Below are 57,671 nucleotides of genomic sequence, written 5' to 3'. Positions count from 1 at the left end.
CGGCACCGAGAACCCGGTGACACCGTGCTCCTGCGACGAGGTGCCGGTGAACAGGGTCGCGAGCGACGGCGGTGTCTGGCAGTTCGGCGCCGGCGGTCGCCCCGCCGCGCGCACGCCCGCCGACCGCAGGGCGCGCACGTGGGGCAGCGCGCCCTCGGCGTCCAACTCGTCCACGAACCAGGCGGCGGCGGCGTCCCAGACGAACCAGTAGACCGTCATCGCGCGGCCTCACCGCGGCGACCGCCCATCAGGACACCTCCGAGGCCAGGTCCGGCCGGGCGGCGACCGAGTCGAGCAGGAACGTCAGCTTCGAGTAGAAGCCCCGCTCGTCGGTCAGCCCGTGCTCGCGCAGGAACGCCTCCAGCCAGAGCGCGATCTCCTCGATCTCGGCCAGCACGTCCTGCTCGCTCGGCTCGAGGACGGTGCGGCTGCGCAGGTACTCCAGTTCGCACTGGTTCAGCACCACGTCCGGCGCGGCGACCAGGCTGACGTGGTCGAAGAAGATGCCGTAGACGTGCCCGGTCCGCGCCGACTCGAAGTTGACGTCGTAGCGGACGCGGCGGAACGGCGGCAGCCTCGTGGCCGTCACGCCCAGCTCGGAGCGGACGTACTCGTCGAACCCGTGCTCGGGCACGACGCCGTAGGTGTGGCTCTCGCGCCGGTCGAACGCGTCGGCTTTGTACCACTTGCGCTTGACCAGGTTCCGGCCGTCGGTGGTGGGGATGAACGACACGTAGCCCCGGTCCTCCTCCGGCGCGGTCACGTGGTAGAGGTGGTTCCCGTAGTCCCACGCCTGGAACTCGTCGCGGTACTCCACCAGGTACCCGGGCAGCGCTCCCGCGACGAGCCGCTGGTGGATCCGCGTCGTCAGCGTCCACACGTCCACCGGCGGCGCGAGCGTGTACTTGTACTCCAACTCCTTGCCCGGGAAGCACTTGCGGTAGTACCGCTGGTGGTTGTTGAGGAACAGGGACCGCTCGGCGTGCCGCGCGACCGCCTCGGGCAGCCACTCCAGGCTCCCGACGTCGGCGACGGGGATCGGCGCCGGCGTGATCCGGATGAAGCACGCGTCCTCGGCCCGGAACCGGACCTGGGCGTGGACGTGGAGCTCGCCGTCGCGCACCGCCAGGTACCACAGCGGCACCAGCGGCCGTGGGCGGTCGTCCTGTTCGGACAGTCCGGCCACCAGGTCGGTCAGCACCTTTCCCGGAAGCATGTCCGGGAACAACTCCGCGCCGTCGGCCGCCGCGCCGCGCCCACGCGCCGACCCCGACGTGCGCGCGCGCAGTTCGACCTCGCCGAGGTCGGCCCACCTCAGCACGACGGTGTTGGACGGGAAGTCCCGGTGTTCCGCCGCGGCCAGCGGGACGAGCACCAGCACGTCGTGCGCGCCGGGCGCGGTCGAGCCGTTGAGGTGGTGCAGGCCGCCCAGCACCAGCCACGCGCCGTCGTCGCTCACGAGTCCCCTCCTCGGCGGCTCGTCAGGATGACGGTCCCCTCGCTGATGACGACCTCGCCGACACCGGCGAACCCGGCCGCGGCCACGGCGGGCACGCCCGCCTCGCGCAGGAGGATCGCCAGGTGGCCCAGGGTCGAGCCGCGGTCGAACACGAAGCCCGCGACGTGTCCGATGAGGACGGACAGCACGGCGTAGGGCTTGCCGGCGTGCACGATCGGCCGTTCCGGCATCGAGGACACCTTGTCCAGGATGCGGGCGAGGCCGTCGTACTCGGTCACGTCGGTGGACTTGTCGACGCTGACGGCGGGCCCGATGGACAACCTGGCGAGCAGCTCGTCCTCCTCCAGCCGCAGCAGTGTGCCGTGCGCGGTGCCCGGCGACATCTGCACCACGCCCTCGGCGGACACCACGACCTCGTCACCGCCCAGCACGGAGTAGTCCACGAAGTACGGCTCCCCGCGCTCGAAGACCCACTCCAGCGTCACCGATCCGTGCTTGGCGTGCATCGCCGCGGTCAACCTGCCGAGCTTGTGCAGGTGCGGCAACAGGGGCGCGGCCTCGGGCGCGGCGATCACGTTGCCGGGCGCGTCCACCGGCTGCTCCAGGTCGGCGACCACGATCGTCTCGCCGCCCGCCGTTCCCCGGTTGAGCGCCATCAGGCCTTCCGGCGTGTACTCCACGACCAGCCCGTCGCCCATCAGCCGGGAGATCACGCCCAGCTCGCCCCGGATGAAGTCGCGCACGACCGCGGCGCGCAGCCCGGTGTTCTCCGGCAGGGCACCCGCCAGCTCGGCGAGCCGGGGCAGCACCTCGTCCTTGGGCAGGGTGATCTGCCGCAGGTGGTCGCCGAGGTCGAGCACGCACTCCCTCGCGGCACCGCTCGCCAGCAGGTCGCGCAGCGCCGCCGCCGTGGTCGGGTCGTGCAGGCCGAGGCCGTTGAACTCGATCACCCAGCCGGCGCCCGTCGACACGTCGTTGGCGGCGGCCATCCGGTAGGCGGGACCGCGCTTCGCGACGTACCCGCCGTAGACGGCGGCCACGTCACCGAGGTGGAACGACGGCGGCACGTCCTCGAAGTACATCCGGACCCCTCGTGCGACCGGCTCGGCGCTGAAGCGCGCCCGGTCGGCGACCGCGGTCAGCGGCCGGACCTGGATCAGGTGCACACCCCGGTCGTCGGCGGCCCACTCCACGTCCACGTCGTGGCCGCGCCGCGCGCGCAGCTCCCGCGCCAACGCGACGACCTCCGACAGCACCGGGTCCGGCTCCGCGGCGACCGCGTCGGAGTCCGTGCGGGTCGGTACCGCCACCCCGGCGACCAGCTCGTCGGCCAGGCCCCGCACGTGCTCGACCACGACGCGGTCCGGCTCGGTGCCGTCGAGGCCGGTGAACGCGACGCCCGCGAGGGTCGGCTCGACCATCGCCTGCACGATCACCGCGAGCCGGGGAACCGGGTCGTGGTTGCCCGCCCGGACCCGCGCCGCGACGGCGGGCGCCTCGTAGTAGGAGGCCCAGCACCGCTCGACGGCGGCCACGACCCCTTCGAACCCGCGTGCGTTCAGCACGCTGTGGTGCACGCCCGCGAGGCTGCTGCCCGTGGTGTCCTCCTCCAGGCCGGAGGAGCGCACGGCGAAGCGCCGATCGGCGATGTCGCCGAAGACGTCCTCCAACCGCACCCGGAGCAGCCCGTGCGCGTCGACGGGGAAGCGGATCTCCGACGCGATCGACTGGATGCGCGCGACGGACTCCGTGTAGAAAGCGCCCACGGTGGCCCGCAGGTCGGAGAACGCGTCCTCCAGCGCGGCGGCCTGCTCGGCGGTCCGGGCGTCGACGAACTCGCCGGCGGGCACGCAGAACGCCTCGGGCACGCGGAAGTCGCGGCTGCTCGCGGCGAGCGCGGCGAACTTCGGGCCCACCTCGATGCCCTCCGCGGTGGCGCCGAGACCGGGGAACCGCTGGCGGGCGACCTGCTTGTCGAAGTCGATGTGGATGTCGCTGGACCGGGGCCCGTGCGCGCCCTGGTACTTGCCGCCGTAGAGCACGACCTCGCCCTGCGGGCGCCACCACATCATCTGGCCGATGTTGATGCCGGGGTACACCCGCACCCGGTTCATCGTGTAGAGCTGCAACGTCCACTGGCCCTTGTAGCCGATGTCGCCCAGGCTCGCGGACAGGTTGATGAACATCCCCAACCGCGCCACCGACGAGCGGGCCGCGAACGTCGGCGCGTAGTGATCGCTGCCGAGCACCTCGACGGTGTGCGCGAGGTAGAGCTTTCCCGGTTCGAGCAGGTAGCCCTCGTCGGGGATCTCGATTTCGTCGAACTCGTTGGGGCTTCGCGGGTCGAGTGCCTCGTGCCGATAGGTGCGCAGAGTCCGGCCGAGGCGGAAGTTGTAGCTGTTCGGGTTGACCTGTTCGGGCACGAACGGCTCGATGGTGATTCGACCGTTCGCCCATTCCCGCTCGATCTCACTACCAGTGAGAATGATGGCGACACCCCCAGTGACGGTTAAACGGGCAGCACGACGACGCCGCTCACGAAGACGATTCGTGGCGGAATTGAGTTCGACGGTGTCGACAACCGTGGCGACAGCCGGACTCGTGTGGTTGACTTTGAATCCATCCCCCAGGTGGACCCCACGTTAACAGCACCGATACAGAACTCAATTCACTGTGACACAGTTCACAATCGAGCAATCTTCATAAGTCGCGGGACTCCGGGGCCGATCTGGTGATAGACAGATGGGTAAGACTGGAATGACGCACATCGGCGTGGAATAACCAGGCGGATCGACTGGTGTATCACGCGCCAATGAATTGGGAGCCACCGATGACCCGTCCCCTGCTGCTGGTGATCTCGACCGGTCCTCGCCGGTTCCGCGAGTACCTGTTCGAGTCGATGAGCACGCGTTACCGCATCCACCTCCTCAACACCGTCGAGCCGACCTGGGAGAAGGCCTACCTGGACGGCGCCACGGTCGTGCCGAGCACCGACGTCGACGTGCTGCTGGAGGCGGCCCGCGCGGTCGCCGCCACGACGCCGGTCGACGGGGTGATGAGCTGGGACGAGGCCCGCATCCACCAGGCCGCCGTCGTCGCCCGCGACCTGGGCCTGCCCACGACCGACCCGGAGGCGGTGTGGCGCTGCCGCGACAAGCACGCCACCCGGACCGCGCTGGCGGGCGCGAACGTGCCGCAGCCCCGGTTCGCCCTGGTGGGAACGGTTGACAAGGCCCTCGCCGCGGCGGCCGAGATCGGTTACCCGGTCGTGGTCAAGCCCCGGGCGGCCGCCGCGAGCTACGGCGTGATCCTCGTGCGCACGCCCGAGGAGTTGGCGACCCACTTCGCCTTCTCCGCCGAGGCGACCGTGCCGCACGCGCCCACCTACGACGAGTCCGTGCTCGTGGAGGAGTACCTGGACGCGCCCGAGATCAGCATCGACTCGGTGGTGGTCGAGGGGCGGGCACAGGCGCTGTTCGTCGCCCGGAAGCAACTCGCCTACGCCCCGTACTTCGAAGAGGTGGGCCACGTGGTGACCCATCACGACCCGTTGTTGCGCGACCCCGAAGTGGCCCGGCTCCTCCAGGACACGCACTCCGCACTCGGATTCACCGACGGGTGGACGCACGCCGAGTTCAAAGTTACCCCGAACGGCCTCAAGGTAATCGAGGTCAACGGCCGGCTCGGCGGCGACCTGATTCCATATCTTGGGATGAGGGCGTCCGGCATCGATCCGGGGCTGATCGCGGCGGCGGTGGCGTGCGGCACCCGACCGGAAATCGCGGTCGACCGGGAACTGGTCGGCTCGGTGCGGTTCTTCTACGTGGAGGAGGATTCCACGGTGATCGACGTCGTGGAGTTCGACCGCGCGGCGCTGCCCGCGCACATCGATTCCGCCGTGGTGCTGGCCGTTCCCGGTTCGGTCGTGTCGCCACCGCCGAAGGGCATCAACTCCGGGCGGATCGCGTTCGCCACCGCGGTCGCGCCCGGCGAACCGGAGTGCGCGGCGGCACTCGACGCCGCCCGGGCCGCGCTCGTGGTGACGTCCCGGTGACCACCGGTACACCGGGAACCGACTCCGGAATCCTCGTCACCGTCCGCGAATCGCCATTCGCCGTCAAGGCGCTGCTCGCGGGCGTACTGGTGAACAAGCTCGGCGCATTCCTCCAGGTTTTCCTGGTCCTGTTCATGACGTCCCGCGAGTTCAGCGACGTGCAGGGCGGCACGGCGCTCGGCGTCTACGGCGCGGGTTCGGTGCTGGGCGTCCTGCTCGGCGGCACGTTCGCCGATCGCATCGGCCCGCGACTCACCATCGTCCACGGGATGACGGGCACCGCGGTGCTCCTGCTGGGCGTGTTGTACGTGCACGTCTACTGGGCGTTGCTGGTCGCGGTGTTCGCGGTCGGGGTGATCAGCCAGCTCTACCGGCCCGCCGCCGCCGTGCTGCTGGCGGAACTGACTCCGGAGCACCGGCAGGTCATGGTGTTCGCGCTGTACCGGCTCGCCCTGAACCTGGGCACCACCGGCGCCCCCGTCGTCGGCGCGCTGCTGCTGACCGTGTCCTACGACGTGCTGTTCTGGGGCGAGGCGCTGGCGTCGCTCGCCTACGCCGGGATCGCCCTGCTCGCCCTGCCGCGCGGGGTCTCCGCGACCGCGACACCGGTGGAGGGCCGGTCCGGCGGGTACGCCGCGGTGCTGGCCGACCGGCGGTTCGCCGCCTACCTGGTCGCGATGCTGATCAACTCCGCCGTGTACGTGCAGTACCTCGGCACGCTGCCGCTCGCGATGCGCGACGCGGGGCTGGAGGTGTTCTGGTACGGCGTGGTGGTCGCGGTCAACGGCGCGGTGGTCATCTGCTTCGAACTGCTGATGACGAAGGTCGTGCAACGCTGGCCGATGCGGGTCGTGCTGGGTGTCGGCTTCACCCTGCTCGGCGGCGGCCTCGCCCTGTACGCGCTGCCCGGCGGGCTGGCGGTGTTCGTGATCGGCACCCTGATGTGGTCGCTCGCCGAGATCATCGAGGGACCGACGATGTTCGCCTACCCCGCGCAGGCGGGCCCGGAGCACCTGCGCGGCCGGTACCTCGGCTCGGCGCACGCGATGTTCGGTGTCGGCGCCGCGCTGGGCCCGGTGGTCGGCGTCGCGCTGTGGGTGCGATTGGGTCCGACGTCGTGGCTGGTGTTCGGCGCCGCGTCGGTACTGGCCCTGATCCCCGCCTTCTACGGCGTGCGCCCCGCCCGCGCGGCGCCCTCCGGCGGCAACTGATCCGGAGCACGGCCGGCGGGTCCTCCGGCCGTGCTCCGAACACCTTCCGCGCGCTGCGGTCCGTGCCGTCGCGAGCGACCCGTTCTCCGCCTACTTGGCGCCAGGTCAGGTCGGCTGCACGGCAAGAGGTTCGGGTGTGATCGGCGCCGCGGCGCGCGGGAGGGTGAATCGGATGGTGGTGCGCCGCTCCGCGGTGGTGTCGAGCCAGATCCGGCCGCCGTGGAACTCCACGATCTTGCGGCACCGGGCCAGGCCGATGCCGTTGTCCGCCACGGCGGCGATGTCGCCGCGCACCTGCTCGTGGCGGCGCGTCCCGTCCTCGTGGGGCTGTCCCGCGACGACCACGCGCCCGACCCCACCGGCGCACCGGATCGCCCGGTCGACCCCGGCATCGCCAACGCCCTCCCACCGACCGCACCGCACCCGGCAGCCGCCGGGCCGCCGGAGTGGAGCGCGGTGGGGCGCGGCCGGTCCCGTGCCCGACGACGGGAGTCCGCCGGTCACGACACCGCCAGCACCCCCGCGATCAGGTAACCGCCCGCCGCCACGACCACCACGGCCGACCACATCGGCATCGCGGTGGCCAGCAGCAGGATCAGCCCGGCCACCGCGGTCGCGACCGCGAACCAGCCGAGCGGGCCGACGGCGCCGAGCAACCCGGTGCCCGGGTCGTCGTCCGACGTGGCACGTCGGACCCCGCCGACCCGGTCCGGCACGGCGGTCGGTGCTTCGCCCACGACCTCACCCCATTCTGTCCGGGCGAGTGGTACCCACAACCCGACCGGCACACACGCGCGATTCCGGCCGGGCGGATCGGTCGGGGAGAACGCCGATCAGGCGGTGGGCACGGCCGCGGTTCCCGACAGGGTCACGACCCGGTCGAAGTGGCCGTCCAGGTTCTCGTCGCCGTGGTGCACGACGAGCAGGCCGCGACCGCGGGTGCGCTCGGTCAACGTCCGGAGCACGAGGTCGCGGCCACGCTCGTCCAGGTTCGCGAACGGCTCGTCGGCCAGGTACAGGTCGGCGTCCTCGGCGAGGAGCGCGGCGATCCCGACCCGTTGCCGCTGGCCGGACGACAGCTCCGAGGGCAGGTGGTCCACCAGGTCGCCCAGTTCGAGGGTCGCGCGCAACCCTTCGTCGGCGACCAGTTCGCGCACCGGCAACGGGGGCAGGTGCACCGGGGCGGTCAGGCTCGCCACGCGCCGCGGCACGGTGACCAGACCGGCGTCGGGTGCCAGGGTTCCGGAGAGGACGTGCAGGAGGGTCGTCTTGCCGCAGCCGTTGGGGCCCCGCAGCAGCACGTGCCGGCCGGCGTCCAAGGCGAAGTCCTCGAGGGACACCGTGGCCCCGTCGTACCCGACCTGGGCGCCCCGCACCAGCACCGCGGGCCCCTCGTCCTGGTACCGCGTCGCGTCGGAGCCGTGCAGCGCGGCGATGCGCCTGAGCACGGCCGAGCTCCGGCGGGCCTCCGGGATCGTGGAGACGAGGTCGAAGATGCCGTTCACCGCGCGCCACAACGAGTTCACGAACGCGAGGAAGCTGCCGAACGACATCGTGCCCGCGAACACGAAGTACGCCCCGATGATCATCGACGTCGTGTTCGACAGGTTCATCACGAGGTCGCTGAGCGTGTTCTGCCGGCGGGCGAGCCGGTAGTTGACGAAGGTGATGCCGAGGAACCCCCGCAGCGCCTCCTCGTTGGCCGCGCGCGCCCGGGGCAGCAGGGACCGCAGACCGCGCAGCGCGTGGAACGACTCGAGCGTCCGGGTGAGCGTGTTGACGTAGCGCGCCTCGGCCTCGCGCTCGGGTTCGGTGTTGTCCTCGATCCGCTTGGCCAGGCGGTTGCTGGCGAACACCAGCGGCGGCACGATGACCAGCAGGACGAGGGCGGCCTGCCACGACAGGTACAGCAGCACGCCGACGAAAACCGTGGACGCGACCGCGTTGCACGCGATGCGGATGCACAGGGCGATGGCCGGCAGCACGCCCTCGCGGACGTCGTTGTGCACCCGGCTGACGTAGGACGCGTTCCCGACCTCCGACACCCGGCGCGCGTCCAGGTCGAGCGTGCGGTCCAGCAGTCGCATCTCCAGCCACAGCACGAGCGCGTTCTCGAACCGCTTGCGCCGGCAGGCGATCCGGTACCCGGCGAGGTTGAGGCTGACGCCGACCAGCAGGTAGACGACGCCGAGGAGGAGGAACCGGCGGAAGTTCCCGGCCAGGATCGCTTGGTCGAACAACGCCTTGAGCAGCAGGGGGTGCACGAGGGCCTCGACACCGGACACGACCGCCTCCGCGGCGGTGATCGTCACGAACCCGGTCCGCCGCCCCCGCAGGACGCGCCACAACTCCTTCACCACGTCACCTCGTCGAGCAGGAAGTCTGCGGTGCCACCGTGGTTGGCGCGGCGCAACACCCGCAGCACACCGGCCGCGCCGGTGAAGTAGTCGCAGGCGCAGCGCAGCAGGCCCTCACCCGGCACGGCGAGAGGTGCCGGGCCGTCCGGGCGCGCCAACCCGAACCGCTCGGCGGGCTCGAACAGGAACACCTCGCGGACGAACTCCAACTGCCGCAACGCGGTCGCCCGGTACGAGGCGTCACCGGTGATCTCGGCCGCGTCGAGCAGCGTGTCCGCGACCCCGCTGAGGCCGTACCCGTACCCCGCCAGCACCGAGCACCCGACGTCCAACCCGCGCAGGATCGCGTGCGCCGGCTCGAGATCGCCGTACCGCAGCAGCACTTTCGCGACTCCCGCGGAGCCCACCTCGACGTAGGGTTCGAGGGTGTTCTCGTGCCGGAACATGACCAGGTCGCCGTCGAGGGGCACGACGTTGGTCAGCTCCCAGGCCAGCGCGCGGCGCCCGAGCCGCAGGTACGACTCGTCGCCGGTGACCTGGTGCAGCCGCAGCAGGAACATCGCGACACCGGCCTGGCCGAAGCCCAACCCGGTCAACGGCTCGTCGGTCGCGAAGTCGTTGAGCCAGTAGGTGTGCTCCCCCTCGTGCCGCGCGGTGTCGCACAGCACGCGCGCGCACTCCCGCGCGGCGGCGAGGTGGCCCGGGTCGCGATCGCGGAGGTGGAAGTGCAGGTTCGTCATGCCCAGCCCGGAGAGGCCGTAGTAGTACGTGTGGTCGCCGACCTCCGGGCCGCGCAGGTTGGCCTGCGCCAACAACTCCCGGGCCTCGGCGCGCAGGCCGAGCGCGTCGGCGGCCCAGGCGATCCCGGCCAGGCCGTTCATCAGGCCGTCCGGGTACTCGGTCGCGTCGAGGTCGACCACCCGGTCCCGCAACCACACCGACCACTCGGGTTCGAGGGGCACGCCGGAGGCGTTCAGCGCCCAGAGCACGCCGCTCGCGCCGAAGCCCAGGCTCAGCGGGTTGGTGACGTGCGCGAACGGGTCGACGGGGAACAGCGTGGCGCGGGAGGTGTCGGCGGTGGCCAGGACGAACGCGGCCACCCCGGCCTCCGCCTGCTCGATCCGCCGGGGGTCGACCGGTCGCGGTGGTACGGCCTCGACCTGGCCCACGAAGTCCTGGTCGAGGTGGTCGAGCAGCTCGGTGAGCGTGATCCGCGCGTGCGCCAGGTCCAGGACCAGCTCGTGCACCCGGACGGGCCAGCCGAGGCCGTCCACGACGAACCGCCGGTAGAGGTCGAGGACGTTCTCGCGCAGGTACGACATCGCCGCGATCGGGAACACGAAGTACGCCATGACGAGCGCCAGGCTGTACAGGTCGCCCTCCGGTTCCGGCTCCACGAAGCCGTTCCTGGAGTGGCTGAAGCCCGGCGTGAACAGCTCGACCGGGCTGGTGTCGCCGGCCTCGGCGTCGACCGAGCGGCACGCCTCCAGGTCCACGATCGCGACCTCGAAGGTGTCGGGGTCCACGAGCACGTTCGCGGCGCTGAGGTCACCGAGCACCACGCCGCGGTCGTGTGCGGCCCGGACCGCACCCGCCAGGCCGCGGAAGACGGTGAGGAAGATCCGCAGGAACTCCCGCGACCTGTCGACGTCGAACCCCGGTCGGGCCAACGGGTTGTGGACGAGCAGCACCGAGCGGATGTCGACCTTGTCGAGGAACTCCTCGGCGATGAAGTGGTGCTCCCAGTGCCGGAACCGGGCGATCGGCGCCGGGAACGCGCCGGTGTCGGCCAGCCGGTTCAGGAACGCCCACTCGCGGTCGAGGACGTCCACCGCGTCGTAGCCCAGGCGCGGGTTCGCGTTGGTGTGCGGGCGCGCCTCCTTGAGCACCACGAGGCGGTCGCCGTCCGCCGTGTCCTGCGCCCGGTACACGCCGCCGCTGTTGGAGAACTGCAACGCCGCGGTCACCCGGAACCGGCCGCCCAGCAGCTCCTCCTCGTCGGTGTCGTCCTCGGGCTTCCAGTCGGTGAACGGCCACGGCACCCACCACGGCTGGACGAACCGGGCCGTCCGCTGGTCGGCGACCGGCCCGTCCGGACCGGTGATGTGCGGCACCCGCCTGCCCATGACGTCGAGGGAGTGGGTGTCGAGGAACTGGCCGTACCGGAAGTAGAGCGCCTTGCAGTCCCGGTACCGCAGGTCCGAGAGCACGTACGCGCCCTCCTCGGCCTCCAGGACGCGGGCCAGGTCGGCCAGGCACGCGCGGAACTCGTCGTCGTCGCGCGGGTAGACCGTGATGAACTTCCCGCCGCTGCCGCGGGAGGAGCTCTTGAGGTTGAGCAGCTCGAAGACGCTCGGGTCGAGGGCGATCTTGAAGTCGACGCCCCGCCCGGTGAGGTAGCCGATCACCGCGGCGGCGACGGTGCGCGCGTTGCGGTGGTTCGCCGACACGTGGATCTTCCAGCCCTGCGCGGGCAGGTCCGGGTTGTGCCGGTAGCTCCACCAGATGCCCCTGTGCTCGAACAACTCCCGCGTGCTCTCGTCCAGCGCCGCGAGGAAGTGGTCCGGACTCGGCCGGATGTACGCGTCGAGCGGGTCGAAGAAGAGGGTGTCCGCGCCGGCGAACAGGAATCGGTTGACCCAGCGTGCTTCGCGCATGTCTGTCTCCGGGTTCGGGTGGGAGGCCGCCGCCGGGCGCGACCGGTGAGGTCCGGCCGAACCCGTGCGGAGGCGCGTCGCGCCCCGCACGGGTCACCGAGGCCTACTTCGGATTCGGAGGTGGGGGCTCGTTCGAGCCGCAGCAGTGGTGGTTGCTGCTGGTGATGCTGAGCGAGTCCGCGGATCCCGTGAACGTCGGCTCGAGCGTCTGCAACTTCAGGATGCTCATCTGGTTCACCTCCTCGATGACCGGTCGGGTGGAACGGCGTCAGCGTGCCAACCGCGACGTTCGTGCCGCTTCGCCACCTCTTGAGTGGCCTGGTCACCACCCGTGGCGGGGCGCGGCGCGGACCCGCGGCGGCCCGTACCCCTACGCCGCAGGGCGTCATGCGCGTGGTCCGAACGCGGGCAGTGCCCTGGCAACGCTTGAACGCGCTGGTCGGAGCGGGTCATCATGCCTCCCTGCAACTCTGGGGGTAATTCGGATGACGGTGCAGTTCCGCCTGCTCGGTGATGTCGAGGCCTACGCGCACGGTCGGCAGATCGCGATCGGTTACGCCCAACTGCGCTGCGTGCTGGCGGCGCTCCTGGTCGAGGCCAACCACGCGGTGCCGGTCGACCAACTCGTGGACCGGGTGTGGGGAGACCGTCGGCTGCCGCGCAACCCGCGTGCCGCGGTCCAGCACAGCATCACCCTGCTGCGCGGCGCCCTGGCGCCGGCCGAGGGCGTGACGATCACCTGGAAGCCGACCGGGTACCTGCTCACCGTCGCGCCCGACATGGTGGATCTGCACCGGTTTCGACAGCTGGTCGAGGACGGTCGCGCCGCCGAGGACGACACGCAGGCCGCCGCGTTGTTCGAGCAGGCGCTCAAGTTGTGGTGCGGTGAGCCGTTCGCCGGGTTGACCACGCCCTGGCTCGAGTCCTCGCGCGCCACGCTGACCCGGCACCGCGACGCGGTCCGCCTGGACCTCACCGACGTCCGACTCCGGCGCGGGCTGCACGCCGTGCTGCTGCCCGACCTGTCGGCGTGGGCGGAGAAGAACCCGCTGGACGAGCGCTTGGCGTGCCAGCTCATGCTCGCCCTGTACCGCAGCGGTCGCCCGGCCGAGGCGCTCGACCACTACCGGCGGACGCGCTTCCGGCTGGCCGACGAACTCGGCACCGACCCCAGCGCGCCGCTGCGCCGGCTGCACGAGCAGATCCTGGCGGCCGACCCGGCGCTCACCGCGCCCACGGTGCGGTTCGGGGCGCGGACCACCGTGGTGCCGCACCAGTTGCCGGCACCGCCCCGCAGGTTCACCGGCCGCACCCGGGAGTTGGCCGACCTCGACGCGCTGCCGGCGCCGGAGGACGCCCAGGACGTCGTGGTCTCGGTGATCGGCGGCATCGGCGGGATAGGGAAGACGTGGTTGGCGCTGCACTGGGCGCACCGGCACCTCGACCGGTTCCCCGACGGCCAGTTGTACGTCAACCTGCGCGGCTTCGACCCCGCCGGGCAACCGGTGTCCGCCGCGTCGGCGGTCCGCGGCGTCCTCGACGCCCTCGGTGTCGCGCCCGCCGCCGTGCCGCTCGACCCGGACGCGCAGGTCGGGTTGTACCGCAGCCTGGTCGCGGGCAAGCGGATGCTGCTATTCCTGGACAACGCCGCCGACAGCGCGCAGGTGGCCCCGCTGCTGCCCGGCGGCCCGACGTGCACCGTGCTGATCACCAGCCGCCGGCACCTCAGCGGCTTGATCGCCGCGCACGGCGCGCGGTCGCTGAACCTGGGCCGGCTGACCGACGACGAGGCGCACCGGCTGCTGGTCCTGCACCTCGGCGAGCACCGGCAGGCCGCCGAACCCGGTGTGGCGACCCGGTTGCTGACCTGCTGCGCGGGGTTGCCGCTGGCGATCAGCATCGTGGCCGCCCGCGCCACCCTGAACCCGGACTTCTCGCTGTCCGTGCTGGCCGACGAGCTGCGCGACCAGTCCGGCGTGCTGGACGCCCTGGACACCGGCGACGACCTGGTGAGCCTGCGGACCGTGTTCTCGTGGTCCTACCGGGCCCTGTCCCCCGAGGCCGCCGCCGTGTTCGGCGCCTTGGGACTGGCGCCGGGCACGGACATCGGCCTACCCGCCATCGCGAGCCTGACCGCGCTGCCCACCGCGCACGTCCGCGCCTGCCTGCGCGAACTCGAGCAGGCGCACCTGGTCGACCAGCACGCACCGGGTCGCTACCGGATGCACGACCTCGTCCGGCTGTACGCGGGCGAGCGGGCCCGCCACGGCAGGTCGACGGCGGCCGAGACCGCGGCGCTGCGGCGGCTGGTCGACTTCTACGTGCACACCGCGTTCGCCGCCGAGCGGGTGCTGGACTCGCACCGCGAGCCGATCGGGATCGGCACGCCCGCCGCGGGCTGCGTCCCGTGCGGGTTCGAGGACGACACCGCCGCGATGGCGTGGCTGACCGCGGAGTTCCCGAACCTGCTCGCCGCGCAGAAGCTGGCCGCCGAGCGCGACCTGCACGCCGCGGTCTGGCGCCTGGCCTGGGCGCTGGACACGTTCTTCCGAAGACGGGGCAAGTACCACGACGCCGTCACCGCGTGGCGGGCGGGCGTGGCCTCCGCCGAGCGGTCGCGCGACAGCTCCGACCACACCCTGGCCCGCCGACGGCTCGGCGACGCCTGCGCCGGGATGGGACTGCACTCCGAGGCGCAGTGGCACCTCCACCAGGCCCTCGAGGTCAGCGAGCAGACCGGCGACGTACCCGGACAGGCCCACGCCCACTACCTCCTCGCCTGCCTCTGGGAGGCACAGGGCGACGACCGGCGGGCGTTGGAGCACGCGACGCCCGCGCTACGGCTGTTCCAGGGTCTCGACATGCCGGTGCTGGAGGGCTGGGCGCACACCCAGGTGGGGTGGCACCAGGCCCACACCGGGCTCTACCGGAAGGCGCGCGCCCACTGCGAAGCCGCCTTGTCCCTGGCGCACCGCCACCGCGACCGCGAACTGCTCGCGACCACGTTGGACAGCCTGGGCTACCTCGCCCACAACACCGGCAGGCGGTCCCAGGCGCTCGACTACTACCGGCAGGCGCTCGACCTGCTCCGCGAGCTCAGCCACGCCTACCACGAGGCCGACACGCTCGAACGCCTCGGGCACACGCACCACGCGCTGGGGCACCACGACATGGCGCACGCGACGTGGCACGAGGCCCACGGGCTGTACGAGGCGCAGCAGCGCGTCGACGACGCCGACCGCGTCCGGCGCCGGTTGCGCTCCCTCCACCGGGAACGCCGCGCGACCACCGGCAGCTGAACCCGGGCGCACGGCGCGGCCGGGTGTCGGCCGGCGTGTGCGACTCGCGCGTGGTGGGTGAGCACGAAGCCCGGCGCCCGGACGGCGGCAGGTACTCCGCCGACGGCGTCCTCGCGGAGCTCGGCGGAGCACCCCGGTCAGTCGGTCGGGCGGGACCACCTCGGGTCCTCGGTCGGGGCGTTCACGACGTTCGGGCGGGCGGGTTCCACCGGCCCGAAGGACATCGGGGGCGGCGGCAGCGGCACGTCGTGCGGCGGGACGAAGCCCGGCGTCGACTGCCAGTCGCCGACCCGCCGCACCACGATCGTCGCGAACGCCGCGGCGCCGACCGAGAGCAGCGCCACCGCGTCCAGCGCCCACGCGGAGGCGGCCAGGTCGGCCTGGGTGCCGGCGCGGAGGAACAGCCGGGACGCCACGCGGTCCGCGATCAGGTAGCCGAGGAACAGCGCCCACCACACGTCGACCTCGGTCTGCTTCGCGGGCGACGAGGCGGGCTTCGCGGCCGACCACGAGTCCAGCACCAGTCGACGCGGGATCCAGAAGTTCACGATCGGCAGCCAACCCCAGATCACCCACTGCTGGTGGTACCGGTGGGCGCCGGGCCGCGCGAGGTCCGAATTCGACCGCACCCGCCACGACCACACCACGAACACCACGCCGGTCGCGAAGAACAGCAGCGTCCGGACCAGGCCGAGCAGGGCGTTGAGCCCGAGCGTCGCGATCTCCTCGTCGCCCGCCGCCTCCTCGAGCGAGTGGCCGGCCATCACGTCGGCGAAGTGCCAGGCCCACCCGCCCGTCACCACGTCCGCCACCGTCGTCAACCACATCAGGACCACGAACGCGGTCCCCAGACCGCGCACCGAGCGAAACACCACTGACCCCCTGTTGGACATCCCCGACCCGGCGGGGACAGTACCCGTCCCGGGTGATCACCTTTCCCCCGAGCGACGACCGGCGCTCTTGCTAACTAAGTTGGTTACTTAACTGCTATAGTCGTCGGCATGACCTCTGGTGCGGGATTCACCCGCGACGGGCGGCGGGCCGACTCCCCCGGCGTCGGGAACGACGTCATGGAGCGACTTCAGGAGGTCGGCGCGCTGAGCCGGGTGATCGAGCAGGGCCTGGCCCGCGCGCTCGGCGTCAACGCGACCGACCTGGCCGCGATGGAGCACCTGGCCACCGACGGTCCGCTCACCGCGCGGGACCTCGCCGACCGGCTGCGCGTGTCGACGGCGGCGAGCACGCACGTGGTGGACCGCTTGGAGCGGGCGGGCCACGTGACGCGGCGGCCGCACGACACCGACCGGCGCAAGGTGCTCGTCGACCCGGCGGAGGAGTCGGTCGCCCGCACCTTCGAGCACCTGCGCCCGCTGCTGACCGGCGTCGAGGAGCTGGTCACCGCGCTCGAGCCGGCGCAGCGGGCCGTGGTCGAGCGCTTCCTCACCGGCGTGGTCGCGGTCTACGCGGCCACCGCCGACTCGCTTCCGACCTGACGGAGAACCCCTTGGCACCGCACGTCCTCGTCTCCGGCGCGAGCATCGCCGGGCCCGCGCTCGCGTTCTGGTTGCGCCGGAACGGTTTCACCACGACGGTCGTGGAGCGCGCACCCGCGTTGCGCCCCGGCGGGCAGACCGTCGACCTGCGCGGCGCGGGGTTGACCGTGGTCGAGCGGATGGGTCTGGCCGACGAAGCCCGGGCCCGGACCACCGGCGAACTCGGCGTCCGGTTCGTGGACCGGTCCGGTCGCACCAAGGCCGCGTTCGGCACGGACTCCTTGGAGGGCAAGGGTTTCGTGGTCGACGTCGAGCTGCTGCGCGGCGAGCTGGCCGGCCTGCTGCACGACCACACCAGCGCCGACACCGAGTACGTCTTCGGCGACGAGATCACCGCGGTCCGGGACGGGGACGGGCACGTCGACGTCGTGTTCCGGCACGGTCCCGACCGCCGCTTCGACCTGGTGGTGCTGGCCGACGGGCTGCGCTCGCGCACCAGGGGTCTGGTCTTCGGCGACCGCGCCCGGTACCGCGAGTTCGGCCTGTGCACGGCCTACTTCACCATCCCGTACGAGGAGTCCGACGAGCGCTGGGCCTGGTGGTACAACGCGCCGGGCGGTCGGACCGTCGTGCTGCGGCCGGACAACGTGGGCACCACGCGGGCCTCGTTGTCCTTCCGGGGCACCGGTCCGAGCACCGTCGAGGAGCAGAAGTCGTTCCTGCGCGGCCACTACGCGGACGCCGGCTGGCACACCCCGCGCGTGCTGGCGGGCCTGGACCGGTCACCGGACTTCTACTTCGAGTCGGTGGCCCAGGTCCGGGTGGACCGGTGGTCGGAGGGTCGGGTGGCGCTGCTCGGCGATGCGGCGCACTGCGCGTCCCCGTTGTCCGGCATGGGAACCAGCCTCGCGCTGGTCGGCGCGTACGTGCTGGCGGGCGAACTGGCCCGGCACGCCGACCACCGGGACGCGTTCGCCGCCTACGAGGCGACGATGCGGCCGTACGTGGCCAAGGCGCAGCGCGTGTCGTCGCTCGCGCCCCGACTCGCCGCGCCGTCGAGCGCGCTGGGCATCCGGGCGCTGCACGCCGCGCTGGGTCTCGCCTCCTCCCCCGTCGCGACCAGGCTCGCGAGCCGCTTCGCCAACCCGCCGGCGGACGCGATCGAGCTGCCGGAGTTCGCCGCCAGCCGGTGACTTGGCCCAAAAAGCAGCACTGAAACTGGCCCTGCGCATCGGGCCGATCGGGTTCTACCGTGGTGGCATGAGCACCAAGGTGGACTTCTACTTCGACCCGATCTGCCCGTTCGCCTGGATCACCTCCCGCTGGATCCTGGAGGTGGAGCGGCAGCGGGACCTGGACCTCACGTTCCGGGTGATGAGCCTGTCCGTCCTCAACGAGGGGCGCGCCGACCTGCCCGAGCGCTACCGGCGGCTGTTCGACGTCGGCTGGGGGCCGGTGCGGGTGTGCGTGGCGGCGGCGCGGGAGCACGGGCTGCCGGTGCTGCGCCGGCTCTACACCGCGCTCGGCACCCGGCTGCACAACCAGGACCGGCCGGTGACGGACGAGCTGATCCGGGAGGCACTGGCCGAGGCGGGGCTTCCCGAGGACCTGGCCTCCGCCGCCGCGACCACCGAGTACGACGAGGCGCTGCGCAGGAGTCACCACGAGGGCATGGACCCGGTGGGCGAGGAGGTCGGCACCCCGACGATCCACGTCGACGGCGTCGCGTTCTTCGGGCCGGTGCTGTCCTCGATCCCGCGCGGCGACGAGGCGTTGCGGGTGTTCGACGGCGTGCGACTGCTCGCGGGCAACCCGCACTTCTTCGAGCTCAAGCGCACTCGGACCGGGGACCTCGACTTCGACTGACCGTGTGGCAGGATCCGCGTCCGGACACGACGGAGGGGGTTCCATGCGGTACGCGGCCATCGGCGACAGCTTCACCGAGGGTGTCGGTGACGAGCTGCCGGACGGGTCGACGCGCGGGTGGGCGGACCTCGTCGCGACCGGGTTGGCCGCGAGCGGGCCGGTGTCCTACGCCAACCTCGCCGTGCGCGGCCGGTTGCTGGAGCCGATCGTCACCGAGCAGCTGGAGGCGGCGCTCGCGCTGGAGCCGACGATGATCACGTTCAACGGCGGCGGCAACGACATGATGCGACCCGGCGTCGACCCGGCGAAGCTGGTCGCGCTGACCGAGCACGCGGTGCGCCGGTGTGCCGAGGCCGGTGTCCGGCTGGTGCTGCTCAGCGGCGCGGACCCGTCGGTCGGGCTGCCGTTCGGCCGGGTGGTCCACCGCCGCGGCGGGGTGCTGACCGCGGCCGTCGCCGCCCTGCGCGAGCGGCACGACTTCACGTTCGTGGACGTGTTCAACGACGCCGAGATCCGCAGGCCCGCGTACTGGTCGCCGGACCGGCTGCACCTCGCCCCGCGCGGTCACCGCCGGGTCGCCTCGCTGGTGCTGTCCGCGCTGGGCCACCCGACCGAGGCCGAGGTGGTCGCGCCGGTGGCGGGCGAGGGCGTCCGGCGGTTCACCACCGAGGTCCGGTACTACCGCGAGCACGTGCTGCCGTGGTTGCACCGCCGGGTGCGCGGCCGCTCCTCGGGTGACGACCGGACCGGCAAGCACGTGGAGTGGACGACGCTCTGACCCGGGGTCAGCCCTGTTCCAGCACGGACAGCACGTTGCCTGCCGGGTCCTTGAACCACGCGATCAGCGGACCGCCGAGCCGGAACACACCCCGCTCGTCCACGCCCTCGTACCGCTCGAACGCGACGCCGGCCGCGGCCAGCCGGTCCACCGCGGCCTCGATCTCCGGCACCGGGAAGTTGAGGACGGTGAACTCGGCGGGCACGTGCGCGTCGCCCTTCGGGTAGACCAGCACCTCCTTGCCGGGCGCGAGGCGCAGGGTCAGCATCCCGTTGCGCTCCTCGACCTCGACGCCGAGCGTGCCGCCGTAGAACTCGCGCGCGGCGGCCACGTCGTCCACCGAGAACCCGCTGAACGCCTTGGCGGTGTCGAACACGGCTGCTCCGATCGTCGGGGTGCGCTGGCACACCCATCATCGGCCACGGCGGCGGTGCGCGCTCAGGCGGTCGTCACGCCGGTCAGGAACAGGTCGAGCAGTCGGGACGGGCCGGTGCGCGGGCCGCTGTTCTCGCGCACCCACGCGGCGGCGGAGATGACGTCGACCACGTCCCTCGGCTCGACGTCCGCGCGGACCCGACCCGCCGCCTGCGCGGTGCGCAGCAGGGTCTCGGCGCACTGCTCCATCGCCGCGCAGCCGGCGTGCCAGTAGCTCTGCTCGTCGTCGACGCTGCGGGTGAGCAGGGTGACCGCGCCGCGGTAGGTGCCGCAGTACTCGACCGCGCGGTGCAGCCAGTCGACCAGCGCGGGCAGTGGCGGCAGCGTGTCGGCGGCGTGCGCGCCCGCCTCCAGCAGCGCGGTCAGGCCGTCCCGCAGGCTCGCCTCGACCAGCGCCTCGCGGGTCGGGAAGTGGCCGTACAGCGTGCCGATCGCCACGCCCGCGCGCCGCGCGACCTCCTCGACGGACGCGCCGGTGCCCTCCGCCGCGAACGTCTCCCGCGCCACCTCGAGGATCGCGTCGTAGTTGCGCCTGCCGTCCGCGCGCACCGGACGGCGCGCCAGGCGTGGTCCGTTGTCGGGCACCGCGCTCCCCCACTCAAGTCGAACCGGACTCGGTTTCGAGTCGCCGTCGACCATCATACGGATCACGACCGGCGGAGTCCGGCGGCGGCCACCACGACACCGAGCAGCGCCACGCCCGCGCCCCAGGCGAAGGCCGCCCCGAACGGGTTGCCGCGCGCCGCGCCGAACGGGAGCAGCAGCACCGCGAGGCCGAGCAGGCTGCCCACGGTGAGCGCGGTCTGCGCGACACCGGCCGTGACACCGGCGTCCGAAGGCGGCGCCGAGGAGAGCGCCAACACGGTGAACGGCACCACGGCGAGCCCGACACCCAGTCCGATCACCACCAGCTGCGGCAGCACGCCGGTCGGGTAGCCGCCTTCCACCCGGCTCAACCAGGCCATCCCGACCGCGACCACCACCAGGCCGCCGACACCGCGCACGCCCGGCCGCACCCTCACCAGCGGCCCGAACCGCGCGGCCACCAGCAGCGCCACCGCGAACGGCAGCAGCGCGAACCCGGTGCCCAGCGGCCCGAAACCCAGGCCCGCGTGCAGGTACTGGGACAGGAAGAACAGGTACGGGCCGAGTACCGCGGCGAGCAGGAACAGGCACGCGAACGCGCCGAGCCGCACCCGGTCGGCGACCACCCGGGCGGGCAGCAGCGGGTCCGCGGCACGCCGGTCCAGCGGCACGAACAGCCCGAGCAGCAGCACGGCGACGACCAGCGGACCGATCGTCCACCCGGACGCCCACCCCGACTCGGCCGCGCGCACCAGCCCGTGCACGCCGGCGGCCAGGCCGAGCGCGGCGACCAGCGCGGGCAGCCCGACCGGTCGCGCGGTCCGCGTCTCCCCGGGCGGCAGCACGGTCCGGCCGACCAGCGCGAGCGCCGCCGCGACCGGGACGGTGACCAGGAAGCTCCACCGCCACCCGGCCGTCGAGGTCAGCACGCCGCCGAGCACCATGCCTGCGGCCGAGCCGAAGCCGGTCACCGCCGCGTAGACGCCGAACGCGCGCTGCGCCCGGTCGCCGGCGAACACCGAGGTCAGCAGTGCCAACCCGGCCGGTCCGGCGAGCGCGGCGGCGGCGCCCTGCGCGACCCGGGCGGCCAATAGGAAGCCGAACCCGGGCGCGAGACCGGCCGCCAGCGAGGCGACGGCGAGCAGCGCGACGCCGAGCAGGAACACCCTGCGGTGGCCGAGCACGTCGCCGAGCCGCCCGGCGGGCAGCAACAGGCCGCCGAACGCCAGCAGGAACCCGTTCACCAGCCACGACCCGGCCGGCACGCCGACGCCGAAGTGCGCTTGGACCTCCGGCAGCGCGACGGTGACCACCGTGGTGTCCAGCTGGAGCAGGAACTCCGCGCCGACGATCACCGGCAGCACGAGCGCCCCCGCGGTCCGCGTGTGCACCATGACCAACCCCCCATTAAGTCGAGTTCAACTCGAGATGCTGGAAGCTAGCACGAGTTGAACTCGACTTGATGGGTGATCCACTCCGCGGGATCGACGGAGGGTTCGCGCTACACCAGCGGTGCGAAGAAGAACGTGTCGCGGCGGGCGAAGCGGCCGTCGGCGGCGAACTCGAAGAAGTCCGCGAACCTCAGCGCCACCTCGGTGTCGTCGTGCAGGACGCCCGCGAACGAGCCGTGCACGGCCACCGCGCCGTCGTCCTCCACCACCTTCACGACGGTGTGCGCGCCCGAGCGGATCACCCGGGCACCGCCGTAGAACGCGGTCAGCTGCTCGTGGCCCGCGATCGGCTCGTAGCCGGGCCGGTGGTAGGTCGCGTCGGGCGCGAATAAGGCGACCAGGCCGGGCACGTCGCCCCGGTCCACGAGGTCGTAGTAGTGGCGCACGGTGGCGACGCGGTCGGTGTGGACGGCGGTCATGGCGGTTCTCCTCACGAGAGGTGGGCGGACAGGACGGCGGCGATCGCCGCCAGGGGGTCGGGCCCGGTCAGGCCGCCGTGGGTGGCGGCCACCGGGTGCACGTCGACGCGCCCGGTCACGTGCGGGAGCCACGCGTCCGGTGTCGGGTCGTCGGGCGACTTGCCCAGGGTGGCGTGGAACACGTGCACGTCACCGGCGAACACTTCGGGCCGGTGCCGGTCCTGGAGGCCGACGTGCGCGGCGAACACTTCGGGCAGCGGCGCGCCCGGACCGAGGTCGGCCAGCAGGCCGCCGCCGTCCCGGAGCACCCGGTCGAACTCGGCCCGGCTCAGCGGGCCGGGCGGTGGGACGTGGCCGAGCGAGGCCAGCAGCGGCGCGAGCACGTCGTCCGGCGCCGGCGTGACACCGGATCCGGTCGTATCCGGGTAGCCGTCGAGCAGCGCGACCACGCCGAGCTCCTCGCCCACGGCCCGCAGCCGGACCGCCAGCTCGTGCGCCACGATCGCGCCGAACGACCAGCCGAGCAGGTGGTACGGCCCGTGCGGGCGCACCGACCGGATCACCTCCAGGTAGTCCGCCGCGAGCGCGCCGAGGTCGGCCGGGATCGGACCGGTCAGCCCGCGCGCCTGGAGCGCGTACACCGGCCGGTCCGGCTCCAGGTGCGGCAGCAGCCCGAAGTAGTCCCAGCCGAGCCCGGCGGCCGGGTGCACGCAGAACAGCGGCGCGAGGTTCCCCTTGGCGCGCAACGGGATCAGCACGCCCAGCGGGTCACGCCCGCCGGTGGTGCCCAGCCGCGCGGCCAGTTCCGCCGGGGTGGACGCGTCGAACAGCAGCCGCAGCTCCAGCCGCACGCCCAGCTCCGCGCGCACCCGGGACACCAGCCTCGACGCGAGCAGCGAGTGCCCGCCCCGGTCGAAGAACCCGTCGTCCGGACCGACCGACGGCACGCCCAGCACCTCGGCGAACAGCGCGCACAGCACCGCCTCCCGGGCGGTCGCGGGCGGTCTGGTCGAGCGGACGCCCGCGGCGGGCGCGGGCAGCGCGGCCCGGTCCAGCTTCTCGTTGGGCGTCAACGGCAACGCGTCCAGCAGCACGAAGGCCTCGGGCACCATGTAGCGCGGCAGGAACCCGGCCAGCTCCACCCGGGCCCGCTCGACGTCGAACCCGTCGCCGGGCACCACGTACCCGGTCAGCACCTGCCGACCCGGCTGGTCCTCGCGCACGACCACGGCGGCCTGCGCGACGTCCGGCCGATCCCACAGCGCGGCCTCGATCTCGCCGATCTCGATCCGCAGGCCGCGGATCTTGACCTGCCGGTCGGCCCGGCCGTGGAACGCGAGCCGCCCGTCCGACCGCCACCGGACCAGGTCGCCGGTCCGGTACATCCGCTCGCCCGGCGCGCCGAACGGGTCGGCGACGAACCGGTGCGCGGTCAGCCCGGGGTTGGCGTGGTACCCGCGCGCCAACCCGACGCCCGACACGTACAGCTCGCCCACCACGCCCGGCGGCACCGGTCGGAGGTGCTCGTCGACCACGTGCACCCGGTAGTTGTCGATCGGCACACCGATCGGCGGCAGCTCCGGGTCGGGCCCGACGATCTCGCCGGTGGTCACCACCGTGCACTCGGTGGGGCCGTAGGTGTTCCACAGCACGAACCGGGTGCCCGGCACCGGCCGGCGCCGCAGCACGTCCCCGCCGGTGTGGACGGTCCGCATCGGCGAGGCCAGCAGCACCGGGTCGTCCAGCATCGACTCCAGCCGCGGTGTCGCCAGGGCGCACGCGGTGATCCCGCTCTCGGCCAACCACGCGGGCAGCGCCTCGGCGTCCTCCAGCACGTCCTGCGCGGGCAGGTGCAGCTCGACGCCGAGCGCCAGCGCGGGCCAGATCTCGGCGACGGCCGAGTCGAAGCCCTGCGCGGACAGGTAGGCCATCCGGTCGCCCGGCCGCAGGTCGAGCGCCTTCGCGGTCCACGCGGTCTGGTTGGCGAAACCCCGGTGCTCGACCACGACGCCCTTGGGCCTGCCCGTCGAGCCGGACGTGTAGATCACGTACGCCGCGTCGAGCCCGGCCACCCGCGCGCCCGGGTCGGTGGCCGGGCGACGCGCGATCGCCGGACCGTCCACGTCGAGCACCACGGCGGTCGCGTCGGAGCCCGCGACCAGGTGCGCCAACGAGGACTGGGTGACCACCACCGGCGCGCCCGCGTCGGCGAGCATGTAGGCCAGCCGGTCCGGCGGGTAGGTGGGGTCGACCGGCAGGTAGGCCGCGCCGGTCCGCAGCACGGCCAGCAGGGTCAGCACGTTGGACGTGTCCCGGTCCAGGCACACCCCGACGATCGTGTCGCGACCCGCGCCGAGCGCCATCAGGTGGTGCGCCAACCGGTTCGCGCCCGCGTCCAGCTCCGCGCGGGTCAGCCGGCCGTCGTGGCCGACCAGCGCGGTGGCGTCGGGTTCCCGCCGCGCGATCGCGGCGATCACCTCGTGCACCGGCCTCGGGTCGAACGGCACCGCGGTGTCGTTCCACGTCCGCAGCAGGTCGCGCTCGGCGTCGGTCAGCACGTCGACCGCGCTCAACGGCGTGGCCGGGTAGGACAGCACGGTGCCCAGCAGCCGCACCAGCCGGTCGACCAGCGTCCGCGCGGTGCCCTCGTCGAACCGGTCCACCGCGTACTCCAGGCACACCTGCACGCCGACCGGTCCGGTCGCGTCGACGTCCTGGCCGAACGCGAACGCGAGGTCGCCCTTCGCGCCGCCGGTGGTGGTCGGCTCGGTCCGCACGGTCAACCCGGGCAGCCCGAGCTGGTCGTCCTCCGGCCCGTCCACCCCGTCCTGGAGCACCACGGACACCTGGAACAGCGGGTGCCGACCGCCGGACCGCTCGGGGTTGACGCGGCCCACCACCCGGTCGAACGGCACGTCCTGGTGCGCGTACGCGGCCAGGTCGGCCTCGCGCACCCGGTGCAGCAGGGTGGTGAAGTCCGGGTCGCCGGACAGGTCGACGCGCAGCGCCAGCGTGTTGACGAACATGCCGACCAGACCGTCCAGGTCCGCGTGGTCCCGGCCGGCGACGACGGTGCCGACCACCACGTCCGCGCCCGCGCCCATCCGGTGCAGCAACGCGGCGACGGCGGCGTGCAGGACCATGAACACGGTCGCCTGGTTGGCCCGCGCGATCCCCACGACGGCCCGATGCAGGTCCGCGTCGAGGTGCGCCCGGACCTCCGCGCCCACGTTGTCCGACACGGCGGGTCGCGGTCGGTCGGCGGGCAGCCTGAGCTCGTCGGGCGCGCCCGCCAGCGCGTCGGCCCAGTACCCGAGTTGGCGGCTGAGCGTGCTGTCCGGGTCGTCGGTCGAGCCGAGCCTGGCCAGGTGCCGCACGGTGTGGTCGGCGTACTGGATCGGCAGCGGGGTGAAGTCCGGCGCCGTCCCGGCGGTCCGCGCCCGGTAGGCCGTCGCCAGGTCGCGCAGCAGCACGCCGGTCGACCAGCCGTCGGTCGCGATGTGGTGCAGCGCCAGCAGGAGCACGTGCTCCTGCGGGCCGACGCGGAACACGTGGGTGCGCAGCGGCAGGTCGGCGGCGAGGTCGAACGGGCGCGCCACGGCCTCGGCGAGCGCGTCGGCGGTCCAGTCGGCGACCTCGAACGGCGGTCGGGCGGGTCGGACCTCCTGCCGCCAGCCCAGGTCGTCCTCGGGGAACGCGGTGCGCAGCGCCTCGTGCCGCTCGACCACGTCGACCACGGCGGCGCGCAGCGCGTCGAGGTCGAGCGAACCGGTCAGCCGCAACGCCAGCGGCGCGGTGTAGGCGTGCCCGGCGACCTCGGCGGCCAGTCGCACGCCCTGCTGCGCGGGCGAGAGCGGCACCCGGTCCGGTCGGGTGAGCACCTGCGGCTCGGCGGCCGCGGAGGTGTCCAACCGGGCGTCGAGACCGCGCGGCGTCGGGCTGCGGAACAGGTCGCGGATGCCGAGTTCGACGCCGAACACCGAGCGCAGCGACGCGATCAGCCTGGCCGCGAGCAGGGAGTGGCCGCCCAGCTCGAAGAACCCGTCGTCCAGCCCGACCGCGCCGGTCAGCCCGAGCACGGTCGTGAACAGGTCGCACAGGATCTCCTGGCGCGGCGTCCGCGCCTGGGCGCCGCCGCCGGCGGTCCGGTCCGGCGCGGGCAGCGCCCGGCGGTCGAGCTTCCCGTTGGGTGTCAGCGGAAGCGCGTCGAGCACCACGGCCGCGCCGGGCACCAGGTGTTCGGGCAGGTGCTCGGCGGCGTGCGCCAGCAGGTCGCGCGGCGTCGCCGCGGTCACCGCGTAGGCGACGAGCCAGGTGCCGCCCGGTCCGTCCGGTCGCGGCACCACCGCCACCGCCGTGACGTCCGGTCGCGCGGCCAGCACCGCCTCCACCTCGGCGGGCTCCACCCGGAAGCCGCGGATCTTGACCTGGTCGTCGGCCCGGCCGAGGTAGACCAGGTCGCCGTCGGGTCGACGGCGCACCAGGTCGCCGGTCCGGTAGAGCCGCTCCCCCGGCGCGCCGTGCGGGTCGGCGACGAAGCGCTCCGCGGTGCGGCCCGGTTGGCCGAGGTAGCCGTGCGCGAGTCCCGCGCCCGCCACGTACAGCTCGCCCACCACGCCCGGCGGCACGGGTTCGAGCCGGTCGTCCAGCACCAGGGAACGCTTGCCCGCCAACGGTGTCCCGATCGGCACCACCGCGCCCGCCCAGTCGTCGGGCACGGTGAACGCGGTGGTGAAGCCCATGCTCTCGGCCGGGCCGTAGCCGTTGACCACGCGCGGTCCGGCGGGGCAGTCGCGCACCGACCGCACGTGCGCGGCCGACGCCGACTCGCCGCCGGTGAGCGCCCACCGGACACCGGCGAAGAGATCCGGGTACTCGTCCCACAGGTGGTTGAACAGGCTCGCCGAGGCGTCCAGCACGGTCACCCCGTGCTCGCGGACCAGCCGGGCCACCACGGCCGGTTCCGGTCTTTGGCCGGGGTACAGCACGGACGTGCCGCCCGCCATCAGCGGCCCGAACAGCTGGGTGGCGAACGCGTCCCAGGACACCGACGCGCATTGCAGCCACACCTCGCCGAACCCGGCGTAGTCGTGGCCGACGAGCGTGCCGACGACGGCCCGGTGCGGTGCGCCGATCGCCTTGGCCGTGCCGGTGGAGCCGGAGGTGAACATGACGCACGCCAGGTCCTCCGGGCCGGTCACGGGCGCGGTGAAGTGCCGCGGCACCACGTCTTCCAGGCGCACGGTCGGCGCGTCGACCGGTGACGGGCGGTCGGTGAGCACCAGCCGCACCGGCACACCCGCCGCCATCGCGGCCAGTCGCGCGGCCGGGAAGTCCACGTCCAGCACCAGGTACGCGGCGCCCGCCTTGAGCACGGCGAGCAGCGCGACCGCCATCGGCACGCTCCGTCCGATGTGGACACCCACCACGTCGCCGCGCCGAACCCCTCGGGCGGCGAGGAACCCGGCGACGCCGTCGGCCTCGGCGTCCAACCGCGCGTAGTCGACCCGCTCGGCGCCGGCCACCAGCGCGACCGCGTCCGGTGTGCGCCGGGCCTGTGCCGCGACCAGTTCGTGCACGGTCGCGGCCGGCGCGGGCGACGGGGTGGCCGCCAGCAGCGCGGCCCGCTCCCGCGGCGCCAGCACGTCCAGGTCCCACACCGACCGGTCCGGTCCCGCCGCGACGCCGTCCAGCAGCCGGGAAAGCCTGCCCAGCAAGGACTCCGCGGTGGACCGGTCGAACCGCGCCTCGGAGTACTCCAGCACGCACGTGACGCCCGCGTCGCCCTCCCGGACCACCAGGGTCAGGTCGAACTTGGCCGCGCCGTTGCCCGCCGACTCCACCGACGTGACCAGTCCCGGGAAGCCGGGGTCGGCCGCCGTGCCGGCGGTTTCCGCCAGCACCAGCACCTGGAACAGCGGGTGCCGTCCCGGCGAGCGCACCGGGTTCAGCTCCTCCACGAGCCGGTCGAACGGCACGTCCTGGTGGCCGAACGCGTCGAGCGAGCGATCGCGCACCCTGGTCAGCAGGGTGCGGAACGACGGGTCGCCGGACAGGTCGACGCGCAGCACCAGCGTGTTGACGAAGAACCCGACCAGGTCCTCCAGCACCTCGTCGGTGCGGCCGGTGACCACGGTGCCGAGCGGGATGTCCGGCCCGGCGCCGGTTCTGGCCAGCAGCGCGGCGAACGCGGCCTGCGCGACCATGAACAGCGTCGCGCCGCACGACCGGGCCAGCGCGCCCAGTGCCCGCGCCGTGCCCGGGTCGAGCGCGATCTCGACCACGTCGCCCCGGACGTCGCCCTCGACGCCGGGCCGGTCGGCGGGCAGCGCGATCTCCTCGGGCAACCCGGCGAGCGCGTCCCGCCAGTACCGCAGTTGCCCGCTGAGCACGCTGTCCGGGTCGTCGGCCGAGCCGAGCAGTTCCCGGTGCCACAGGGCGTAGTCCGGGTACTGCACCGGCAGCGGCTCCCACGTCGGCGCGCCGCCGCCCAACCGGGCCGCGTAGGCGGTCGCGAGGTCGCGCAGCAGCGGACCGGTCGACCAGCCGTCGCCGACGATGTGGTGCAGCACCAGCACGAGTTCGTGCTCGTCCGGGCCCAGCGCCCGCAGGTGCGCCCGGAACAGCAGGTCCTCGGCCAGGTCGAAGGTCTGGGCCGCGACCTCGCCGGGCGGCGTGTCGCCGTCCACGACCTGGATGACCACCTTGGCGTCGTCCAGCACCCGCTGGCGCGGCTCGCCGTCGACGGTCGGGAACGTGGTGCGCAACGCCTCGTGCCGCGCGACCACGTCGGTGAGCGCGGACTCCAGCGCGTCGGTGTCGAGCGCGCCGCGCAGCCGCAGCGCGATCGGGATGTGGTAGATGGCGCCGACACCCTCGTGCCGGTCGAGGAACCACAGCCGCCACTGGGCGGGTGACAGGGGTATCACAGGGTCTCCTTGGGCCGGGGCCGCAGAACGGGCCGGGACGCTGCGGCGCGGGCCTGCGGCAGGTGCCCGACGAGCTCCGCGACCGTCGGGTGGTCGAACACGGTCCGCATCGCGAGTTCCACGCCGAACACCGAGCGCACCCTGGCCACCAGCCGCATCACCAGGATCGAGTGGCCGCCGAGGTCGAAGAAGTGGTCGTCCACGGTGACCGCGGGCAGGTCGAGCAGCTCGGCGAACAGGCTGCACAGCAGTTCCTCGTGCGGCGTGCTCGGCGCGCGACCGGTGGACCTCGCCTCCGGCGCGGGCAGCGCGGCCCGGTCGAGCTTGCCGTTGGAGGTCAGCGGGAGCTGGTCCAGCGCCACCACGGCGGAGGGCACCAGGTGCTCGGGCAGGTGCCGCGCGGCGAACTCGCGCAACCCCTCCGTGCCGCCGACCACGTAGGCGACGAGCCGCTTGTCCCCCGGCCGGTCCTCGCGGACGACGACCTCCACCTGCCGCACGTCGGGCCGACGGGCCAGCGCGGCCCGCACCTCGCCCGGTTCGATCCGGAAGCCCCGGATCTTGACCTGGTCGTCGGCCCGGCCGAGGAAGTGCACGACGCCGTCGGCGTCCTGGCGGACCAGGTCGCCGGTGCGGTACATCCGCTCGCCGGGCGCGCCGAACGGGTTGGCCACGAACCGCTCGGCGGTCGCGTCGGACCGGCCGAGATAGCCGTGCGCCAGACCGTCGCCCGCCATGTACAGCTCGCCGGGCGTGCCGGGCGGCACCGGACCGAGGTGCCGGTCCAGCACGAACACCGCCTTGCCGGTCAGCACCCGGCCGACCGGCACGCTCACCCGGTCCAGGTCACGCCGCTCGACCCGGTGGCACAGCGTGAAGACGGTGTTCTCCAGCGGCGAGTAGCCGTTCACCACCCGCAGCCCGGGGTGCCGGTCCAGCAGCACCCGCAGGTGCGGGATCGACGCGGGCTCGCCGCCGGTCATCACCTCGCGGACGTCGTCGAACACGCCCGGCGACTCGTCCACCAGGAAGTTGAGCAGGCTCGCGGACACGTGCAGCACGGTGATCCCGTGCTCCGGCACCAGGCGCGCGATCCGCGCCGGGTCCGGGATCTGGCCGGGTTGCAGCACGCACGACGCGCCGGAGAGCAGCGCGCCGAACAGCTCCAGCGCGAACGCGTCCCAGGACACCGGCGAGCACTGGAGCCACACGTCGTCCGGGCTGAACCGGACGAAGTCCTGACCGGTCAACGTGGTCACGAACGCGCGGTGCGACACCACGACGCCCTTGGGCTTGCCCGTCGAGCCCGAGGTGAACATGACGCACGCGGGTCCGTCCGGCACCGCGCGGTCGGCGAACGCGTCGGGCTCACCGGCGGTGTCGGCCAGGCGCACCGTCCGCGCGCCGATCCCGTCCGCGCCGATCACCAGCACCGCGTGCTCGGCCAGCGCGCGCAGCCGGTCCACCGGGTGGTCCGGGTCGAGCGCCAGGTAGGCCGCGCCGGCCTTGAGCACGCCTTGCAGCGCCACCACCAGGTCCGCGCCGCGCGGCAGGCACACCGCGACCACGTCGCCGACCCGGACGCCCTCGGCGACCAGCCGGTGGGCGACCCGGTTGGCCCGCACGTCCAGCTCGCCGTAGGTGAGCAGCCCGTCCTCGGCCACGACCGCCGGCGCGTCCTCCCGCCGGGAGGCGACCAGCGCGGACAGCGTGCCGTCGGTGCGCGGCCGGTCGACGTGCCGCCGGGTGGCGGCCTGCCGCTCCTCGGGGGTCAGCAGGTCCACTGTGGACACCCGCTGGTCCGGATCCCCCGCCACGGCGGCGAGGAAACGGACCAGCCGGTCGGCCGCCGCGGTGACCGTGGCGCGGTCGTAGAGGTCGGTGGCGTACTCCAACTCGCCGACCAGCCCGGCGGGCGCACCCTCGGCGAACCGCTCGCGCAGGCCCAGCGTCAGGTCGAACTTGGCGGCGCCGGTCGGCGCGGGCACCTCGGCCACCGCGAGGTCGCCCAGTTCCAGCGCGCCCTCGGCGTTGTTCTGCACCACGAGCATCACCTGGAACAACGGGTGCCGCACCGCGGTGCGGGTCGGGTTCAGCTCCTCGACCAGCCGGTCGAACGGCTGGTCCTGGTGCTCGTGAGCGGCCAGGTCGTACCGGCGGACCCGGGTCACCAGGTCGCGGAACGTCGGGTCGTCGGACAGGTCGGCGCGCAGCACCAGGGTGTTGACGAAGAACCCGACCAGCTCGTCCAGCGCCTCGTCGGACCGACCCGCGACCGGCACGCCGATCGGCACGTCCTCACCCGCGCCGAGTCGGGACAGCACGGCGGCGAAGGCCGCGCGCAGCACCATGAACACCGTCGACCCGGTCGCGCGGGCCAGTGCCACCAGACCCCGGTGCGCGTCCGCGTCCACGGTCACCGGCACCAGGTCGCCCCGGTGCGTCGGCCGGGCCGGTCGCGGTCGGTCGGTGGGCAGGGTGGCCTCGTCCGGCAACCCGGCGAGCGCGCCGCGCCAGTGCTCCAGCGCGTCGGTCAGGTCCAGTTCCCGCTGCCACACCGCGTAGTCCGCGTACTGGACCGGCAGCGGCGGCCAGAACGGGGCCCGGCCCGCGGACCGCGCGGCGTAGGCGGTGCCGAGGTCGCGCAGCAGCGGTCCCATCGACCAGCCGTCGCCCGCGATGTGGTGCACGACCACGACCAGCACGTGCTCGTCCGCGCCGACCTCGGCGAGCAGCACCCGGATCGGGCTCACCCCGAGGTCGAACGGCCGGCGCGCGACCTGGGCGACGACCGAGTCGACGTCCGCCTCGACCCGGCGCACCGCGGCGAACTCCACCTCGGCGGTCGGCAGCACGTGTTGCGCCGCGACGCCCTCGTGCTCGCGGAACACCGTCCGCAGCGCCTCGTGCCGGCGGACCAGGTCGCCGAACGCGGCGCGCAGCGCGGGCACGTCGAGCGGCCCGGTCAACCGCAGCGCGATCGGCACGTGGTAGGCCGCGCCGGGTTCCTGCACCCGTTCGACCACCCACAACCGTTGCTGCGCCGAGGACAGCGGCAGCGGGTCGGGCCGCTCGACCGGCACCACGGCGGGGCGGGCGCGGCCGGCGGCGTCCAGCTTCGCGTCGAGCGCGGCGACCGTCGGCGCGTCGAACACCTCGCGCAGCGCCAGTTCCACGTCGAGCGCGCCGCGCACCCGGGCCACCAGCCGGATCGCGAGCAGCGAGTGCCCGCCCAGCGCGAAGAAGTCGCTGTCCACGCCGACCTCGTCCACGCCCAGCAGGTCGGCGAAGATCCCGCACAGCACCTCCTGGCGCGGGGTGCGCGGCGACCGGGTGGACGGCCGGGCCTTGGGCAGCGGCAGCGGCCCGCGGTCGAGCTTCCCGTTGGGCGTCAACGGGAGTTCGTCCAGCACCAGCACCGCCGACGGCGTCATGTAGGACGGCAGCGCGGAGAGGTGCTCGCGCGCCTCCTGCTCGGTGATCGTCGCGCCCGCCACCGGCACCACGTACGCGACGAGGTGCTTGCCGGTGTTCGGGTCGTCGTGCACCACCACGGCCGCGCGGCCGATCCGCTCGTGCGTGGTCAGCACCGCCTCGACCTCGCCCGGCTCGACCCGGTACCCGCGGATCTTGACCTGGTCGTCGGCCCGGCCGACCATCTCCAGCACCCCGTCGGGTCGCCACCGGCCGAGGTCGCCGGTCCGGTAGACCCGGCCGTTCGGCCACGCCACGAAGCGCTCCGCGGTCGCGCCCGGCCGGTTGAGGTAGCCGTGCGCGAGCCCGTCGCCCTCCAGGTAGATCTCGCCCACCACACCCGGCGGCACGAGGTTGAGCGCGGCGTCCAGCACGTGCACGGTCGTGTTCGCGATGGGCGCGCCGACCGGCGGCACGCCGACCACCTCGGTGACGTGGTGGGTGGCGACGAACACCATGCTCTCCACCGGGCCGTAGCCGTGCACCAGCCGCACGTCGGGGTACTCGCGGACCAGCCGGTCCAGGTGCGCGACCGAGGGCGCCTCGCCGCCGGTCATCACCTGGCGCACCACCTCGAACACCTCGGGGTGGGTGTCCAGCACCGCCGCCAGCAGGCCCGCCGAGAGCCACATCGTGGTGACGCCGTGCCGCGGCACGAGGTCGGCGATGACCGCCGGGTCGGGCGACTGGCCGGGCGCCAGCACGCAGGTGCCGCCGTGCAGCAGCGAGGGCCACAGCTCGAGCACCATGCCGTCCCACGGCACCGGCGCGATCTGCAACCAGGTGCCGGCGAAGTCCACGTAGGACTGGCCGAGGAAGGTGCGCGCGATGGACCGGTGGGTCGACATGACGCCCTTGGGGGTGCCGGTCGAGCCGGAGGTGAACAGCACGCAGGCGACCGCGTCGGCCGGCACCGCCACGCCGGGTCGGGTGTCGTCGTCGGCGGCCGCGAACCCGGCGGTGACCAGGAACTCCAGGCCGGCCGCGGCCTTGACCGCCTCGATCCGCTCGGCCGGGTGCGACACGTCCAGCGGCACGTACGCGCCACCGGCCTTCAGCACGCCCAGCAGTGCCACCACGAAGGCCACCGACCGCTCCATGAGCACCCCGACCGGGTCACCCGCGCGGACACCGTCGGCGCGCAGCCGGTGCGCGACCCGGTTGGCCCGGGCGTCCAGCTCGGCGAACGTCACCCGCTTCTCGCCCGCCACCAGCGCGACCACGTCCGGGCCCGCGTCCACCCGTGCCTCGAACAGCTCCACCAGCGAGCGGTCGCGCGGGTAGTCGACGGTCGTCGCGTTCCACTCGGCGATCCGGGCGCGCTCGGCGTCGAACAGCACCTCCGCGCGGGACACCGGCGCCGCCGGGTCCACCTCGGCGGCGACCCGGGCGAACCGGGCCGCCAGCACCTCGGCGGTCCGCGCGTCGAACAGGTCGGCCGAGTACTCGAGCGACCCGGTCAACCCGGCCGGGCGGCCCGCCTCGTCGGTCGTCTCGGTGAGCATCAGCGCGAGGTCGAACTTGGCCGTCTCGACCTCGACCTCCACCGGCTCGACGTCCAGGCCCGCGAACTCCGGTCCGGTGGGCGCGGGCTGCACCGCGACGAACGCCTGGAACAGCGGGTGCCGCGCGGGCGAGCGCACCGGGTTCAGCTCCTCCACCACCCGGTCGAACGGCACCTCCTGGTGCTCGTACGCGGCCAGGTCGGCCTCCCGGACCCGCTCGACCAGTTCGCCGAACGTCGGGTCCGCGGACAGGTCCGTGCGCAGCACCAGGGTGTTGACGAAGAACCCGACCAGGTCGTCCAACGCCTCGTCGGACCGGCCGGCGACCGCGGTGCCCAACGGCACGTCCTCGCCCGCGCCCAGCCGGGACAGCAGCACCGCGAACGCGGCCTGCACCACCATGAACAGCGTGGCGTGGTGGGAGCGCGCCACCGCCAGCAGCCGGCGGTGGGCGTCCGCGTCCAGCTCGACGGGCACCTGACGACCGCGCCCGGTCGGCACGTCCGGCCGCGGCCGGTCCACCGGCAGGGTGATCTCCTCGGGCAACCCGGCGAGCGACTCGCGCCAGTGGTCGACCGGCTCGGTGGCCAGGAACTCGCGCTGCCACAGCGCGTAGTCCGCGTACTGCACGGGAAGCGGCGTCCAACCGGGTGCGTGCCCGGCCAGCCGGGCCCGGTAGGCCTCGGCCAGGTCGCGCAGCAGCGGTCGCCAGGACCAGCCGTCGGTCGCGATGTGCTGCAACACCAGCAGCAGCACGTGGTCCTCTTCGGACAGCCGGTGCAGCACGGCCCGGATCGGCAGGTCGACGGCCAGGTCGAACGGCTCGGCGACGGCCTCCTCCAGGGCGGGCGGCCACTGCGCCGCCACCACCCTCAGCTCGGGCGCGACGTCGGTCAGCACCCGCTGCTCGGGCACGCCGTCGCGGTCCGGGAACACCGTCCGCAGCACCTCGTGCCGCTCCACCACGTCCGCCAGCGCCGACCGCAGCGCGGCCACGTCGAGCGGTCCGCGCAACCGCTGCGCCATCGGCACGTGGTAGCTGGAGCCGGCGTCTTCCATCCGGTCCAGGAACCACAGCCTGCTCTGCTCGGCGGACAGCGGCACCGGGTCGGGTCGGACCGCGCGCCGCACCGCGAACCGCGCCGGGTCGAGGGAGTCGGCGAGCGCGTCCAGCCCGCGCACGGTCGGCGCGCGGAACACGTCGCGCAGCCCCAGTTCCACGCCCAGCGCGCCGCGCACCCGGCTCACCAGCCGGGCCGCGAGCAGGGAGTGACCGCCCAGCGCGAAGAAGTCGTCGTCCGGCGACACCGACTCGACGCCCAGCAGCTCGGCGAAGACGTCGGCCAGGATCTGGCCGCGCGCGGTCCGCGCGGTCTCCCCGCCGGACGAGGCGATCCCGGGCGCGGGCAGCGACGCGCGGTCGAGCTTGCCGTTGGCCGTGCGCGGCAGTTCGTCCAGCACCAGGTAGGCCGACGGCACCAGGTGGTCGGGCAGCCGGGACACGGCGAACGCGCGCACCGCGGCCGGGTCGACCGCGCCGACCACGTAGGCCACCAGGCGCGGGCCGTCGACCACGACGACCTCGGCCTGCCGCACGTCCGGGTGGTCGTGCAGGGCCGCGGACACCTCGCCGGGCTCGACCCGGAAACCGCGGATCTTGACCTGGTCGTCCACCCGGCCGAGGAACTCCACGACACCGTCGGCGTCCTGGCGCACCCAGTCGCCGGTGCGGTACATCCGGCCGCCGAACGGGCTCGCCACGAACCGCTCGGCGGTCGCCGCGGCCTGGCCGAGGTAGCCGAACGCCAACCCGACGCCCGCCATGTACAGCTCGCCGGGCACACCGGGCGCGACCGGGCGCAGCCGGCGGTCCAGCACGTAGACCTGCTTGCCCGCCAGCGGTGTCCCGACCGGGATCGACCGGCGGCCCAGGTCCGCGGCGGTGACGTGCCTGGTCAGCGTGAAGATCGTGCTCTCCAGCGGCGAGTAGCCGTTGACCAGGCGGATGCCCGGGTGCCGCTCGAGCAGCAGCCGGACGTGCGCGGGCGACGCCGCCTCGCCGCCGGTCATCACCTGGCGCACCCCGCGCAGCGCGTCGGGGTACTCGTCCAGCACGAAGTTCAGCAGGCTCGCGGACAGGTGCGCGGTGGTGACACCGTGGCGCGGCAACAACTCCGCGATCAGCGCGGGCTCGGGCGACTGGCCGGGTTGCAGCACGCACGCCGCCCCCGCGAGCAGCGCGCCGAACAGCTCCAGCGCGAACGCGTCCCAGGACACCGGCGCGCACTGCAACCACACGTCGGACGGGTCGAACGCCACGTAGTCCTGACCGGTCATGGTGGCCACGACCGAGCGGTGCGAGGTCAGCACGCCCTTCGGCACGCCCGTCGAGCCGGAGGTGAACATGACGCACATCGCGTCGTCCGGCCGCACGTCGCGGCGCACCGGCTCGGCGTGCGCGGGCGCGCCCTCGGGCGAGCGGAGCGTGCCGGGCAGCACCACGTCCCGGGTCACGGTCAGCACCGGCCTGGCGCGGTCGACCAGGGCGGCCAGCCGGTCCACCGGGTGGTCCGGGTCGAGCAGCAGGTAGGACGCGCCGAGCTTGAGCACCGCCAGCACGGTCGCGACCAGCTCGGGCCCGCGCGGCAGGCACACCGCGACCAGCGAGCGGGCCGGCGCGTCCAGGTGCGCGGCCAGCCGGTCGGCCCACGCGTCCAGCTCGGCGTACGTGGTGCGGCCGTCCTGGTACAGCAACGCGGTCGCGTCCGGCCGCAGTCGGGCCTGGCGCTCGAACTCGGTGTGCACGCAGCCCTCGCGCGGCGCGCCCCGGTCGTTCCAGGTGTGCACGATCGCGTGCCGCTCCGCCGGGTCCAGGATGTCCACAGTGGACACCGATAGGTCCGGGTCGGCGGCGACGGCGGTGAGCAGCCTGGTGTAGCGGGCCAGGATGGCCTCGGCGGTGCCCGGGCGGAACAGGTCGGTGGCGTACTCCAGCACGCACGACAACTCGTCCGCGGTTTCGGTCGCGGTCAGCGTGAGGTCGAACTTGGCCGCGTCCCGGGCCACCTCGACCAGCTCCACCGCGCAGCCGGCGAGCTCGGGCTTCGCCTCGACGTTGTTCTGGAGCACGGCCATCACCTGGAACAGCGGGTGCCTGGCGAGCGTGCGCGCCGGGTTCAGCTCCTCCACGACCCGGTCGAACGGCACGTCGGCGTTGGCGTAGGCGGCGAGGCTCGTGGCGCGGACCCTGGCCAGCAGTTCGCGGAACGTCGGGTCGCCGGACACGTCGGCCCGCACGACGACGGTGTTGACGAAGAACCCGACCAGGTCGTCCAGCGCCTCGTCGTCGCGACCGGCCACCGGCACGCCGATCGGCAGGTCCGTGCCCGCGCCGAGCCGGGACAGCAGTGCCGCGAACGCCGCCTGCACCACCATGGCCGGGGTCGCGTTGTCCGACCGGGCCAACCGGGTCAGCTCGCGGTGCACCGACGCCGGCACGACGGCGGTCACCGCGCCGCCGCGTCCGCTGGATGTCGCGGGCCGGCTGAAGTCGGCCGCCGGGCTCGCCTCCTCGGGCAACCCGGCCAGCGCCTGCCTCCAGTGCGCCACCTGCTCGTCGGCGATCTCGTCCACCAGGTCGCGGTGCCACAGCACGTGGTCGGTGAAGTCCACCGGCAGCGGCGCCCAGCCGGGCGGCGCACCGCCGACCCGGGCCGCGTAGGCGGTCGCGAGGTCGCGCAGCAGCGGCGCGACCGACCAGCCGTCGCACGCCGCGTGGTGCAGCACCAGCAGCAGCACCCGGTGGTCGCCCGCGTCGGCGAGGTGCGCCCGGAACGGCGGCTCCGCGCGCAGGTCGAACGGCCGGTTCGCGGCCGCGACCAGGTCGTCCACCTCGGTCAGCACGGGCTCGGCCGGTCCGACGACCTGGTGGGGCTCGCCGTCCTCGGCCGCGAACACGGTGCGCAGCGGCTCGTGCCGGTCGACCACGTCGACCAGGGCGGCGCGCAGCGCGGGCACGTCCAGCGGTCCGGTCAGCTCCAGCGCGATCGGCACGTTGTAGGCGGCGCTGGGCCCCTGCACGTCCTCCAGCAGCCACAGCCTGCGCTGCGCGGGCGAGAGCGGCACCCGGTCCGGGCGCGGCACGGGGGTGACCGCGCGCCGCCGGGCGCCCAGGGCGTCGAGCCGGTCGTCCAGGGCGGCGGGCGTCGGCCGGTCGAAGACGTCGCGCAGGGCCATCTCCACCCCGAACGCGGTGCGCACCCGGGCGACCAGCCGCGCGGCGAGCAGCGAGTGGCCGCCCAGCGCGAAGAAGTCCTCGTCCGGCGACACGTCCGCCACGTCGAGCAGGTCGGCGAAGATGCCGCACAGCACCTCCTGCCGCGCGGTGCGCGGAGCCCGACCCGCGGCCCTCCGCGCGGTCGGCTCGGGCAGTGCCCGCCGGTCCAGCTTCCCGTTGTGGGTCAACGGGAACGCGTCCAGCACCACGACCGCGGAGGGCCGCGAGTAGTCGGGCAGCGCGGCACGGGCGTGCTCGCGCACCGCCTCGGGGTCGACGTCGCCGACCACGTAGGCCACCAGCCGCTTGCCGGTCACCGGGTGGTCCCGCACCTCGACCACCGCGCGGGTGACGCCGGCGCAGGTCAGCAGCACGGCCTCGACCTCGCCCGGCTCGACCCGGTAGCCGCGGATCTTGACCTGGTCGTCGGCGCGACCCAGGAACTCGATCGTGCCGTCCGCGCGCCACCGGCCGAGGTCGCCGGTCCGGTACACCCGGCCGTGCGGCCAGGCCACGAACCGCTCGGCGGTCGCGGCGGGCCGGCCGAGGTAGCCGTGCGCGAGCCCGTCGCCCGCCAGGTAGATCTCGCCGGTCACACCCGGCGGCACCGGGGTGAGCGCGGCGTCCAGCACGTGCGCGGTGGTGTGCGCGATGGGCGCGCCGACCGGTACCGCGCCGTCGACCTCGGTGATCTGGTGGGTCGTGCCGAACACCATGCTCTCGACCGGGCCGTAGCCGTGCACCAGCCGCAGGGCCGGGTACTCGCGCACCAGCCGGGCCAGGTGCGGCAGGGACGGCGAGTCGCCGCCGGTGACCACCTGGCGCACCGCCGCGAACACCTCGGGGTGGGTGTCGAGGACGGCCGCGAGCAGCCCGGCGGAGAGCCACAGCGAGGTGACGCCGTGCCGCTCGACCAGCCGCGCGATCACCGCGGGCTCCGGCACCTGACCGGGCGCGAGCACGCACGTGCCGCCGATCAGCAGCGGCGGCCACAGCTCCAGCATCATCGCGTCCCAGGACACCGGCGCGGACTGGAGCCAGGTCTGCTCGAAATCGGCGAAACCCTGCCCGAAGAACATCCGGACGATCGACCGGTGGGTGGACATCGCGCCCTTGGGCGTGCCCGACGAGCCGGAGGTGAACAGCACGCACGCCAGGTCGTCGCCGCCGACCGCGACGCCGGGTCTGGACGCGTCGGCGGCGGGGGCGAAGTCGTCGGTGACGGTGATCCGCAACCCGGCCTCGGCGGACACCGCGGCGATCCGCTCGGCCGGGAACGCCGGGTCCAGCGGCACGTACGCGGCGCCCGTCTTCAGCACGCCCAGCACGGCGGCCACGTAGGCGGGCGAGCGGTGCACCAGCACGCCGACCAGCCCGCCCCGGCGCACGCCGTCGGCCAGCAACCGGTGCGCGACCCGGTTGGCGCGCTCGTCCAGCTCGCGCGCCGACACGGTCTCCTCGCCGAACACCAGCACGGTCGCGTCCGGGTCCTCGTCCACGTGCGCCTCGAACAGGTCCACCAGCGACCGGTCACGCGGGTAGTCGACGGCGGTGTCGTTCCACCGCGCCAGGTCCACGCGCTCGGCGGGCAGCAGGGTGTCCACAGTGGACAGCCGGGTGTCGGGCGCGGCGGCGAGCCGGGACAGCAGCAGGGCGAACCGGTCGGCCAGCGCGGCGGCGGACGGCTCGTCCCACAGGTCGACCGCGTAGGTCAGCCAGCCGCGCACCTCGCCCGCCACGTCGGTGAGGTCGAACGTCAGGTCGAACTTGGCCGGGTGCAGCTCGGCCGACCCGGTCTCCACGGTCAACCCGGGCAGCTCGGGCAGTTCGTCCGGGGTGTTCTGGAGCACGAGCATGGTCTGGAACAGCGGGTGGCTCGACAGCGAGCGCTCCGGGTTCAGCTCCTCCACCAGCCGGTCGAACGGCACGTCCTGGTGCGCGTAGGCGGCCAGGTCGGTCGCCCGCACCCGGCCGAGCAGCTCGCGGAACGTCGGGTCGCCCGAGACGTCCGTGCGCAGCACCAGGGTGTTGACGAAGAACCCGACCAGGTCGTCCAACGCCTCGTCGGACCGGCCGGCGACCGCGGTGCCCAACGGCACGTCCACACCCGCGCCCAGCCGGGACAGCAGCGCGGCCAACCCGGCCTGCAACGCCATGAACAGCGTGGTGCCGGTGGACTCGGCGAGCCCGGCCAGCCGGTCCCGCGCGGTCGCGTCCAGCACCACGGGCACCGCCGCGCCCCGGTGGCTCGCGGCCGACGGGTGCGGGCGGTCGGTCGGCAGCGGCACCTGCTCGGGCAGGTCGGCCAGCACCTCGCGCCAGTGCGCCAACTGCTCGGCCAACTCGCTGTCCGGGTCGTCGGCGTCGCCCAGCACCTCGTGCTGCCACACCGCGTAGTCCGCGTACTGCACCGGCAACGGCGCCCACCCCGGCGCGTGCCCGGCCAGCCGGGCGGCGTAGGCGGTGCCCAGGTCGCGCCCGAGCGGCGCCCACGACCAGCCGTCGGTCGCGATGTGGTGCACCACGAACAGCAGCGCGTGGTCGGTTTCGGACAGTCGGAGCAGCACCGCGCGCACCGGGTGGTCGACCGCGAGGTCGAACTCGTGCGCGGCCTCGGCGAGCATCACCCGCTCCAGGTCGGCCTCGGCGACGTCAACCACGGCGAACGGCGCGGGCGTGTCGACCACGAGTTGGCGCGGTTCGCCGTCCACCTCGGGGAACACCGTGCGCAGCGCCTCGTGCCGGTCGACGACGTCGCCGAACGCCGCTTCGAGCGCGTCGGCGTCGAGGTGCCCGCGCAGCCGGAGGAAGTGCGTGGCGTTGTAGAGGGCACCGGCCGGTTCCAGCCGGTGCAGCAGCCAGAGCCGGCGCTGGGCGGAGGACAAGGGGATCACAACGTCTCCTTCTGCCGGGGCCGCAGCGCGGGCCGGACTTTCCTGGCGGGTACGAGACGGCCGGCGAGGTCGGCCGCGGTCGGCGCGTCGAACACCGCGCCCACGGGAAGCTCGACGCCGAGTTCGCGGCGGATGCGCCCGATCAGCCTCATGGCGAGCAGCGAGTGGCCGCCCAGCCGGAAGAAGTCGTCGTCGGCCGACACCGACGGCACGCCGAGCACGTCGGCGAACAGCGCGCACAGCGCCCGTTCCCGCGGCGTGCGGGCGGCCCGGCCGGTCGACACCGGCTCGGCGACGGGAGCGGGCAGCGCGCGGCGGTCGAGCTTGCCGGTGCCGGTGCGCGGCAACTCCTCCAGCGCCACGAACGCGGCCGGCACCAGGTGCTCGGGCAGCCGGTCCCGGGTCGACGCGCGCACCGCGTCCGGGTCGACGTCGCCGACGAAGTAGGCGACCAGCCGCTGGTCGCCCGGCCGGTCCTCGCGGACCACGACGGCCGCCTGCCGCACCCCGGGGTGCGCGCGCACGGCGGCGGCGACCTCGCCCGGCTCGACCCGGAAACCGCGGATCTTGACCTGGTCGTCCACCCGGCCGAGGAACTCCACGACGCCGTCGGCGTGCTGGCGGACCAGGTCGCCGGTCCGGTACAGCCGGCCGCCGAACGGCGAGGCCACGAACCGCTGCGCGGTCGCGCCGGGCAGGCCGAGGTAGCCGTGCGCGAGGCCCAGCCCGGACATGTACAGCTCGCCGGGCGTACCGGGCGGCACCGGCCGCAACCGGTCGTCCAGCACGTGGATCCCCTTGCCGCGCAACGGCGTCCCGACCGGGATGCCGCGCCGGTCCAGGTCCGCCCGGACGATGTCGTGGCACAGCGTGAAGATCGTGCACTCCAGCGGCGAGTAGCCGTTGACCAGGCGCAGGTGGGGGAAGCGGTCGAGCAGCGCGCGCACCAGCGCGGGCGGCACGACCTCGCCGCCGGTCATCACCTGCCGCACCCCGGCGAACGCCTCGGCGTGCTCGTCCACCAGGAACCCGAGCAGGCTCGCGGAGAAGTAGCCGGTGGTGACCCGGTGCCGGACCAGCAGGTCGGCGATCGACGCGGGGTCGGGCGAGCGGCCGGGTTGCAGCACGCACGTGCCGCCGGAGACCAGCGGTCCGAACAGCTCCAGCGCGAACGCGTCCCAGGACACCGGCGAGCACTGCAACCACACCTCGCCCGGGCCGAACCCGACGAAGTCCTGTCCGGTGAGCGTGCCGACCAGCGCGCGGTGCGGCGTCAGCACGCCCTTCGGCACGCCGGTCGACCCCGAGGTGAACATGACGCACGCGGCATCCTCGGCGGTGACCGGGACTTCCGGCGAGGTCGAGGGCAACCCGCCGGTGTCCGGCCAGGTCTCGTGGTCGAGCACCACCCGGATGCCGGCCCGCTCGACCACGGCGGCCAGCCGGGCGGGCGGCAGCGCGAGGTCCAGCACGGTGTACGCGGCGCCCGCCTTGAGCACGGCCAGCACCGCGACGACCAGGTCCGCGCCCCGGGTCAGCCGCACACCGACCACGTCGCCCCGGCCCACGCCGAGCGCGATCAGGTGGTGCGCCACCCGGTTCGCGGCCGCGTCGAGCGTCGCGTAGTCCACTGTGGACTCGTCGGCGACGAGCGCCGTGGCGTGCGGCGTGCGGGCGGCGGTCCGCGCCACCAGCTCGTGCAGGGTCGCGGTGATCTCCCGCGGTGCCGGCGCGACGCCGCGTTCACCGGGCAGCAGCACGTCCACGTCGGCCACCGGGGTGTCCGGCGCGCCGAGCAGCGCGTCGACCAGCGCGACGAACCGGTCCGCCAGGGTGGCGACCGTGGCGCGGTCGAACAGGTCGGCGGCGTACCGGAGCGTGCCGACGAGCCCGTCGTGCTCGGTGAAGTCGAACACCAGGTCCGCCTTGGCCCGGTCGACCTCGACCGGGATCTCCGCCACCGCGAGGCCGGGCAGGACCGGTGCCGGCCGCGGCGGCTGGAGGACCAGCAGCGTCTGGCACAGCGGGTGGCGACCCGGCGCGCGGTCCGGCCGCAGGTGCTCGACCAGCCGGTCGAACGGCAGGTCGCGGTGGGCGTGCGCGGCCCGGTCGGTGTCGCGCGCCCGGCGCACCAGCTCGCGGAACGTGGGCGCGCCGGACAGGTCGGTGCGCAGCACCACGGTGTTGACGAAGCAGCCGACCAGGTCGGCCACGAGGTCGTCGTCCCGGCCCGCGACCACGCCGCCGATCGGCACGTCCAGGCCCGCGCCGACCCGGGACAGCAGCGTCGCGACCGCCGCGCGCACCACCGTGTACGGCGTCGCCCGCTCGGACCTGGCCAGTGCCACCAGCTTCGCGTGCGCGTCCGCGCCGACCCGGAAGGTCACCGCGTCGCCGGGCCGACGACCCGGCGCGCGCAGCGAGCGGTCGGTGGGCAGCGGCACCTCGACGGGCAGGTCCGCGAGCGCCTCGACCCAGTGCGGCAGGTCGGCCTCGACGTCGACCACCTCGGCGTCCCAGCGCGCGAAGTCCCGGTACCGCACCGGGAGCGGCGCGAACGCGGGCTCCTCGCCGCGGGTGCGCGCGGTGTAGGCGGTGGCCAGGTCGCGCCACAGCGGGCCGATCGACCAGCCGTCGACCGCGATGTGGTGCACGGTCAGCAGCAGCACGTGCTCCCGCGCGCCGCGCACGACCAGGTGGGCCCGCACCGGCGGTGTGGTCGCCAGGTCGAACGGCGCGCAGGCCAACGCCCCCAGGTCGGTGTCGTCCACAATGGACAACGGGAGGTCGACGTCGTCGAGCACCCGTTGCCACGGCGTGTCGTCGTGCACCGGGTACACCGTGCGCAACGGCTCGTGCCGGCGCGCGAGGTCGGTCAGCGCGGCGGCGAGCGCGTCCCGGTCCAGCGGACCGCGCAACTCCAGGGCCATCGGCACGTGGTAGGTCGAGCCGTTGCGCTCGGCCTGCTGCGCGAACCACATCCGGCGCTGCGCGGCGGAGAGCGCGGGCCGGTCGGCCACCGGCCCCCTGGTCAGCGGCGGTCGGCCGGCGCCGGAGGCCATCCGGGCGGCGAGCGCGGCCACCGTCGGCGCCTCGAACACGGCGGGCGCGGGCAGTTCCACGCCGGTGGTCGCGCGCAGCCTGCCGACCAGTCGGGCGGCGGCCAGGGAATGACCTCCCAGCGCGAAGAAGTCGTCGTCCACGCCGATCGGCGACACGCCCAGCACCTCGGTGAACAGCGCGGCCACCGCCTCCTCGGCCGGCGTGCGCGGCGGACCGCCCGCGGGTTCGTGGGCGCGACCGGGCGCGGGCAGCGCGCGGCGGTCGAGTTTCCCGTGGGGTGTCAACGGGAGCGTGTCCAGGAAGACCACGTCGGAGGGCACCATGTACCGGGGCAGCGTGGTCGCGCAGTGCGCGCGCACCTGCGCCGCCGTCACCTCGCCCGCCGGAACCGCGTACGCCACCAGGGTCTTCTCCCCCGCAGGCGTGTCGAGCGCGACCACCGCGGCCCGGTCCACCAGCGGATGGGCCGCCACCGCGCCCGCGACCTCCGCGGGCTCGATCCGGAAACCGCGGATCTTGACCTGGTCGTCCACCCGGCCCGCGAAGTCGAGATCGCCGTCGGGGCGCAGCCGGCCGAGGTCGCCGGTCCGGTACATCCGGTCGCCCGGCGCGCCGAGCGGGTCGGCGACGAACCGCTCCGCGGTGCGGTCCGGGCGGCCGAGGTAACCGCGCGCCAACTGCGGCCCGGTCAGGTACAGCTCGCCGACCTCACCGGGCGGCACCGGCCGCAGGTCGCCGTCCAGCACCCGGATCCCGGTGCCCGGGGTGGGCGTGCCGATGGGCGTCAACCCCGTGCCGTCGACCGGGTGGCACTCCAGGCAGGTGACGCCGACCGCGGCCTCCGTCGGCCCGTACTCGTTGAACAGGGGCACGCCGAGCGCGGCGCGGAACCGGTCGGCCACCGCGACGGGCAGCCCCTCGCCCTCCGAGGCCACCAGCCGCAGCGGGCCGGACGCGCCGGCGCGCAGGTACTCGTCCAGGAACAGCGGGATCATCGAGGCGACGAACCGGATCATGGTGATCCGCCGCTCCCGCACGGTCCGCGCCAGGTACGCGGGGTCGCGGTGACCGCCGGGCGCGGCCATCACCAGCGTCGCGCCGCGCGCCAAGGTCAGGAACACCTCGATCACCGACGGGTCGAACCCGGACGGCGTCTTCTGGAGCACCCGGTCGCCCGGGCCCAGGCGGTAGTGCCGCTGCACGGCCGCCATCCGCAGCGTGATCGCCCGGTGGGTGATCACCACGCCCTTGGGCTTGCCGGTGGTGCCGGAGGTGAAGATCACGTAGGCGGGGTGGTCCGGCGCGGGACCGACCGGGTCGGGACCGTCCACATCGGACCACGCGGCCACCTCGTCCGGGCCGAGGACCACGCTCGGGCGTGCCACGTCGAGCATGTGCGCGGTGCGCTCGGCCGGGTAGTCCGGGTCGAGCGGCAGGTAGGCGGCGCCCGCCTTGACCGTGCCCAGCAGGGCGACGACCAGGTCGACCGAGCGCGGCACGGCGACGGCGACCACCGATTCGGGACCCACGCCCCGTGCGGTCAGGGCCCGGGCGAGGGCGGTGGAGCGGAGGTCGAGCTCGCGGAAGGTCACCACCGTGCCGTCGCACTCGACGGCCGGCGCGTCCGGGCTTCGTCCTGCCGCCCGGTCGAACAGTGTGGGGAGTGTTTCCGGCACGGTGGCACCACCTTCGGTCGCGTCAGGAATTGGCGATGGCGGCGACGAGGCTCGCCGGCCGCAGGTCGGTCCAGGTCCGCTCGATGTGCTCCAGGCACTCGGCGCGGGTCGTGGGACCGTGGGTGGTCGTCCAGCCGGCGGGCACCGCGATCGACGAGGGCCACAGCGAGTGCTGGTTCTCGTCGTTCACCAGCACCAGGTACACGCCGTCCTCGTCCTCGAACGGGTTGGTGGACATGGTTCTTCTCCTTACGGTGGGCGGGAAAACGGGGTGGGTCGGCGGCCGCCGGAGGGGGCGGCCGCCGGGTCAGCCGAGGGTGGCCACGGCGCTGTCGTAGGACTGCGCCACCCGGTTCAGGGCGGTGAGCAGGCCGGTGGAGCCCAGCGGCTCGGTCGTGCGGCGCGGCGCCTCCACGGGCATCGCGCCGACCGTCGACCAGCGCAGCCACCCGTGCGCGTCGACGTGGCTGCGCGCCGCGCCCGCGTTGTCCGGGTGCAGGCAGAACGGCACGTCGAGCAGACCGCGCCGGAACGCGTCGAGCAGCGCGGCGCCGGGGTCGTCGGACAGCTCGAGCACCGCCTCGACCAGCCGGGTGGCCTCGGCCAGCACGCCGGTGTCGACCACCGGAGGGCCGGTCCACGGCACACCGGCGCGCGCGGCGTCCTCCAGCGCGGCCACGTTCTCGGCCACGGTTGGGATCCGGTGCGCCTCGGCGACGGTCTTCACGATGATCCGGCGCGCGCCGGCCCGCACCGCGAGCCGGGCCGCGTCGGCCATCAGCAGCCGGGCACCGGTCGGCGTGCCCGGGAACACGCCCATGTAGGCGTACAGCACGACGTGCCAGTCCACGTCCGGCAGGAACCGGGCGGCCAGCGCGCGCAGCGCCGTGATCGCCTCCGCGTCCTGGTCGGCGTTGGTCTGCTGGGTGTAGCTCAGCGACACGCTGCGCACGCCGTGGTGCCGGAAGAACACCGCCTCCAGCAGCGACAGCGCCACCAGCAGGCCCGGCGGGCACAGCTGGCCCATCATGCAGCCGCCGAAGGTCTCCAGGTGCCCGTCGAACTCCTCGCAGGCCTCCGACCAGTGCGCCACGGAGTCGCGCAGCGGACGGCGGCTGTAGGGCAGGCAGTACGAGACGGGTCCGCCCTCGGTGGCGTCCAACCCGGCCGCGGTCAGCGCCCGGAACACCGCGCGCGGGTCGGCCGAGCCGTGCCGCACCTGCACCGGGAAGTCGGCGTCGGCGACACCGTCGAGCACCGCCCTGGTGGTGGCCGCGTCGTGGGTGACGATCGGGTAGCCGTTGAGCCCGACACCCGACCGCAGCGCGGCGCGGGCCGCCTCGTGGTCGCCGACCCTGGTGTAGCTGTCGACGGTGATCGTGCCGACGGTCGGCGCGTCGGCGTTCTTCACGGCCAGCAGCCCGGCGCGCATCACCTCGGGCGAGTCCATCCCCATCCGGGGCTGCACCACCAGGAGCGAGCGCCCGACCGCCGCCGCGAAGGTGTTCACGACGCGCTTCCCGCCAGCCGCAACGAGCCGAGCGAGGACAGGAAGGCGGTGAACCGGGACACGGCGCCGGCGTCGTCGAACACGTCGGTGAACCCGGCGGCGCGCAACGCGTCCGCGCGCTCCGGCTCGTGGCCGGTGGTGCCGAGCTTGCCGCCGATCACGACCGGCACGTGGTCGAGCACCCGCTCGGCGCGCACCGCGGCGAGCGACCTGGGCCCGTCGTGGTGCCCGTGGCCGTTGACCGTGCTGAGCACGACCAGGTCGGGCGGCGCGTCGACGCAGGACCGCGCCAGCAGGTCCGGCGGCACGCACGCGCCGAGGTTGACCACCCGGTGCCCCGCCTCCTCCAGCAGCAGGTGCAGGTAGACGAGGTTCCAGGTGTGGGAGTCGGAGGCGGTGCTGGACAAAACGATGTTCATGACTGCCCTTCTCGACGGCGGGTATCGAAACGGGTTCTCAGGTGAGCGGGGACAGCGCGAGATCGGCGGGCTCCGGGTGACCCGGCTGCCACACGTCCTCGGCGGACAGGTCGCCCGGCGCGTACTTGCCGAGCGCGCTGATCAGCAGCCGGGCCTCGAAGGCCAGGCACTCGACCAGCCGGCGCAACCCGTGCTCCGGGTCGGTGTCGACCGCGATCAGCGCGGCCCGGCCCAGTCCGACCGCGGTGGCGCCGAGCGCGAGCGACTTGACCGCGCGCACGCCCTCCCACATCCGGCCGGTCGCGAGCAGGCACCCGGTCGGCGGGCCGATCCGGCGCAGGCACTCGGCGAGCGGGAGGCCGACGTGGTCGAGGAACGCGGTGGGCGCCCAGCCCGTGCCGCCCTCGGCGCCGTCGACGGTGACGGCGTCCGCGCCGGCTTCCCAGGCGACCGCGGCGGCCCGCGCCACGTCCCGGCCGGGGTGCAGCTTCACCCACACCCGGGCGCGCGGGAAGTTGTTGCGCATCAAACGGATCTGGTGGCGGAGGATCTCGTCGGTGAACGTGCCGGGACTGCCCGAGCGCAGCACGCCCGGCCCGTCCCACAGCGCGTCGATCGCGTACTGCGCGTCGACCCGGGCGGCGGCCGCGCGGTCGAGCACGGTCATGCCGCCCAACCCCGGTTTCGCGCCCTGGCCCACCTTCAGCTCGAACCCGAGCCGGCCGGACTCCAGCAGCGGCTGCGCGGACGGGTCGCTGTAGACCAGGTTCCACACCTCGGCGTCCGCGTCCTCGGTGCTCTGCTGCACCACGACGCCACCGGTGTCCGGCGCGGCCTCGTCCAGGTACGCGCGGACCCTGGCCAGCAGACCGGTGGTCGTCGCCCGGTCCCGCGAGTAGCCGGTGACCGGCACGACGTTCTCGCCGATCACCATCGGCACGCCCAGCGCGCCCGCCTGCCTGCTCGCCGCCACCGACACCTCGGAGCTGCCGATCCGGGTGGAGCCGAACGCGGACAGGAACACCGGCAGCGCGGAGCGGAAGCCGCCGACGGTCGTCGCGAGGTCCACATCGGACTGGAGCGGCTCGCGGCCCAGGTCGATCAGCTTCTCCAGCCGGCGCGGCACGAACACCGGCGGCACCAGCCTGGCCGCGTCGAGCCCGTCGCCGGGCGCGGTGCTCTGGCCGTAGACCTCGTGACCGTAGGACTCGACCGGCGGGAACGCCTCCGCGGCGCCGTTGCGGGCCCGCGCGCGGACCTGCTCCTCGGGGAAACCGCCCGCTCTCACGGCGACACCTCGCCGGGGATCTTCGGGAAGGCGTTGACCTGCCACACCGCGTCCAGCCCGGTGAGGAACCGGTTGAGCCGCTCCAGGCCCATGCCGAACCCGGCGCTGCGCGGCACCCCGGCCTTGATCGCGTCGAGGTACCAGCGGTACTTGGCCGGGTTCTCACCGGTTTCCCGCATCCGGGTCACGATGGTGGCGTAGTCGGCCTCGCGCTCGCTGCCGCTGACGAGCTCGCCGAACCCGCCGGGCGCGATCAGGTCGAAGTTGCGCAGCCGACCCGGCTCGGTGGTGCTCTCCCGGTCGTAGAACCCGCGCGAGCCCTTGGGGTAGTCGGTGACGAAGAACGGCCGGGAAGCCTCGTGGGACAACAACTCCTCGTTGTCCCAGGCGATCTCGGCGTCCGGGCTCTGCTCCTGGCCGAGCCGGCGCAGCGCCTCGACGGCCTCCCGGTGCGCCAGCACGTCGAACGGCCCGTCGAGCAGGTCGGCGAACGCCAGCGGGTCGCGGCCCAGCACCTCCAGCTGGTCGGGCACGTCGGCCAGCACGTGCCGCACCACGTGGGTCAGCAGACCCTCGGCGATGGCCATCACCTCGGTGCGGGTCGCGCCCGCCACCTCCACGTCGATCTGGTGGAACTCCGCGAGGTGCCGCCGGGTGTTGCAGGTCTCCGGCGGTTCGGCGCGCACGTTGGGCGCGATGAAGAACAGCTTGTCGAACGCCAGCAGCGACGCCTGCTTGTAGAGGATGCCGCTGGTCATCACCTTGTAGCGGTGGCCGTAGTAGTCGACGTCGAGCTGCTTCGAGCCGCGCGAGCCGGGATCGGTGACCGGACCGATGATCGGCGGCAGCAGCTCGGTGAAGCCCTGCCCGCCGAGGTACGCGCGCGTCGCGCCCAGCAGCGACTGCTGGACCCGCATGGCGGCCCTGGTGGTGTCCGAGGCCAGGTGGTCGGCCGTGGCTGGTGGCCTGCGGTCGACCGTGGTCGTGTGCTCCATGTGCTTGTCCACCTCGGGTCTCGTCGGGTCAGCTCGCGGCCGGCGGCACGATCACGCGCCGCCACCCGCCCGGGTCCGGCGCCGCGCCGCGCTGGGTGTCGACCAGTTCCTGGCGCAGCCGGCGGGTGACGGGACCGGCCGTGCCGTCGCCGATCACCCAGTCGCCGTCGCGGTCGCGCACCGAGCCGACGGGCGTGACCACGGCCGCCGTGCCGCACGCGAACACCTCGGTGATGAGCCCCTCCGCGCACTCCGCGCGCCAGCGGTCCACCGAGATCCGCTCCTCGCCCGCCCGGTAGCCGAGGCGGTCGGCGAGCACCAGCAGCGACTCGCGGGTGACACCGGGCAGCAGCGTGCCGGTCAGCTCGGGTGTGACGACCTCGGTGCCGGTGGAGGTCTGCCGCACGAAGAACAGGTTCATGCCGCCCATCTCCTCGACCCACCGGTGCTCGGCGGCGTCGAGCCACACGACCTGCTGGCACCCGGCCTCGCGGGCCAGGTTCTGCGCGACGAACGACGGCCCGTAGTTGGCGGCGCACTTGACGTCGCCCGTGCCGCCCTCGACGGCGCGGCTGTGCTCACGGCTGACCAGGACGGACACCGGCGCGAGCGCCTGGTCGCCGAAGAAGCCGCCCGCGACGAACGCCATCAGCAGGAACCGGTACTCCGCCGACGGGCGCAGCATCAGGTTCGGCTCGGTCGCGAACATCAGGGGGCGCAGGTAGAGGCTGATCGACGGGTCGGCGGGCAGCGCCGTGTGGTCGAGCGACACCAGGTCGTCGATCGCGCCGAGGAACGCGTCCACCGGCAGTTCGGGCATCGCGAGCCGGCGCGCCGAGCGCTGGAACCGCAGGGCGTTGCGGTCGGGCCGGAACACCGACACCGAGCCGTCGACGCCGCGGTGCGCCTTGAGGCCCTCGAAGATCACCTGCGCGTAGTGCAGCCCGATGGTGGCCGGGTGCAGCGAGAGCGGCTCGAGGGGCCCGACGCGCCGGTCGTGCCACCCCTCGCCCTCGGTCCAGGTCAGGCTCACCACGTGGTCGGTGAACGCGTCGCCGTGGCCGGGGCTCACCGCGGGTGAGGACAGCTGCGTGGTCATGATCGGGTCCTTTCTTGGAGGTCGTCGCGCGCGGAGTCGTCACGCGGTTCGGTGCGGTGGGTGCGCGCCCCGGGCCGTTCGCCGTCGGCGACGACCGGCTCCAGGACGCGCCGGGCGCCCGGGGTGGCGGGCTCGTCCGGGCTCGGCCCGGTGGTCGCCCTCGGGGCGGGGTCGCCGTGCGCACCGGCCGCGACGGGGTCGAGCGCGGTGCCGTCGTGCGGGGTCGACACCGCGGCGGCACCCGGGCCGACGTCGTCCCGCGGGTCCGGTACCGCGGTGTCGGACGAGGCGTCCGGCGCGGGGTCGTCGTCCAGGCGGAGGTTGCGCACGTGCGGGCGGGAGAGGGCGAAGAGGAGGAGGGCGGCGAAGGCCGCGCCGAAGCCGATCGCGGTGGTACCCAGGCCGACGGTGCCCGCCAGCAGGCCGAAACCGGCGATCGCGACCGGCGCCAGGGCGTCGTCGGTGAGGCTGAGCACGGAGCTGACGCGGCCCACGTACTCCTCGTCGACGGTGGCCTGGAAGGCGCCCGAGAGCATCGGCGAGGCCAGGCCCGCCACCACGCCCAGCACGAACATCCCGGCCAGCGACACCCCGTACCCCGCGGTGCCGACCACGCCCAGCGCCGCGGCCTGGACGAACAGCAGCAGGATGGCGGCGCGCAGCGGTCGCTCCGGTCGCCGGCGCAGCGCGCCGAGCGTGCCCACGGCCGCGCCGACGCCGATCGCGCCGGTGAGCCAGCCGAGGCCCACCGCGCCCCACCCGCGCTGGGACACGTGCAGCGCGAGCCCGATCGCCACCACCGGCGACACGAAGACGTTCAGGCCGGACAACGTGATCACCAGGTCGCGCACCCTCGGCGTGGCGCGCAGGTAGCGGAACCCGTCACCCATGTCGGCGCGCACCGAGCCGCCGGAGGCCCTCGCGAGCGTGCGCCGGGGTTTGACCACCAGCAGCACGCCCAGCACCAGCACGAACGACAGCAGGTTGGCCGCCATCGCGCCGGACAGTCCCCAGACCAGCAGCAGGATCCCGCCCAGCGGCGCGCCCAGCACGCTCGCGATCCGGTCCATCAGCTGGCGCAGCGCGGACATCCGGACCAGCTCGCCGCGGGCGACCAGCTGACGGGGGAACGCGCTGGACGCCGGCACGTAGAACGCCTCGGCCACGCCGAACAGGAGTCCGACCGCGATCAGCAGCCCGGCCGAGACGCCGGCGGCGGCGAGCACGACCAGCGCGCCGGCCAGGACCGCGATCCGCGCCACGTCGGCGATGAGCATCATCCGGCGCGCGTCGACCCGGTCGGTGAGCGCGCCGCCGAGGATCGTCAGCAGCGCGCGGGGCACGGTGGCGCAGGCCAGCACCAGTCCGGCCAGCTTCGGGTCGCCCAGCTGCACGGCGGTGAACGCCAGCGCCACGAACCAGATCTCGTCGCCGACCAGCGAGACACCGGTGGCGAACACCCAGCCGAGCGCGCGGCGGTCCCGCCACAGCGACGGCGCCACCACCTCGTCGGGCGGCCGGTCGGGACGTGCCTGGGGATGCGCCGGACTCATCGGGCCCTCCGAGTGGTTTTCGTCGCCCGCCGGTGCCGGCGACGATGGCCAATCTCGGGTAACGCGCTATCGCGCCGACATCACGGCACGATCGAGGGGGCTATCCTGGTTTCGCGAGGCATTTCCCGGCCACCCCTAATCCGAGGCTTGACCTGCGGCGATAACTTCTCGCTAAACGCTCGGTACCCGCAGGATAGCGGCACGATCACCTTCGTGATAAGCCCGGGATTCCACCGGGACCTAACTTTTGGGGCAGCCGGAAACCGCCACCGCCGCACCATCAGGAGAACACCATGTCGCTCACCCGGATCGCCACCGCCACCGCCGTCGGCGCGCTCGTCCTCGGCTTCGGCGCGGCAACCCTGGGAGTCACGTCGGGCACCGCGACGGCCGCCACGAACCCGTGGGACGGCAGAGCGCTCGGCACCAACCCGTGGGACGGCACACCCGCGTCGGGCGGCGACACCACGCCCGCGCCGGGCAGCAACCCGTGGGACCTCGCGCCGACGCTGACCACCCCGGCCGGCAGCAACCCCTGGGACTAGCCCTCGGCGGCCACGGCCGTCGGCGCGAACGCGGAGGAGCGTTCGCCGAGCCGGGTCAGCACCCGGGCCAGGTCGAGCCGGATGCCCGCGGCGCCGCAGTGGTCCAGGATCCGCTCCCGGACCACCAGCGCCTGCTCGAAGTAGTCCCGCGCCTCGGTGTCCCGCCCCAGCGCGACGGCGACGTCACCGAGGTCGCGCAACAGGTGCCCCTCGCCGATCACGTCGCGGCTCTCCCGCACCATGTCCAGCACCCGGCGCAGGGTCCGCGCGGCCTGCCGGTGCTCGCCGGCGCGCACCTGCACCTGACCCATGCGCCGCAACGTGTGCGTGACGCCGCCGACGTACCCGACGGACCGGCAGATCTCCATCGCCTCGGCCAACTGCGCCCGCACCTGGTCGTGGTGCCCGTGCCGGGACAGCACGTCGGCGCGCTGGGTCAGCACGATCGCCCGCCCCACCACGTCCTCGGCGCGGTCGAAGTCGCGCAACGCGTCGGCGTAGAGCACCAGCGCCTGGTCGTCGTCGCCCGCGCGGCGGGCCAGCAGGCCGAGGTCCCGTCGGCACAGCGCGAGCCCGCGCGGGTCGTCCAACTGCCCGAACAACTCCAGCGCGGCCTTGAGCGCGGCCTCCGAGCGGGCCTGGTGGCCGCGGTTGACGTGCAGCGTGCCGAGCGAGCCGAGCACCGCCGCGATGCCCCTGGTGTTGCCCGCGGCGCGGACGGCCGCCAGCGCCTGCTGGTGGGTGCGCTCCCAGTCGTCCAGGTAACCCCGGGCCTCGTACAGCGTCACGGACGTGACGGCGAGGTCCCAGCACAGCTCGTCCAACCCGGCCTCGGCGGCCTGCGCCACGGCCGCGCCGAGGTTGGCCTGCTCGCCGTCGAGCCACTCCATCGGCTCGGCCGCCACCTGCTCCAGGTAGGACACCGGCGGCCGCCACCGCTTCCCGGCGCCGTGCAGCACGGTGTAGTCGCCGCCGTAGATCCGGCGGTGGGCCAGTTCGGCCAGCGCGAGCCACCCGCCGGTGACCCGTTCCACGGCGCGCAACCGGGCTTCCGGTTCCACTTCGGCCAGCAGCTTCTCCCGGGCGAACAACCGCACGATGTCCTGGTAGCGGTAGCGGAACTCGCCGGTGCGCTCGACCGTGGCCACGTCCAGCATCTGCACGTCCACCAGGGGTTCCACCAGGTCGGACGGGTAGGGCGCGTGGTCGTCGAGCACCGCGCCCGCGATCCAGCCGGGCAGTTCGGGGCCCTCGGCGAGGCTCAGCAGGCCGAACAGACCGCGCGAGCGGCGGTCCAACCCGTTGTGGGTCAAGGAGAGGCTCGCCCTGATGGTCATCTCGCCGTGCGCCAGCTCGTCCAGCCGGTGCCGCTCGTTGGCCAGCCGGTCCACCATGGACGCGAGCGACCAGTGCGGCCGCGCGGCGAGCCTGGCCGCGATGATCCGCAGCGCCAGCGGCAACCCGCCGACGGTGCGCACGAGCGCGGCGGCGGCCTCGGGCTCGCGGTCCACCCGGTCCGCGCCGATCACCCGACCCAGCAGTTCCAGCGACCGCGCGTGGTCCAGCACGTCCACCTCGACCTGGCGCGCGCCCGGCACGCCGGTCAGCCGCGAGCGGCTCGTCACCAGCACGGCGCAGGTGGCGCCGCCCGGGAGCAGCGGGGTCACCTGGCTCTCCGCGCCCGCGTCGTCCAGCACCACCAGCACCCGCCGCTCGGCCATCAGCGTCCGGTACATCTCGACCCGCTCGTCCAGTCCGGCCGGGATCAGCGGGCCCGGGATGCCGAGTGCGGGCAGGAACCGGCCGAGCACGTCGACCGCGGCGCTGTGCTCGGCGCGGGTGCCGCGCAGGTCGCAGTACAGCTGGCCGTCGGGGAAGTGCTCGGCGACCCGGTGCCCGACGTGCGCGGCGAACGTCGTCTTGCCGCTGCCGGGCCGACCGGTCACCACGACCACGCCCACGGCCCGGCGCTCGCCCCCGACGAGCACCGACTCGGCCGCGCGGATCTCGTCGTCGTGGCCGACGAAGTCCGCGGTGTCGGCGGGCAGTTGGCGCGGCCGCTCGGTCCGCGGCGCCTCCACCGCCCTGGCCGGTCTCTCCGCGGGCTCGAGCCCGTGGCCCGCCAGGATCGCGCTTTCCAGCAGCCGCAACCGTTCCCCGGGTTCCAGACCCAGTTCCTCGACCAGCAGGTGCCGGCCGACCCGGTAGACCTCCAGCGCCTCGCCCTGCCGCCCGGCGCGGTGCAGCGCGACCATCAGCACGGCGCGCAACCGTTCCCGCATCGGGTGTTCGTGCACCAGCCTGGTGACCTCGCCGACGAGGTCGTGGTGCCGGCCGAGTTCGAGTTCCAGCTCCAGGTAGTCCTCGGTGGCCGCGAGCCGCTCCTCGTCCAGCCGCAAGGCCTTGGTGCGCAACGCCCGGTTCGGCAGCCCGCTCAGGCAAGGCCCGCGCCACAGCGCGACCGCCTCCCGCAGCAGGGCCGCGGCGGCCGCCCGGTCACCGGCGCGCACCGCCGTGCGGGACTGCGCCACCTTGGCCGCGAACACGTGCATGTCCAGGGTGTTCGCGCCCAGCCGGAGCTGGTAGCCGGGAGGGCGGGTGGTGATCGGCAGGTCGACGCCGGCGTCGACGAGCGACTTGCGCAGCCGGGACAGGCAGATCTGCACCTGGGTGCGCGCGGTGTCCGGCGGCAGCTCGTCCCACAGCGCGTCCACGATGTGGTCGGTGCTGACCACCTGGTCGGCTTCCATGAGGAGCAGCGCGAGAACCGCCTGCTGCCGTCCCGGCGTGATGCGCACGGGACCCCTCGGCCCCTCGACCTCGATCGGCCCGAGAATGCGCAGTTCGGTTTTCCGCAGCACCGACTCCATGCGGCCGTCCCCCTTTTGCCCTGCGATCCCGCCGGTCAAATGTATGCAGCTCACAGGTGCTGTGTACATCCGGCGGATGCCCGCGAAATCGGGCCATCCGGAGGCCCTGTTACGACTTCACCTACCCCTGCGCGGGGAAACCGCGGTGATAGCGGCGGGGATGTCGGCGTGCGGCACGCTGGGCGAAGGCACGCGAGAGGAGAACCCATGACGCCCGGCGACCCGCGCATCCCCCCGAGCGCCGCCACCGCCGCCGCGGGCGTCGACCACGTCCGGTTGTCGTACCTGTACCTGGACGCGGGCGACCTGGACGCCTACGCCTCCCTGCTGGACGAGGCGATCCAACTCGCCGAACCGGAAACCCCGCCGGCGTGCGGAAGGGTCGAGGCGACCCGCCGCGCGGCCCGCGAGGACGGCACCCACCAATTGTTCAAAGTCGTGGCGGAAGGCGACTGCGTGGTCGCCGTGGGCCGCTACACGGCCCCCGCCAAAGCCTACGACTTCGCCGACCTCTTCACCCTCTCCCCCGAAGCCCTCCTCCTCACCCGCCACCGCTTCTACTACCTCCCGCCACCCTCCTGATCAGCCGCTCAACACTCCCTCAACAGGGGTCTTCCACGCTGGGACGAGACCGAGCGAAGGAGGACTCCGATGGCGTCCACGACGGTGGGGCACAGACCCCCGGCCACGACCGACGACACCCAGTGGGAGGGGGCCGCGTGAGGGGGGCGCGGCTTTTCCGGCACGGGTGGCGTTAGCGGCACGGTCGGGTGGACGGGCGGCTCCACGGGGTGAATCGGGTTGGCCGTGGGCGGGGTGACGCAGTCCCCTGGGGGTGGTTGCGTCCCCGGCCGGGAGGGGTCGGGGCGGCCGATCGCAAGGGGGAGCTTGTGATGAGCGCATTCCGTGGGGCCGTCGTGTCGTTGCTCGCGGTGCCGTTGGTGGTCGCGGGTGTCGGGGTGGCGCAGGCCGGGCCGGAGGCCCGGGGTGGGTGTGGTGAGGTCGCGAACCCGTCGATCCGCGGGGCTCGGGCGCACTGGGAGTTGAGCTGTGCCGGCGGGCAGATCAGGGTGTCCGGGTACGTGGAGGACACCTCCGCCAACGGGCGGTGCGCGAAGGTGAAGGCCGTGTTCCCCGGTGGTGACTCGGAGTTCAGCGAGCCGGCGTGCCCGGAGGGCAACCGGAAGCACTTCGACTGGCGGCACCCGGGTTCCACCGTGTCGGTGTACCTCTTCGAGTACGAGGTCTGAGGACCCGGTCACGGCTGGGCCGAGCCGGGCGGGGCGCCGCGGACCGCGAGGCGAAACGCGGCGCCGCCCCGCTTCGGCGGGGACCGGGACGCCAACCCGGTCCGCCTGGCGGCTCCCCGTCCGCGACCGGGACGGCGACGTCGTGGTCGTCCCGGACTTCGTCGCCGCCGTGCTCCACCAGCATGTCGCCGGTCCGGTAACCCCGGGCCTCGCCCCAGCCGACGGTCACGCCCTGGTGGCCGGGCAACCGGCGCAACCCGG

The 57,671-nt window shown here is 73.9% G+C and carries 33 protein-coding genes and 1 pseudogene (1 of these 34 running past the window's edge); 10 read left to right on the top strand and 24 right to left on the bottom strand.

The genetic code is table 11. The annotated features are described in order from the left end of the window. The 3 genes in view from AB0G50_RS16535 to AB0G50_RS16525 are tightly spaced (at most 28 nt apart) and all read right to left on the bottom strand, a layout consistent with a single transcriptional unit that may run on beyond the window. Positions 1 to 219: the start of an alkaline phosphatase family protein gene (locus AB0G50_RS16535; RefSeq protein ID WP_360108466.1), read on the bottom strand. 1,383 nt of this gene lie to the left of the window's left edge; only the first 219 of its 1,602 coding nucleotides appear in the window; its start codon is at positions 217 to 219; the stop codon falls past the left edge of the window. A 28-nt stretch (positions 220 to 247) separates the two neighbouring features. Continuing rightward, the gene (locus AB0G50_RS16530) at positions 248 to 1,459 is read right to left on the bottom strand and encodes a hypothetical protein (protein ID WP_360108463.1); all 1,212 of its coding nucleotides are present in this window, start codon (positions 1,457 to 1,459) and stop codon (positions 248 to 250) included. Then, positions 1,456 to 3,882, bottom strand: coding sequence for a PEP/pyruvate-binding domain-containing protein (locus AB0G50_RS16525; protein WP_360108460.1), 2,427 nt, complete (start codon positions 3,880 to 3,882; stop codon positions 1,456 to 1,458). The genes AB0G50_RS16530 and AB0G50_RS16525 overlap by 4 nt, the downstream gene beginning before the upstream one ends. Before the next feature lie 407 nt (positions 3,883 to 4,289). Here AB0G50_RS16525 and AB0G50_RS16520 point away from each other — a divergent pair, with 407 nt between their 5' ends. Next, positions 4,290 to 5,513: an ATP-grasp domain-containing protein gene (locus AB0G50_RS16520; protein ID WP_360108457.1), complete on the top strand. Its 1,224-nt coding sequence runs from the start codon at positions 4,290 to 4,292 to the stop codon at positions 5,511 to 5,513. After that, complete coding sequence (locus tag AB0G50_RS16515; protein WP_360108454.1) at positions 5,510 to 6,724, top strand: MFS transporter; 1,215 nt, start codon at positions 5,510 to 5,512, stop codon at positions 6,722 to 6,724. Before AB0G50_RS16520 ends, AB0G50_RS16515 begins: the two co-directional genes overlap by 4 nt. 105 nt (positions 6,725 to 6,829) lie before the next feature. On the opposite strand, the pseudogene AB0G50_RS16510 reads toward AB0G50_RS16515, so the two are convergent. From AB0G50_RS16510 to AB0G50_RS16490, 5 genes and pseudogenes are all read right to left on the bottom strand, one after another. After that, positions 6,830 to 6,985, bottom strand: a pseudogene (locus AB0G50_RS16510) (ATP-binding protein); the annotation flags it as partial. 239 nt (positions 6,986 to 7,224) lie between these two features. Further along, positions 7,225 to 7,461, bottom strand: coding sequence for a phage holin family protein (locus AB0G50_RS16505; RefSeq protein WP_360108451.1), 237 nt, complete (start codon positions 7,459 to 7,461; stop codon positions 7,225 to 7,227). A 96-nt stretch (positions 7,462 to 7,557) separates the two neighbouring features. Continuing rightward, positions 7,558 to 9,081, bottom strand: a complete 1,524-nt coding sequence (locus AB0G50_RS16500; protein ID WP_360108448.1) for an ABC transporter ATP-binding protein — start codon at positions 9,079 to 9,081, stop codon at positions 7,558 to 7,560. Beyond that, positions 9,078 to 11,738, bottom strand: coding sequence for a class III lanthionine synthetase LanKC (gene lanKC / locus AB0G50_RS16495; protein ID WP_360108445.1), 2,661 nt, complete (start codon positions 11,736 to 11,738; stop codon positions 9,078 to 9,080). The genes AB0G50_RS16500 and lanKC overlap by 4 nt, the downstream gene beginning before the upstream one ends. A gap of 103 nt (positions 11,739 to 11,841) precedes the next feature. Continuing rightward, positions 11,842 to 11,967, bottom strand: a complete 126-nt coding sequence (locus AB0G50_RS16490; protein WP_360108442.1) for a class III lanthipeptide — start codon at positions 11,965 to 11,967, stop codon at positions 11,842 to 11,844. A 256-nt stretch (positions 11,968 to 12,223) separates the two neighbouring features. Between AB0G50_RS16490 and AB0G50_RS16485 the strand changes: the two genes are divergently transcribed. Next, a complete protein-coding gene (locus AB0G50_RS16485; RefSeq protein ID WP_360108439.1) occupies positions 12,224 to 15,037 on the top strand; it encodes a BTAD domain-containing putative transcriptional regulator in 2,814 nt (937 codons plus the stop codon). Positions 15,038 to 15,174: 137 nt separating this feature from the next. On the opposite strand, the gene AB0G50_RS16480 is transcribed toward AB0G50_RS16485, so the two are convergent. Beyond that, entirely contained in the window at positions 15,175 to 15,897 is a 723-nt protein-coding gene (locus tag AB0G50_RS16480) for a DUF4328 domain-containing protein (protein WP_360108436.1), read from the bottom strand. Between the two features lie 141 nt (positions 15,898 to 16,038). On the opposite strand from AB0G50_RS16480, the gene AB0G50_RS16475 reads away from it, so the two are divergent. From AB0G50_RS16475 to AB0G50_RS16460, 4 genes are all read left to right on the top strand, one after another. Continuing rightward, positions 16,039 to 16,530: a MarR family transcriptional regulator gene (locus AB0G50_RS16475; RefSeq protein ID WP_360108433.1), complete on the top strand. Its 492-nt coding sequence runs from the start codon at positions 16,039 to 16,041 to the stop codon at positions 16,528 to 16,530. An 11-nt stretch (positions 16,531 to 16,541) separates the two neighbouring features. Then, positions 16,542 to 17,723: an FAD-dependent monooxygenase gene (locus tag AB0G50_RS16470; RefSeq protein WP_360108430.1), complete on the top strand. Its 1,182-nt coding sequence runs from the start codon at positions 16,542 to 16,544 to the stop codon at positions 17,721 to 17,723. A gap of 67 nt (positions 17,724 to 17,790) precedes the next feature. After that, positions 17,791 to 18,396, top strand: coding sequence for a disulfide bond formation protein DsbA (locus tag AB0G50_RS16465; RefSeq protein WP_360108427.1), 606 nt, complete (start codon positions 17,791 to 17,793; stop codon positions 18,394 to 18,396). Positions 18,397 to 18,439: 43 nt separating this feature from the next. Next, the gene (locus tag AB0G50_RS16460; protein ID WP_360108424.1) at positions 18,440 to 19,174 is read left to right on the top strand and encodes an SGNH/GDSL hydrolase family protein; all 735 of its coding nucleotides are present in this window, start codon (positions 18,440 to 18,442) and stop codon (positions 19,172 to 19,174) included. A 7-nt stretch (positions 19,175 to 19,181) separates the two neighbouring features. On the opposite strand, the gene AB0G50_RS16455 is transcribed toward AB0G50_RS16460, so the two are convergent. From AB0G50_RS16455 to AB0G50_RS16390, 14 genes are all read right to left on the bottom strand, one after another. Beyond that, on the bottom strand, positions 19,182 to 19,550 hold the full coding sequence (locus tag AB0G50_RS16455; protein WP_360108421.1) for a VOC family protein: 369 nt from the start codon (positions 19,548 to 19,550) through the stop codon (positions 19,182 to 19,184). 62 nt (positions 19,551 to 19,612) lie between these two features. Beyond that, the gene (locus AB0G50_RS16450; RefSeq protein ID WP_360108418.1) at positions 19,613 to 20,194 is read right to left on the bottom strand and encodes a helix-turn-helix domain-containing protein; all 582 of its coding nucleotides are present in this window, start codon (positions 20,192 to 20,194) and stop codon (positions 19,613 to 19,615) included. A gap of 62 nt (positions 20,195 to 20,256) precedes the next feature. Next, positions 20,257 to 21,588, bottom strand: a complete 1,332-nt coding sequence (locus AB0G50_RS16445; protein ID WP_360108415.1) for an MFS transporter — start codon at positions 21,586 to 21,588, stop codon at positions 20,257 to 20,259. A 107-nt stretch (positions 21,589 to 21,695) separates the two neighbouring features. Then, a complete protein-coding gene (locus AB0G50_RS16440) occupies positions 21,696 to 22,064 on the bottom strand; it encodes a nuclear transport factor 2 family protein (protein ID WP_360108412.1) in 369 nt (122 codons plus the stop codon). An 11-nt stretch (positions 22,065 to 22,075) separates the two neighbouring features. Then, positions 22,076 to 28,993: an amino acid adenylation domain-containing protein gene (locus tag AB0G50_RS16435; protein ID WP_360108409.1), complete on the bottom strand. Its 6,918-nt coding sequence runs from the start codon at positions 28,991 to 28,993 to the stop codon at positions 22,076 to 22,078. Continuing rightward, positions 28,990 to 41,142, bottom strand: coding sequence for an amino acid adenylation domain-containing protein (locus AB0G50_RS16430; protein WP_360108406.1), 12,153 nt, complete (start codon positions 41,140 to 41,142; stop codon positions 28,990 to 28,992). The genes AB0G50_RS16435 and AB0G50_RS16430 overlap by 4 nt, the downstream gene beginning before the upstream one ends. Next, complete coding sequence (locus AB0G50_RS16425) at positions 41,139 to 45,881, bottom strand: amino acid adenylation domain-containing protein (RefSeq protein ID WP_360108403.1); 4,743 nt, start codon at positions 45,879 to 45,881, stop codon at positions 41,139 to 41,141. The genes AB0G50_RS16430 and AB0G50_RS16425 overlap by 4 nt, the downstream gene beginning before the upstream one ends. A 22-nt stretch (positions 45,882 to 45,903) precedes the next feature. After that, positions 45,904 to 46,119, bottom strand: coding sequence for an MbtH family protein (locus AB0G50_RS16420; RefSeq protein ID WP_360108400.1), 216 nt, complete (start codon positions 46,117 to 46,119; stop codon positions 45,904 to 45,906). Positions 46,120 to 46,188: 69 nt separating this feature from the next. Then, a complete protein-coding gene (locus tag AB0G50_RS16415; RefSeq protein ID WP_360108561.1) occupies positions 46,189 to 47,337 on the bottom strand; it encodes a methylaspartate mutase in 1,149 nt (382 codons plus the stop codon). Between the two features lie 50 nt (positions 47,338 to 47,387). Next, positions 47,388 to 47,810 (bottom strand): cobalamin-dependent protein, encoded by a 423-nt coding sequence (locus tag AB0G50_RS16410; RefSeq protein WP_360108397.1) that lies wholly within the window; start codon positions 47,808 to 47,810, stop codon positions 47,388 to 47,390. A gap of 37 nt (positions 47,811 to 47,847) precedes the next feature. Beyond that, positions 47,848 to 49,098 (bottom strand): glutamate synthase-related protein, encoded by a 1,251-nt coding sequence (locus AB0G50_RS16405; protein WP_360108394.1) that lies wholly within the window; start codon positions 49,096 to 49,098, stop codon positions 47,848 to 47,850. After that, complete coding sequence (locus AB0G50_RS16400; RefSeq protein WP_360108391.1) at positions 49,095 to 50,105, bottom strand: asparagine synthetase A; 1,011 nt, start codon at positions 50,103 to 50,105, stop codon at positions 49,095 to 49,097. The genes AB0G50_RS16405 and AB0G50_RS16400 overlap by 4 nt, the downstream gene beginning before the upstream one ends. A gap of 16 nt (positions 50,106 to 50,121) precedes the next feature. After that, positions 50,122 to 51,192: a branched-chain amino acid aminotransferase gene (locus AB0G50_RS16395; RefSeq protein WP_360108388.1), complete on the bottom strand. Its 1,071-nt coding sequence runs from the start codon at positions 51,190 to 51,192 to the stop codon at positions 50,122 to 50,124. Then, a complete protein-coding gene (locus AB0G50_RS16390) occupies positions 51,189 to 52,745 on the bottom strand; it encodes an MFS transporter (protein ID WP_360108385.1) in 1,557 nt (518 codons plus the stop codon). Before AB0G50_RS16390 ends, AB0G50_RS16395 begins: the two co-directional genes overlap by 4 nt. A 293-nt stretch (positions 52,746 to 53,038) precedes the next feature. Here AB0G50_RS16390 and AB0G50_RS16385 point away from each other — a divergent pair, with 293 nt between their 5' ends. Further along, positions 53,039 to 53,290 carry a hypothetical protein gene (locus AB0G50_RS16385; RefSeq protein ID WP_360108382.1) on the top strand — a complete coding sequence of 84 codons (252 nt, stop codon included), beginning with the start codon at positions 53,039 to 53,041 and terminating at the stop codon, positions 53,288 to 53,290. On the opposite strand, the gene AB0G50_RS16380 is transcribed toward AB0G50_RS16385, so the two are convergent. Further along, a complete protein-coding gene (locus AB0G50_RS16380) occupies positions 53,287 to 56,160 on the bottom strand; it encodes a BTAD domain-containing putative transcriptional regulator (protein WP_360108379.1) in 2,874 nt (957 codons plus the stop codon). The genes AB0G50_RS16385 and AB0G50_RS16380 overlap by 4 nt on opposite strands. A gap of 207 nt (positions 56,161 to 56,367) precedes the next feature. Between AB0G50_RS16380 and AB0G50_RS16375 the strand changes: the two genes are divergently transcribed. Beyond that, a complete protein-coding gene (locus tag AB0G50_RS16375) occupies positions 56,368 to 56,742 on the top strand; it encodes a hypothetical protein (protein WP_360108376.1) in 375 nt (124 codons plus the stop codon). Between the two features lie 311 nt (positions 56,743 to 57,053). Next, positions 57,054 to 57,410, top strand: coding sequence for a hypothetical protein (locus tag AB0G50_RS16370; protein ID WP_360108373.1), 357 nt, complete (start codon positions 57,054 to 57,056; stop codon positions 57,408 to 57,410). Positions 57,411 to 57,671 lie beyond the last annotated feature (261 nt).

This window comes from Actinosynnema sp. NPDC020468 (assembly GCF_040642015.1).
Lineage (GTDB): Bacteria > Actinomycetota > Actinomycetes > Mycobacteriales > Pseudonocardiaceae > Actinosynnema.
Note: the sequence above shows the minus strand (reverse complement) of the source record. Positions and strands in the feature narration are given on the sequence as shown.

Bases quoted from the DNA above. Each gene is read 5' to 3' on its own strand.
- AB0G50_RS16520 (WP_360108457.1), top strand. From the start codon at position 4,290: ATGACCCGTCCCCTGCTGCTGGTGATCTCGACCGGTCCTCGCCGGTTC.
- lanKC (WP_360108445.1), bottom strand. From the start codon at position 11,738: ATGCGCGAAGCACGCTGGGTCAACCGATTCCTGTTCGCCGGCGCGGAC.
- AB0G50_RS16490 (WP_360108442.1), bottom strand. From the start codon at position 11,967: ATGAGCATCCTGAAGTTGCAGACGCTCGAGCCGACGTTCACGGGATCC.
- AB0G50_RS16485 (WP_360108439.1), top strand. From the start codon at position 12,224: ATGACGGTGCAGTTCCGCCTGCTCGGTGATGTCGAGGCCTACGCGCAC.
- AB0G50_RS16475 (WP_360108433.1), top strand. From the start codon at position 16,039: ATGACCTCTGGTGCGGGATTCACCCGCGACGGGCGGCGGGCCGACTCC.
- AB0G50_RS16465 (WP_360108427.1), top strand. From the start codon at position 17,791: ATGAGCACCAAGGTGGACTTCTACTTCGACCCGATCTGCCCGTTCGCC.
- AB0G50_RS16460 (WP_360108424.1), top strand. From the start codon at position 18,440: ATGCGGTACGCGGCCATCGGCGACAGCTTCACCGAGGGTGTCGGTGAC.
- AB0G50_RS16445 (WP_360108415.1), bottom strand. From the start codon at position 21,588: ATGGTGCACACGCGGACCGCGGGGGCGCTCGTGCTGCCGGTGATCGTC.
- AB0G50_RS16440 (WP_360108412.1), bottom strand. From the start codon at position 22,064: ATGACCGCCGTCCACACCGACCGCGTCGCCACCGTGCGCCACTACTAC.
- AB0G50_RS16420 (WP_360108400.1), bottom strand. From the start codon at position 46,119: ATGTCCACCAACCCGTTCGAGGACGAGGACGGCGTGTACCTGGTGCTG.
- AB0G50_RS16415 (WP_360108561.1), bottom strand. From the start codon at position 47,337: ATGGGGATGGACTCGCCCGAGGTGATGCGCGCCGGGCTGCTGGCCGTG.
- AB0G50_RS16410 (WP_360108397.1), bottom strand. From the start codon at position 47,810: ATGAACATCGTTTTGTCCAGCACCGCCTCCGACTCCCACACCTGGAAC.
- AB0G50_RS16395 (WP_360108388.1), bottom strand. From the start codon at position 51,192: ATGACCACGCAGCTGTCCTCACCCGCGGTGAGCCCCGGCCACGGCGAC.
- AB0G50_RS16390 (WP_360108385.1), bottom strand. From the start codon at position 52,745: ATGAGTCCGGCGCATCCCCAGGCACGTCCCGACCGGCCGCCCGACGAG.
- AB0G50_RS16385 (WP_360108382.1), top strand. From the start codon at position 53,039: ATGTCGCTCACCCGGATCGCCACCGCCACCGCCGTCGGCGCGCTCGTC.
- AB0G50_RS16380 (WP_360108379.1), bottom strand. From the start codon at position 56,160: ATGGAGTCGGTGCTGCGGAAAACCGAACTGCGCATTCTCGGGCCGATC.
- AB0G50_RS16375 (WP_360108376.1), top strand. From the start codon at position 56,368: ATGACGCCCGGCGACCCGCGCATCCCCCCGAGCGCCGCCACCGCCGCC.
- AB0G50_RS16370 (WP_360108373.1), top strand. From the start codon at position 57,054: ATGAGCGCATTCCGTGGGGCCGTCGTGTCGTTGCTCGCGGTGCCGTTG.